Source organism: Phaeobacter sp. CC-HEC084, assembly GCF_059429255.1.
Map to the genome: position 1 here is coordinate 280,199 of NZ_JCAIJQ010000002.1, position 57,671 is coordinate 337,869.

Below are 57,671 nucleotides of genomic sequence, written 5' to 3' on the forward strand. Positions count from 1 at the left end.
ATAAGTGTGACAAGTTTCATGATAACCTCCCAGTTTTGTGAATACAGGCCGCAAGATTTGCATAATTCCGGGATTCCAACATCGCTCACCCGAGTGAGTATCCGCGGCATTTTTCTAACTCGAATGGGGTATGCGTTCTCGTCAGACGCAGGTCGCGGTAGCCGCCGCAGTATCTGACTGGCAGGCACATCTGGGTTTCAAGGCTAGAGTTTACTGCTCTACTTGGCTAAATTATTCGCGCGATCCGACGGCGTTAGTAATCGGCATGGGCTAACAATGCCACCAGTTCTGCCTGTCGGTGGGTGTTGGTTTTCTGGAAGATAGAGCGTAGATGACTGCGTGCAGTCCAAATCGATATATTCAGCTGTTTGGACGCTGCTCTCAGGCTTGCACCCGCTGCAAGCCGGATTGTGACCGAGGCTTCGGCAGGCGTCAGGTGATACTCCTGCTGCAGGAACTCTTTGAAATAGTCAGAGGCGTGCGCGACTTCCCGGATATAGAGCAACGCATGCGCCCCATTTAGCTGTTCGCGCAACTGAATGGGCACCGGCACAGCATCAATGTAAAGGACGCGGCCCGTCTCGGTTTCCAGCTTGACCGGGGGCGGCAAAGGGGTACTCCCCTGCTCACCGAAATCCAGGGAGGCTTGAACAAGCCGCGAGAGTTTCGCTTTCTGGTGTGGGTCACAGAGATGGATATTCCGCCAATTCAGCATCACTTGCCACAGCGGCTCTTCGGCGCAGGCCTCATCAAATGACACCGCGTCACCATTTTCATTCAGAAAAATGATACAGTGGCTTTTGTCACCCAAAAGCGTAATCCACTGGGATAACGAAATAAAACTCATGTCGCATGTCCCAAGCCTGGAGTGTTTCATCCAGCTCGACCCAGCCTCATCTCGAGCGTGCAATCTGGTTTTTACCCACTGCTCACAGTGTGATTGCATCAGGCCAGCCAGTATCCGCTACCGCCTGCGATTGGAGGCGGACGAGAAACGAGGGGGCCGAGATGTATTGTGATATCTTAACGATAAATCAAGCCGCGATTCGTGTAAACTGACCCAGCCTTCCGCCAAGTTTCCCTATGGCGGCGCGAGTGGCGGACCCAAGGGGGCCGGGCAGCAGGGGCGGGGCCGGAGCCGCCAGAGACATGCAGGCTGCGACCTTTGCTACTCGACGAGCTACCCATACGCTTTTTCAGAAGACGCAGCTCCGGTGCCTGCTCGGCAACGACCTCTTCCAGATCACCCGCCTCCCTTCGCAGATCCGTGGTCTCACTCTACATCGCCGCCCGCGCCGCGTTGCCCGCCAGGCGTTTCTTCCCAGCCTCAAGGAATTCATTGCACCAACTGTAGTAGAGGCACAGAGCAATGCCCTCCGGGCAGCACATTTCAGCAATGCTGCGTGTAGACCTGTCGCGTTTCTGCGCCGCCCCAAGTGCTCGTTTTCCTCTCTGGACCTGTCGCGGACTATGCCACTCCTTTGGGTGTCGGAACGTGGGGAGAATTCTACAATCGGATAGGCTGATGTCCGGCATCTTCCGCCGCGCGCGGAAGATTGATGAAACCGAGACACGTGCGAAGATTGTTGACCGAATGATGGAACAGGGCCGGAAGCTGTTTAGTCGTTCCGATTTGCCCCAGAAGGTCGAACAGGAGGAGCTCGATATTGAGAGAGCGCGGGAATGATAGAAAACTTCCGTTCCCCACAGGCCTGGATTTTACGCCCCCGAAACCTCGTGACCTGCTCCCGGTACAGGGACAACTGTAGGAAAGTTCAAGCTGACCGGCGCGCCAGGCTGATCAGGCGAAGAATCCGGCGGTGCTCAGTCTTTTTCGAAGAGCTTCTGAAGCGTAGGCTCGGTACGCGATCCGCTTTCAGGGAACCTCCCAAGATCATCTTGCGACGATGAGCCTGTAAGTCGGCGTGCAGCGAAAGCGAGGTAGGTGAAGAGCCAGAAATAGGGGCTTGTCGAGGGGCCGAATGAATCGCTCGACATGTTCGCCGCGATATAGACCAGGGTGCTGAGCGACAGTCCGATGCAGATCATCCGGGCCGATGTCGTGCCCCGTGTCGCGCGTAGCATTCCGACGATTGACCACAGGCAGAGGGTCACCACCGCGCCGATCATGATCGCGACGCTCAGCAAGCCCGGCGCGCCAAGGGTGCGCATGTAGTCCAGAAACAGGTTGTGACTGTGGGAAACGTCGGCTTGACGGTAAAAAATATCGATGCGCTGGCTCGCTCCCTGGCCGAGGAACGGATCGGCGAGAAACTGGTCGATACTGTAGCGCCACAGGAACCCCCGGGTCATCAGGGATTCCAGCTCTTCCTGACTGTAGAGGAACTGGGACAGAAGCCCCAATGCGCGCGGGTTGAGAACGTTGAGCGCGAGAATGCCAAGCCCCGTCATCACAAGGGTGACGACAAGGTATAGAGCCATCATGCCGATCCGTCTGACGCCGGAATATGCAACGATGGCATAGGCCAACAGCATCGTCAGGATCGACGCCCAGGCCAGCATCAGATTGGTCTTGGAACCCGACGCCAACAACCCAAGCAAAATCAGGAACAGGCAGAGTATCCGGAACGGGCGCCGCCGCCGCACGGACAGAAGCAACGCCATGAGGGCCGGGATCGTGGTGGAGATCGCCATGCCGAACTGATTTGGGTTCTTGAACATCCCTGCAGCGCGGTCGGTTCCCTTGAAAACCATCTGGTGCAGCGGTGCGACGTCATAAGCGATCAGGCTCAACAGCGCGGTCGCCGCCAGCGCAGCTGCAATGATGTCAATGTAACGCAGGATTTGCTGCCGTGTGACCGTGCTACGGACAAGGAGATAGATTGCGAAACCGGAAACGAGGGTGGACAGATAACGGCTCGCCCGTAAGGGTTGGGTGGCCCCGAAGGTCGACAGCAGCGACCAGACGATGAGAAACCCGGCACAGGCAAGAACAATCGCGATGGTGCGCGTGGCCGCGACATCGAACGGCGTGCGCCGGGCCCGGGCGGCCTCGAACCAGACCGGTAGCCCGACCAGCATCACCCCAAGGGCCAGCGGCGCCCCGGCGGGAAGGCTGACAAGCGCCGGGGCGGCAAGCAGCGCGACATAAAGATACGCCACATAGGCAGGGAGAGGGGCTGCGCTCGATCGGCGCGCCAGTGCGAGGGGCCGCCCTGCCGGAAAGGGCCCTGCGCCGCTGCCTGACGGCCAATCAGACCCGCGCACGTTCATTGCGCTTCCATTCGGAAATCCCCGCGAGTCCCACTCCCACGAAAATACTCAGGGTGAGAGAGAGCGCCAGCACCACCATCTTGTTCGGCGAACTGGGCAGGGTTGGAGCCACGGCATCGGCGACGATGCGCAGGTCGGAATGGCTCTGCGCGGCGTAGCGGGTGGTCTCAAGCTGGCTCAGGTATTCCTGATAGGCGCCATCATAAAATATCTTGTCGCGCCGCGCCGCCTGAAGCGCGGACCAGGTCTCGCTTGCGACATAGGCGTTCAGCTGACTGATCTGATCGCTGACGCTTTCCTGTTCGGCCACCGTGGTTTCAAGCTCCACTTCGATTGCACTGGCGGCGAGGCGAACCTCTTGCCTGAGGCTGGCTTCGAGGGTTTTGATGCTGTCGGTGATGGCAGACACGGATTGCGGCTGGGAGCCGGGCTGCTGCTGAATTCCGGCAAGCCGGTCCCTAGCTTGTGCGAGCTCGGTAAGCAGCTGTCGGCTGGCCGCGCTGTCAAGGGTGATGACCGATGTATCGCCCGTGCGTTCATAGGCTGCGATCAGCGACAGCTTGGTCTTCAGCGCCGCCGCCTTGGCTTCGAGCATCGAGAGTTGCTGGCGCAGGGCGAAGGTTTGCTGTTGGATCTGCTGTGGGTCGGCGGCCACCCTGCCGGTTCCGCGCAGGAGAGACCGGACATTGCCGTCGGCCTCGGCCGCCTTCTGCCGCGCGCGTGCCGCAAGGGATTCCAGCTGGGCGATTCGTTGCACCTTTGCCTCTTCGTCGCGGGCTAGTGCCCCGGCCAGGTGGGCGCGCGCAAACGCATTGGCGATATCCGCCGAAAGCGCCGACGAGACCGAGCTGTAACGCAGTTCGATGAGCCGCGTATTCCCCTTGCGAGAGACACTCAGACCCTTCCTGACCTTGCCGATTACCATCGGCATCGGATCAGCGGGTTCGTCAGGACTGGCGCGTCCGGCCCATTGCCTCAGCGTGTCGACCAGCGCCGCAAGGGTGCTGGCCTCAGGTGCGAATTCCGGCAGCGTAGCAAGATCGAGTTCGCGGATCACGGCAGCGGTGGTTTCGTCTGAGCGGATCAGTTCGGCGTTGGTGTCGAGGTCAATCGCCGTTCCCAATTCGGACCGCAGATCGCCCCCGGTGACGGACCCGAGATAGAGCGAAACACGCGCTGCATACATCGGCGTGGAGAAGACGATAATCGCCAGCGCCAGAAAAATACCGGCAGCGAGGCAGATCAACAGTGTCTTCGCTTGCCGTCGAACCGCCGCCAGAAAGGATGCGATGGTCGGCGGAGTTGCCTGCCATTCGAATTCGAGAGGATCGTCTGGTAAGTCGGAGCCATCCATTGCTTCCCTGCCTTCAGTTTCTTGTTCTCCGTCCCCGCGCACCCTTCGCACCAGCCTGATGAAAGATTCGGCTGTGGGCGCCTCGTAGAGCCAATAATTGTCGAGCGCATCTTCGGTTTGTTGTGACCCTTTCATTGCGTTTCTATCCCCTGCTTTCCGGGCTCCACGGCCATGCCGGGGGGCAGGACGTGAAGTTCGACGATATCCCCTGGCATTAGGGCCATCGCAGGCTTGGTCTTAGCCCGGGCGAGCGTCACGCCGTTCCGGGTCACCGTGGCCGTCGGCTTGATTCCGTAAAGCTGCCGTATTGGGTCTCCGGCACTTGCTGTCAGGGTCGCCAGGTTGGCCTGCCGCTGTTGGGCGCGGGCCACGGCTTCGCCTAGGTCCTTCCAGGCTGTGATGCGTGCATCGCTGTCGATGGCGCTGATTTCAGCTGAGAGCTTCGCCGCCTCGGCGCGGGCTTCTTCCAGGGTGACGTCGATCTGCAACGCTCGGCTCGCCGTGACCAGAGCGGCGCGGCGCACCTCGGACACGCGCGACATTGGCGCCAGCCCCTTTTCCTGCAGCGCGCGGATGTCTTCGAGATCCTTCTCGTCCATCGCCGCGCCGTTGTCCTCGTTCTGCTTTTGCTCACTCAGGACGCCAATGCGCTTGCGAACCCTTTCGATTTCGTCCTGCAGGTGTTGTTTCTGCGTCTCGATGGCCACGCGGGTTTCTTCGAGGATAGACCGCTCGACGCTGACGATGCTGTCTATCGCGGGGATATGTGCCACAAAGATGCGTTGGTAATCCTGAGGCGTGTCGGTCCCGAGGAAGGTTTTCAGGCGCCATATCCGGGCGTATTCATTGGCCAGCGCGGTCACGGCGGCCGCAATTTCGTCGCTGGAGGCCGGTCGCTGGGTATCGCGTGGCGGTCCGCTGCTTGCCAGCGTCATCACGTGGTGCAGGGTCATGCCGCCGCGGAACGGGATTTCATGCGCGCCACCGGCATCTCCCGAGACATAGATCGGCCGGTAAGAAGCCACAGTAACAAGAACCTGATTGGTTTCGATGATCTGGGGCAACCCGCCACCAGGAGCGACCCGTCGGGTCAGGCTCATCTCGGCATAGGCCTCGGCGGTCTTGCGGCGGACGTCGTCAAGCGTTCCCCCGCCTACAGCGATCGGTCCCACCAGCGGGAACCAGGCCGCGCCACTCATTTCGATCGGCACGTCGACATTCAGTTCCGGCGCTCCCACGACAAGCAGGCGCAGCATGTCACCCGGGGCCAGCCGATAGTCATCGGCCGCAATCGGGAGTGCCGTCAGCAACAGCGCCATGAGGGATAGGACAGCTGCAAGCCATGTTCGGGTATGGGGCTGCGACCGTGTTTCGGCAGGGCGGTTTGGTGCGGTATTCATCACAAGACCTTCCAGATCACGCGGCGGACGGATCGAACAACTTCGTCAAGAGGCTGGTCGGCATCGATTTCCGCCACCAGCGTTTCGTCGGGAAAACGAAGGGCGCGGACCACGTCGATCCGGTTTTCGATTTCCTCAGCGCTCATCTCGGGGCGGCGGGACAATGCCACCTCGGGCGAGGCGATGAGCTTGATCACGACGTCAGGTGGGTAAAGCCGAGCGTCGGCATAGGCGCGGGCTTCCCACCGTGCCAGCGCCTGGGCAAGGCGGGAGGACGAGCTTGCAAAGCGGCCAAGCAGGCAGCCATCGTTGAAGCCTTGGAACTGGTCTTGCGGGTAGCGATCGCAGATGACCACCAGACCACGGTTCCGGGCGCGGATCATCCGCCGCAGCTTCGCGCGTTTCTCAAGGCTGAGGCTGAGCGCCCAGGGGATCAGCGCGACGGCCCTGAGACGCCCACGCAAACCGCTGCGGCGCTGGCTTGGCGTGCCGCTCGCGGCGCGTCGGTCGACAAGGCGCCGGGCGATCTGCAGTGGCAGTCGCAGCAGCGAACCGGGACCGTCGCCGCTTCCGAAATAGATCGGAACCACGTCGAGTTTCTGCCCAAGCCAGGACATCGTGTCGGCGCGCATCGTCGACTTGCCCGCTCCGTCGGAGCCGAGAAAGGCGACAACAATACCGCCCCGTGGCGATGTGCGGCGCAGCGGGATCGCCCAGTGAAACCGCCTGCGGCTTAATCCGCCGAGAATCCAGAAGATCTCCCGCACCTTCATGAACAGCGCTGCCGAGATGGCGCCGTAGGTCCGATGCGGGCGCAGCGCGGCACGCACCACCTTGGCAAAGGCCGCACGGTCGGAATGTCGGGCCCCGTCTGCAAGGATACGGCGCAGTGGCGCTTCGGTCTTCGGTCCTATCAGCCTGGCAGCGAGCGAGACAATCGCATCAGCTTCAGCGCGCTCGACCAGCCAGGCGAACTCGCGTTCGAAATCATCGTTCCCGCCTTTGACACGGATCCATGCGGCAACGGTTGTTCTGATCCGCCGCTTGAGGGCGTCGCGGACGAGAAGCAGCAAAAGCTCCATTTCGGGGGCGGTGACATAGGCGCCGTGAGTGGGGTCAAACCTGCGCGTCGCGAGGGCCTGCGCTTCCCAAGGCAGGCGGTGGCCTTTGAGGTGCTTCTGACCAAGCGTGAGGCGGTGATGCAGATGAAGGTGAACCAGCGTTCCGGTTGCGTCGTCAACGGCGAGATAATCCTCGACCGCCGGGTAGGCGGTAAGCGCGGTCGCCTGGAACCGGCGGAAACCGCTTTCGGCCAGGATGCGCTGCAAATCGTCGCCGCGCCACGGTTCCACCAGAACGTCCAGATCCGTGAGGCCCCGCATCCCGGCACCGAGGTGTTCATTGCTTTTCCAGTGGCAGTAGTGCAGGTCGGCAGCATGCAGGCGGTCAAGAAGCTGCTGCACTACCGCGAGGCCGATTTCGGGTACCGGCGCGCCGTCCCAGGTCGTGCTTTGCAGCAGATGTTCACGATCATCCTTCATCACGATACCCGCCTTTGAAGCAGTGCGATGCCGCGCCGCATGCGCATGGGGCCGACATTGGCAAGGGCGAGCAGCAGGCGCTCTCGATCCGGCCCGAGAAAGAGCTGCGGGCGCATCCAGATCAGAAGCGGCACCAGCAGCGCGGCAACCAAGATAGTGCCCCCGACGACCGGAACCGATCCCGCGCCGGTGCCCCGCAGGCCGGTTGCGATGGTGAAGCTGCTCCCGCCGAGGATCAACGCGAGAAGCGCGCCAGGCAGATGCGCCTGGCCGAAGGTTCGCCAGCTCATGGCGGACAGGCGCAGGCTAAGCTGCGCCATCATCAGGAAATTGAGGGCGAGGGCGCACAGGACACCGATCGCCACGCCGATCAGCCCCCACTGCTGCCCGGACAGCGCGCCGACAAAGACCGCCATGGCGAACACACCCTGGCGCCAAGCGCGGGCATATACGGCGCCGGTGGCGCGCACGATGGAGTCGCTGATCTTGGAACTGGTGCGGAACAGCATCCCGATGGCAAGGAAGCGCAGCGGCACCGCCGCGCTCGCCCAGTTCGGCCCCAGCAGGATGTGCACGATTTCCGGGGCGAGGATGGCAATGACGACACCCGCAGGCAGCATCACCGTCGCACAGGCAAAAATACCGCCACGGTAGGCTCGGGCCAGACGTTCGGGCTGGCTCTGGACGCTGGCCATGGTCGGGAACAGCACCCGGTCGAGAGCCTGCCCCACCAGGATCGCGGGCGCGGCCATAAGTTGATAGGCATGACCGTAGAGCCCAAGAGCCACCGGCCCAAGCCAGCGCCCGACGACCATGTTGTCGGCCTGGGACGCGAAGTAGTTACAAAACTTGGCGATGGTGAAGCCCGTGCCGAAATAGAGAAGCTCGCCAACGGCACGCGATTCCAGCATGAGCCGGTTTTCATGCGGTTGGCCGAAAAGCAGTATCAGTGTCCGGGCGATATTCTGCGTCAGGTAGGCGCCGACCAGCGCATAGACACCTAAGTCCATCAGCGTGAGTACCGGTGCCACCACGATGAAGCCGAGCCCGAAAGCCCCCGCCTCGACCAGTGCGAGCCAGCGAAAGCGGAAGGTGCGAAGGGCAAGCGCCTCAGCCACCGTCGCGATGCCGCGCAGCGGGAAGCCGAGTGCCATGATCCGCACCACTCCTGCCAGTTCGGGCATCTGGAAGAAACTGGCGATCGCATCCGCCAGGAGATAGGCGACCAGCCCCACGACCAGCCCCATCGCCACCGACAGCGTGAACCCTGTGCGGATATGCCGAGGCTCAAGCGCGGGGCGCTGAACGATGGCTGGGCTGACCCCGAGTTCGGAAATGATCGCGCAAAAGCCGCCGACGACCATCGCCGCCGCGAAGAGGCCGAACTGTTCCGGCGCCAGCAGCCGCGCCAGGAAAATGATCGCGATCACCTGCAACAGCGCCCGCGCGCCGACCGCCAGCGAGGTCCAGCCGAAGCCGGAAATCGTCGTTTCGGTGAGTTTTCGTCCGCCCGTCATCGCGTCACGCTCCGAAAACACGGGGGATATCGGCTTTGGTGCCAGTTACCCGCAGGCCAGTCACCGGTTTCTCCGTCACCCGCTGGCCTGTCATGCAATGGCCCAATCGCTGTGCAGGTTGATTTCAAACAGGCGCCCGTCCGGCTCCTGGTCGTAGCCGTAATCGACGGCATATAGCGACATCTTGTCCCCGTCATTCGGGTCGCTGCTCGGCGCGAGTTCGAGCCCCTTCAGCTTTGGCTTGCCGCCAGTGATCGGGCTTCTGTAATCGTTCAGCAGGTCGGTCGAGGCGAGAATGTTGCACTCGCGATCAACTTCAAAGATGGTGCCGCGCGTGCTGCCGCTTGAGATATAGAAGACATCCTGCGCGGCATCGTAGGCCAAACCCTCGGTATCTTCGATTTCGCTGGGCAGAACGGTCCGTTCGATCAAGTCGCCGGTTGCGGACAGTTCGACAAGTTCCCGGTTCGCCCCGTTGAGCAAAAAGATGTGGCCCGTCGCAGGATCGATCACCGGATCTTCGGCGTCTTGGATGTCGAGCGCGCCCACGTCGATTTGACCGAGCAGGAGCGTCGGGTCGTTTGGATCGGTGATAAAGATTTTGTTGGCGTCGTCGTCGGTGATGTAGAGAAGGCTGTTGAACGGATTATAGGCCACTCCCGTCGGCTCATCGGTGTAGCTGATCAGGGAGAAGGCGTCGACATAGGTTCCGTCGAGCCGGGTCGCGAACAGGTTCACGGGGCTGTAATACGGGCTTTCGTTATGCTCGGAATCCACGATGAACAGCAGGTCGAGTTCGGGCACATAGGCAATGCCGGAAGGATCACCTGATCCATAGCCCGAGGGGTCGCCTGGGAAATAGTCGGTCGTGTTATGGATCGCGACGACTTCGGGGGAAAGGGGCTGCACAACGGCGTCGTTGTCGATCACCGCAACCGAAACGCTGGACGTCCTGCCATCATAGGCAGTGTCGGGGCTTGAGGTCGTCAGGATCAGGGTGAAATTCTCTGTCCCTTCGGTAATCGTGTCGTCGATCGCGCTGAGCAGGATCGTTTGCGATGTCTGCCAGTTTTCGGAGGTGAAGGTCAGGGTTTGGGGCGCGAACCCGATATCGTCCGGACCCGAGGTCGAGACTGTGATCGTCACGTCCGCAGTTGGCGCAGTTTCCAGCGAAACGGACAGGCTGTCTCCTTCTCCGTCCTCGGTGACGATCGTCGATCCGTCGCTTTCGGTGACTGTGATGCCCGGCACCGGATCGGTCGGGATAGAGTAGGTCACTGACAGGATCGGGGCGGTGCCGCTCTCGGATGATCCGAAGCGCAAACCGTTGTCGCCGCCGACAGTCATCAGCCAGCCGTTGTTGGCCAGCCCATCGGACCACGCTTGCAGACTCTGCGTCACATCAATCAGTTCAGTCCCCTTATTGAGACGGCTGAGCACAACATCGGGGGAGGAAAATGCCTCCACGTCATCCGTCTGAATGCCGTTGCCGAAACCGTTCCAAGTTATGTCCGCCTGGCTGGTCCAATCCCCCGCCATGAGGTGGAACGCCACCGAATCCCTGGTGCCGTTGGACAGCACAAGCGTCAGGGTCGCCGAGGTGATCGTCGCGCCAAGTGGAATCTGCCCCGGCCCGTTTCCGAAGATCTCCGAGAACCGGATGAGCCCCTGCATCTCGCCGCCTGCCTTGTCGGCGCCATCGACATAGACAACGGGCTTGGTGTCATAGCTTCTGTCCGCGCGGCTTTCCCGGATGTAGGTGTCGATCGTCCCCAAATATCCCCCGACATTCTGCTGGAAGCTGGTTGTCACCTCTGCGGCATTCTCAGCCGCAGGAACATAAGCCGCGGCGGCTTGGTCGATCATCGTATAGGTTGGGGTAACGTCATCCTCATGCAATTGGACGCTCCGGTCGGTGCTGCCATTGCTGCCGAACAGCCAGCCGAAACTCTCAATGCCATAAGACCAGCTTTGCAGGCTCCGCATCGCCTCAATGACACCGGTGCCGGAGAAAAGACCGCCGGAGGAGCGGTGCGCGCTGCTGTTATCCGTCAGACTACAAACGCCGGTGGTGTCCCAGTTCCAGTTTGCCAGGCCGGTCCAAATAGAGGAAATTATCGGTCCGAACGGGATTTGGTCTTCACCGTCCCCGAATGCATTCGAGAAGTTGACGAAGCCCAGTGTTTCGCCCGGAAAATTGTGGAAACCGTCGACGTGGACATCGGGGGTGGAATCATAACGGTCATCCGACGCATTTTTCCAAATAAAGGCGTCTATAGGGTCATCAAAGTCATATAGATATTTCTGATTTGCAGTTGTCGACATTTTTTCACCTATTTAACAAGCAACATTTCCCCGAAGCCAAAAACAAACGTAAAAGGCTATACAATTGCCATGTCTCCGAGAACCTGAGAAGGATTTTGCATCAGGGCGCTTTTTGAGAACCCGATGACTGGGGTTTTTGAGGTCAAGGGATGAGGATTTGTGCGTCGTGTTGCGCCAATTATTGTTATGCATGCAGCCCCCTTTCTTCCATGCGCCGACGTGGCACCCGTCGGGTCCCGTCTGCCAGCAATTGCGTCACGATCTGGTGCGCTGTCTCGTCTGGCCTTGCGGTGCCGTCGACTGTGATGATCCGGGGCGCGATGCCGCGCGCGTGGCCGACAGCCGTAAGGGTGTTGAGAAGAGATCGGCGCAGGAATTCCGCTTTCTCCCACGTGCGTTCGGCGTCAGTGGCGTCTCGGATTTGCAGCCGCGAATGCTTGGAGTGCCGGGCAGCAAGGCGGTCGGCGCAAGTCGTTGCCGGGGTTGCGACCGATACGTAGATGCGGCTGTTGGTGACCGCACTGGATAACCCGTCACCCATCAGCGACTGGGTGTCGCCATTCAGGGCGCGCAGTTGGACCGACCAGAGCGCTTGCAGCAACCCCTGGTCGAGGACCGCGCTCATGCCGTGGCGTTCGAGCCGGGCATAGAACGCCATGATCGTGGCAACAGTGGAGACGGCGCGGAGCTTGTCTCGCAATTGCGGCTGCTGGATCGCCAGAGTCTGTCTTACTGCGTTGCGGCTGCCGCCGTCATGGCCAAGGTTGGATAGGATCAAACGCAGCTTCGCGGCCGCACGGGTTGTTTTGCCTGCTTCGTCCCTGAAAAAATCGGGGGCGAAGATCAGGTCAGGGTGTCTGCGTGCCAGTGCCGCGTGAACTTCGCGCGCAACAGTCGTCTTTCCCGACCCGGGCAGGCCGAAAAACTCGATCTTCAGCCCACGCATCAGCCCGTGTCCCGGCGCGGTGGCAATCCTTGATCGCTGCGAGTGAGGCAACTGGTTCATGCCGGGGCCTCCCTGAGCAGGCTGCGCGGCAGCAGCTCTTCGTAAATTTCAAGCGTTCGCCTCGCCATGAAATCCGCATCCCAACGGTCCAGCGGCGTGGCGCGGGCTTCGGCAGCCATCGCCGCCCGCCGCTCGGGAGAGGAGACAAGCTGTCCGAGCCTTTCACGGAAACCCTCCCAGTCTTCCTGGGGGACAATGAAACCGTTCACGCCATGGGTAATGATCTCTTCGATGCCGGGCAGATCGAACAGGACAACCGGACGCCCCACTGTCAGGGTTTGCAGCACCGTTCGCGGCAATCCTTCGCGCTCGGCGGTGTGGATACAGATATCGGCCATGGCGATGATCCGTTCGGGATCGGTGCGGTATCCGAGCAGCGTGACCTGGTTTTCAAGGTCGAGTTCCCTGATCGTGTCTTCAATCGTTGACCGAAGATGCCCATCCCCTGCAAAGACGAGGTGCAGCTCCGGTAACTGTTTGAGAAACATTGCGATTTCCCGCAGGAGTTCGAGGTGCCGTTTGCGCGGTTCAAGCACGGCAAGCATGGCGATCACGACCGGGCGAGGGGCGTCTGAGCCGAGCCCGAGAAGATCGCGCCAGCCCTCTGGCGGCACGGCTTGCCGAAACCGCGACAGCTCGAACCCGGAGGGAACGACAAAGTGCTGTCGGCTTGCGCCGACTTTGTGGTCTTGGCAGGCGCGCCGCATCCCCTCGCTGACATGGATAAAGCCATCGGTCATCCGCGCCGTGGCCCGTTCGAGCCCGAGATAGACGGCCTTTTGGGCTGGTCCGACGCCGAGAAATGGCAGGATATGGACCCCATGCACGACAAGCGGAACACCGGCCGAGGTTGCGGCGAACCGACCGATGATGCCGGCCTTGGACTGGTGCGTATGCACCACGTCGGGCTGGATCTCCCTCAGCAGACGACGGATTTCGAGGAAAGCAGCCGGATCCTGAACCGGGCTGAGGTTTCGTACCAAGGTGGGTACCGCTACAAGCTCTGCGCCCGGTGCGAGCGCCCGTGCGAATTCGGGCAGGACGTCACGGCCATGCATAAGGATCACCTCATGCCCGGCCGCGACATGGCGGGCGGCTGTCAGCAGCGTGTTCTCCTCGGATCCGGCGCGAAGAAGGCGGGTAAGGATATGGACGATCTTCATTCCACCGCCCCGCTCTTGTGTGTCTCAAGCGTTTTCAAGGTCAGGCCCCCGTCATCCGGAGAGCCGCCGGCAAGGTCATGAACAGGATCCTGAGATCCTCAAGAAGCGACAGGTTTTTAGAATAGAGATGGTCGAGTTCGACCCGTTCTTCGTAGCTGATATCGTTCCGACCCGAAATCTGCCACAAGCCAGTCATGCCGGGACGTACGCTCATGTAGCTGTCGATGACATGCCGGTAGAGCGGTAGTTCATCCTTGGTAACCGGGCGTGGCCCGACGAGGCTCATATCCCCGCGAATGACGTTCCAGATCTGCGGCAGCTCGTCGAGGCTCGTCTTCCGCAATATCCGGCCCAGGCGCGTGATCCGCGGGTCTTTGCGCAGTTTGAAATCCCTGTTCCATTCGGCTGCTGCTGCCGGATCTTCGCGCAAAAGCTTCTTGAGGCGGGCCTCCGAGTCAGCGACCATTGTGCGGATTTTGAAGCACGGGAAGGCGCGGCCATTCTTGCCGACGCGGCGGTGTGAGTAGATCGGCTTGCTTCCGTCGATGGCGACGAAGGCCGCCAGAATCAGGATGAGGGGCAGAGCTAGTGGCAGGAGCAGGAAAGCGCCGACGATGTCGAAGCACCTTTTGCCCCACAGCGCATAGAGATGGGTCGGCGTCGTTCGACCGAGTTTTCCGATAGGATTGGTGCCTACGGCGGGGGCATAACTCGTATTCGAATAGCTGAAATAGTTCTTGTCTTTGGGTACGCGAAACATAATACATCTCCCCTTGGCGAGGAATCGTACTTCCAACGCCAACTAAAAGCGTTCAACGCCAAATAAAGGCGTTCCCGCGATACGCGAAGTGTCGCATGCATTTTAGATTTGGAGTGATTGCAGTCGGATCCGAAGATTGATCCGTAATCTCTTCTTGTACTTTTTAATTCACCGTAAACGCTCGGCAAAAGAAGGGCCGAGATAGTTTCTTCGATTTACGGGATTGCGCCTGTATTATTATTATACGGAAAGGCTCAAGCAAATTAGTGAGCCCCGCAATCCTCCGTAGAATTAGTCACAGTTTCTAAACGGTGACAGACTTCCCAGAATGAGTCAATCATTTAGTCATAAATTTGACACATATCTGACATATTCCTGCCGCAATCTATTTGGGTGGGAAGTCCGGGTAAGGATATGTGGGTGCAAACCGAAGCATAGACGCGCGCAAGGAGTGTCAAGGGGGAGACATCCTGTTCGGTGCGTGTCGAGCGTCCCGCTGACAACCACTGATTGAGCCGATTGGACGAGGTTCAGGATGCATTGAGTTGCAGAAGTATGTGACGGTTGCGGCCAGGGCGATTGGCGAGAAAAAGACATTCGGGCAACGGTCATAGTTATTTGTGACGCGCCGCCAGTCCTTCAGTCTTCCGAACATGATCTCTATGTGGTTGCGCTGGTTGTGGCGGCGATTCTCGTATCTTGCTGTAGTCGGTTGTTGCTTCTTGCCTAGGGGGCAGGTGCGGATCCCGTTATCTTGCAACGCTTCTCTGAACCAATCGGCGTTGTGCCCGCGATCACCAAGACGCCAATCCAAATTTGATGAGCCCGACACGCTGTCACGAACAGGTTCAGTGGGCGTCCTTTGCTGCCGCAAACTGCGTGCAGTTTCGTGTTCGTGTCGCCCTTGGTGCGTCTGATCAGGCGGCCACGCCTCTTGTTGTTTCGACGCCTAGATATCCGCTTTGAACCAATCTGAGGCTTATCCATGACATTGATCCAGAGGAACAGCCATATAGGCGACAATTTAGTCTGGCCGTGTGTGAGCGGCGGCAAGGAGCGGAAAGCGGTCAGTGCTCAGATGGGCAGGAAACGCATGGCGCCTTGTTTGCAGAAATTCCGTAAGGCGCAATGCCAATAGGATGATTCTCAGATCGAAGCTTCGACGTGCTGCCAGATCGTCGGCTACGTTTGATGATCACGTTTTGTTGATCGAATTGATCCGCTCACCGAGAGTGGCCGTAACCAAGGGTGCATAACCAAAGCGGACACGTTTTGCCGAAACTGCTTATCTCGTGGCACTATCACCGCAATGGCTACCGCCTCGACCCACGACGTATCCGAATAATGCTCGGAACCGGGGGAGGCGCGGCATTGCAGACTACGACTGTCACCAGCGCCGAGACCGAGACTTCAAAGGCGTCACAAGCGAGATCGAAGAGGTGCTCCCGCCGAAGTTAGCGATAACGAGCTCTAGGGCTGACAGGAGGCATGCTGGCCTTCTGTGCGTCTGAGTAAATGGGAGAGAGAGACCATGACCACCATTGCAGGAATCGCATCAAGCGATACGACCTTCAGCATTCTTGTCTCAGTGATCGAGTTCATTGATGCTGAGAAAGGGACTGCCTATATCGACACCCTCAACAACACGGCTGCAGACCTCACCGTATTCGCGCCGACGAATGCGGCCTTTGGTCAACTGGCCACCGATCTTGGCTTCGCAGGGGATACGGCCGACACCCTCGCGGTGACTGAATTCCTTAGCACGCTGGATGCGGACACGCTCGAAGCTGTGGTGACCTACCATGTTTCGGTTGGGACACAGTCCTCCGGTGATATTGCAGCGGCCGGATCCGTGACGACGTTGCAGGGCGGCATTATCGATGCCTCCGAATTGCCGACGCTGGGCGACAACGAACCGGATCTGATTGATCCCTCGCTGATTGCGACGGACATCATGGCGGACAATGGCGTGGTGCATGTGATCGACAGGGTGCTCTTGCCTATTGATTTGCCCGACAATGATGCCCCGACCGTTACCGGTCTCGTGCTCGAAACGAGTGGTGCGGAGGGCTTTGACGGCAACGGCGCAGACTTCGACATTCTGCGCGATTCCGTGATTGCCGCCGATCTTGCAGGAGTTCTGGACGATGACACACAGGATTTCACAGTGTTCGCGCCGACCGACTCGGCGTTTGTCGGTCTGTCCCAGACCCTCGGGTATGAGGGAAGTGACGAAGCAGGCGCTTTCGGCCATTTGGTCGATGCGTTGCGCCTGCTGAACGAAGGCAATGACCCCATCGAGCTTTTGTCCACCGTTCTGACCTACCACGTAGCGGGCCAGAGCCTGCAAGCTAGCCAGGTGATTGCCACTGGAGAGGTGGAGACGCTGCAAGGCGGGACACTTACGCTCGACGGCCTCAGTCTTGTCGATGCCGATCCGGATCTTTCGAACCCCAACCTGATCGCGACCGATCTTCAGGCTTCTAACGGTGTCGTTCACGTCCTAGACGGCGTTCTTCTGCCTGTCGACCTGTTGCCAACTGATGGGGCGAACGACGTTGACTTCGTGATTGCTGATGATGGACGCGATTTTTTGCGCACGGGGCGGGACAATGACCTGATCGATGCGAAGGGCGGCAAGGACTTGGTTTTTGCCGGGGCGGGTGACGATCTCGTGTTGGCGGGTGCGCAGCGCGATAAGGTTTTCGGTGGCAGAGGCAACGATACGTTGAAGGGCGAAGCTGGCAGCGACTTCATAAAGGGCGGCCGGGGGAATGACCTGATCGACGGAGGAAAGGGCAATGATTATCTCTTTGGCGGCCGGGGAGCGGACACCTTCGTCTTCGCGGAGGACGACGGTCACGACCTGATTGTTGGTTTCCGCTCAGGCAAGGACAAGATCGACCTCAGCGCGTATGGCTTCGAAAGCTTCGATGAAATCGAAGGGGCCATCAGCGAGCGGGGTTTCCGTACCGAGATTGACCTCGATGACACGGAGATTACGCTCCTCGGCCTTCGCGGGCATTCGCTGGACGAAGGCGATTTTATACTCTGACAGGGCAAGACACCCATGGTCCCCGGCCGGATGCCTATCCGGGCGGGGGATGTAGCGGTTCTGGATGTCCGGGCTGTTCAGCGGCTTGGTTGATGGCATGGATGCCGCCTCACGGCGGCATCACAATGTGCCAAGGTGATATTGGCGAAAGACATCGCGGAAGGAGAGACCTTCCTGGGCCATGGTACAGAACAGCGCGACCGGGGCTGTCTGAAACCGCCACCTTGGGAGAGAAGCTTGCCCATCAAGCTGCTCCAGCGGGGGAATTCGATGAATTGTTCAAACCTTCCATGGATTTATTGGCAAGCTTATGGAAGATTTTGGAAAAAGGTTCTTGCGAACTCAAGAGAATGGTATTGCGAATGGCCTTTACAGACCCCACCAGTGTATCACGCGAAATCGGACTTCGAACTGCATAACCACCATGCCGTTCAAGACGTTACGTTTTCTGTCTACCTCCGAAAGTCAAATGGTGCGGGCGGTGGGACTCGAACCCACACGGGCATACGCCCTTCAGATTTTAAGTCCCCATACCCAAATTATAACCAATTGATTTTAAAAACTTTTCAGGCGATTTGTTCATTGTGTAGCATATGCTGTAGCACGATAGACTACCCTCATCAGATATTTTACGCTAAGAAATGCAGGCACGCAAAGTGCAAGCAAGCCCGGTCAAACCGCTCCGTTCACGGTAGCGAAAACCGTGCCCACCACCGGTTCAAAAACACAGAATAAACACAAAACGGGAGAGAGGATGCCGCACAGCGCGGTGGCCGAGGGTGGGTGTGCAGGATACCCCGCAGGGTGGCACTTTAGAGTGGTGGCATACCTCACAGAAAGACAGACTTTCTGTCCCGCACAAGACGTATCGTGGGTTCTCAGTTTGAGTTTACTAATGCAGTTCGGATCGTAGTGGGTAACGCCAGAGCTATCTGCATCCCTCACTAAAGTAACCATTCGCTTTCAATAGGTGTTTGATGCGCATCCCCAAAATTAAGATTGTCAGGTTCGGAGGCAGTAATCCATTTCAACGCAGCAGCTGCACTACCACCACCAGATGCAGCAGAAACACCCGCATCGTCTGGAGCAGCTGCACTACCACCACCTGCCGCAGCTGCGCCCCCAACATCCGCATCAGCTGAACTATCATCACCTACTGATCCCGTAACACCACCTGCCGGAGCTACGCCCCCACCGCCTGCGGCAGCTGCACTACCACCACCAGATGCGGAAGCACTATCATCGCCTGAGGCAGCTGAACTATCACCACCGCTTGCGGCAACTGAACCACCTCCTCCGGCCGGTGCCGAGGAATTTCCAGCTGCCGCCGCGCTTCCACCACCTGGCGAGGCTACAGTCTCATTGCTCTCAGATGCATTGTCACCCAAATCGTCCGAAAATTTGAAAAAACGCGCTCTCAAGTCAGTGATGTCAGTATCAGTCAAAGTAATCGTTTGCTTCCTTCCAATGTGGATGATTACATCTTCTTCGTCTTGGAATATGTGATTTTTCTTCAAATCCCGAATATCTGAGATGATGCTGAATTCACTGAGGTCCAGCTTGTCGCGGCCAGACCTAAAGTCGGAAATAGTATCATTTCCAAAGCGACCGTTGAACAAAAAAGTATCCGCAGATTTTCCACCTTGGAGGATATCATTACCCCTCCCGCCTTCCAAAATGTCTGCCCCCTTACCAGCGATCAACGTGTCACGACCTGCCCCCCCATTGACTGTGTCGGAACCATTTCCTCCGACTAGTTTATCCTTTCCACGATTTCCTATTATTTTATCATCACCTCCACCACCAAAAATTGTGTCATCCCCACGGCGTCCAATGATCTGGTCCGCTTCAGATAAACCAAATATTCTCTCTGAACGCCCTGTTCCTGACAGGATTTTTGAAGTTTCAGAGCCAGCAGCGTCGGTTGGAAGAATACTTACTACTTTAAAATTGGTGTGTGCATTGTAAGCAGTACTTTTTTCATCCAATAGCAATGATGAAGCATAGTTGTAGTCCTGGTGTTTTGCAGGCGGTCCGTTTGACTTTTCTTTTGATGAAGTTGGAATCGTTTGAGAATTAAAGCCATCACGTGCCGTGGTTTTTTTTTCACCCCAATACGCGAAGCTGAAATCACTAATATCCGCTTCATCTTCTACAAATCGGTTGCTTTTTTGTATGATTGCAGAACAATCGTTCAGGATCTGTGGGTTTAACTCAAACTCGCCACTTCCCATAATTGACTTGCTGTTTTTGGAAAGATTTTTCACAAATTTCATTTTTTGTTTCCCGTCAGGCCCAATCAGGACTTTTGAATTTTGAACTATTTTTGCCTATGCACGTGTTCCGCTTGGTTGGTGCCCAGACGGCAACACCACAGGCCAGGTTACTCCGAACATTAAGTTGCCTCCTCCAATCATAGCCTGTTGGTTAATGACGGCAAGCTTGGTCGCGGATTTTGATATAAAATATTTTGCCTCATCTGCGGGTGCGCAGAGCCCAGATGCTTTGCACACCGCGCCCTTCCCGACGCCCAAGCGACCTTGGAACGGCTGCGACCATATCAACGACGCCCGAGCGTTCCACCACACCGTGCTCAGCCAACGCGGCGGTGATGTTCAGATAGGTTTCCACATCTGGTTCCACATTGCCGACATCTTTGATACTGCCCGCGTAGAACCCGAATGGCATATCATTGATGATGCTGAGGATGCAGGGTTCACCATCACCCCGCCATTCGTAGAACTGGGCTTCCCCTCGCAGGGCTTCCTCAACGGTGAAATCCATCCCGAGACAGTTTTCAAACCGACGAGCGGCATCGCGCAACTCCCCTACTGTGGCAATGTGGCGAAACCGTTCATCCACAAGGTAAGGCGCTGGGCACCGGGCATTGTTCAGCATCACATCAAGCAGCTTCCGAGGCGATGTGCCGCTTTCCAGCTTTTTCCCTACATCACGCCAAACAGCATCACTGGGCTTGCCACAGTGCATCCAAGTGACGGCATCAATGAACCTCATCGTGGCCCCACTTTCGCCAAGGCGCTGGGCAATCCCGATGGTACGCAGAGGTTCCGGCAAAGCTTTCAGAACCCTGTAGAGTTCAAACACCGGAACACGGCTGGAAGCAATCTGCCGGATACGGGAGCCATCATCATCCCCAAGGAAATCGTGCCAGAACTGGTAAAATTCTTGATGATGGCCGGTATCACCACAAAGGCCAAGCAAGGTGATGAACCCAGGTGGGCAAGAACCATACGCCCCGCTGACCAGAGTTTTCCCAGGTAGGGTGAGCAGCTGTTCAAAGAGTTCATCACTATCACATTCACGAAACCGACCAGTGGCCAGAACAGCGTTCCAGACAGCCCGCCGTTTCGGTTCTGCGAGAATGTAGACCACCGCGCGTTCATCGCTAAAGACGGGCGAAACGAACCGGAACAGAGGGCCAGCAAGATGGTGAACAAGGTGTTCGTGATTTTGAGCCGCAGGGCTGCGTGACAAAAGTTCCAAAAATTCTGAACTTTTGCAAAAGTTCTTGTGACCCTGATGCTGCCCCACGATTCCCCCACGATTGCCCCACGATGTTGATGATAAGGCTTGCATACAGCAATCCGAAAGCTGAAGGGGGAATAATGTTGCGGTTCCGCAAAAAGTTCTTGTGACAGCTGGCCCACAATAGCCCCACAGAGCCACGGAGCGGCCCGTACAGTGGCATCTCTCGGCATCCGGCCACCAAACCCTGCCAGCAATAAAAACTGCAATTTTTGCGGCAAAATCGGCCATCTTGCCACGGAAAGATAAATAGAAAACAACATACTTTACAGAGGCAAGATAATGACATTGTTACAGAAAACGGCAGATAAACTGATTGCACACGGCCTTGCCGAAAACTATCAGGACTTTTCGCGCAGATACTGCGGGTTGACTGAGAACTATTTTTATCGGCAAGTTCACCACAACCGTGACTTTTCACTTGAAGGGCTGATTTCTTGCATCGTCAGCATACGGAGGGCAAACGGCCGCTACGACAGGTTTGCGACTATATTTGAAACAGAAATTGACGAGCTGGGAAAAATTGAAAGAGAATTATCTACTGAGTTAATAAAAAGACTAAAATTAAACGACGAAAGCAGGGCGATTATTTCGGCCTGCATAGCGAATTAACTGGACAGTTCGCGCAAATTGTGCTATAGTTCATAGCACTGCTACTAAGAAGATTGCCAAACAAAAAGGCGGCCATAGCAGGTGCCAGGTTTAGCCATAAAAGCAATCATCAAATCACTCAGCATCCGCAGCCATCGGCGGCGGTGCAAGTGTTAGAAGTACCTAATGCAATACAAAACAAGATGGAAGAAAAATGAAAACATTATTCAAACATCAATCAAACAGATCATTTAAGAAAACAAGGATAAAATATGAAAGCAGATATAAAGAAAAAATATAAAAACAAATCAATAATACCTGATACCCGACAATGGGCAAAAAGAAAAGCACTTAGCAACGCATACATCGCATCAGCTGTTCAACATTTTAGAACAACTGAGAACATTGATAAAAGATGTTATTTCATAACCGCTCACAAGGAAACAAGAGCAGCTAAGAACAAAATTTTACCATCTCACAGAGCCATCTGCACCAGCATCTATAAAGAAATAGTTAAATTATTAGCAACCACATTTACTGGAAATCAGGTTGATATCTCACCACAAGATAAGCCGGGAGTGATATTCTGTGGTGATGCAGCTGGAACACGCAGTGATGCCAACCAGATAAATTTCACACCACGAGATAAACACCACATCCACGCCCTTCTGTTCCTCCCTTTTGAAATATGTGATGAACGAACTGATGTGGCATTTATGCACAAACTTGTGGAAGTTATTCGTGATGTAGATGGCATTCGCAGGTTGAACATTGGCACCACAAATAACTCAATTCAGGTGGACAAATTTACCCCTAACACCCCCATCTGGTGGACCCTTGACTACAGCGATAAAGCAGAACGGTTCACCTATGCGCATCAAGATTTCCAGCCACTTGTTTTCCCCTATCAACAGATTTTGGAGAAATACGAACCATCAAAAGCGAAAACGGATATTGAACGAGAAAGATGTGTTAGGAAGCGAAATGCCATTCTTGCAGGGCAAACGCGAAAACTAAGAGACCTTACTTACAGCCCAAATCTTTTTTACGCATCAGAGATGTGCCGTGATTTTTCTGTTTCGCATAAAGCGCTTCTCGCCTGCAACAAACTCACCAAAGCAGAAAACTACATACCAAGTGAGCGGGAACTGAATCAAATTATCAATTGGCGAGGCAGTTTTGATGGCAGCCAGCGTGGCAATCTTACTCCCGTTTCTACTGCTAACACCTCCAAGCCAGATATGCTCTTTGATGCGGTTCAACCAGCCGAATGGGGGATTTCACTTGGTGGCTATATTGATGAATCTGCTTGCCGTGTTGCCCTTGGAAAGGCCGTGAACCCACCAAGTTTTGCACAACAGGGATTGATGCCAACCGATTTTTGGCAAAGCCCATCCGAACACGCGTGGCTGAAAACCCAAGATAACTTTCATCAGCGATTGGCATTTTGGCGGATGCATTTCCGGCTGCTTCCACTGCAAAAGTTTTCAAAGGCTTACAGGTGAAGCGCGGATGAAGATTGATTATGATCCCTTTCGTGGCCAGCTTGAACCCGTTCAGCGAGACCCCATCCCAAGCCGTTTGCACAGGAAGATGCGGCGATACTTTCAGCAAGCAGCTGTTCCCGTGATGGTTCGCAGCCCCTTGCCAGAGCCGATAGCAGAAATCCGTGAATTTCTTACCAGTGTTGTTGGCATTCAAACCGATGAGCAGCTGCGGGAATGGATACGCGGCCACCCGCTGTTTCAAGAAATCAAAGATGCCGAACACAGCAAGCTGCGTGGTGATGAAGGCAGAAAGCAGCCACTGAAAAAGGGCAGAAAGCGCAACAAGCGCCGTGGAAAAAATAAAAGGTGAAAATTTAGGGTGGCTGGCTTCGCACGATGCAGGCTGGCCATTTTGGGTGGTTCCTGCTGGTATGTGAGTTATCCGTGTGCCTGCCGCCATTTTCATCCTGTTCCTGTTCTCTGGCGATGAGGTACCAAATCCGACCCCCGCTTGGCAACAGGTTTTTGCTCTCGGCGAAAACTTTTAACTTAATATCTTGTTGATTTTATTGAAAAAAATTCACCGTTTGATGGTTCGGCAGCCGGTGTTATACCGAGATTACAATCACTTGAGGCATTTCTATGAACACCACATCTGTTGACGAGTTGCTGGCATCTTACCGCAGCGCTGCCACCACTGAGCGGGACAAGGGCACCTATTTTGAACGCCTTTGTGCGGCCTTTCTGACCGCCGACCCGGTTCAGCGCGAACAGTATGAGCAGGTGTGGCACTGGGCTGAATGGGTGGCTGGCGAAGGTGCTGAGTATGCCGACGCCAATGGTTGGACCGCCAAGGATGTTGGGATTGATTTGGTGGCCAAGCTGCGGGGCCACCCCGGCTATGCTGCCGTTCAATGCAAGTTCTACGCCCCAGAACACCGCATCGCCCAAACCGACCTGAGCGGATTTCTCACGGTTTCGGCCAAAGAGCCGTTCCATCATCGGGTAGTGATGGACAGCACTACTGTGGAATGGAGCAGCAACGCTGAGGCGATGATGCTGGGCTTGGACAGGCCCGTTATCCGCATCGGCCTTGGGGAACTGCGTGCATCGCCTATCCAGTGAGGCCAGTTTGCCAGCAAAGGGGATGTGGTTCTTGCCCCCAAGAAGGAACTGCGCCCGCACCAGAGCGAGGCCCTTGAGGCCGTTCGGGCTGGGTTTGCAGAACGCGACCGTGGCAAAGTAATTATGGCTTGCGGCACGGGCAAAACCTTCACCAGCTTGAAGATTGCCGAGGATGTGGTTGGGCAAGGTGGGATGGTTCTATTCCTTGTTCCAAGCCTTGCTCTGATGGCCCAAACGGTTCGGGAATGGACCACAGACACCACAACGCCCCTGCGTTCTTTTGCCGTTTGTAGTGATACACAAGTGGGCAAGCGCCGCGCTGCCAAGGACGACGTGGCCGAGATTTCCAGCCTTGACCTTGCTTTTCCTGCTACCACCGATGCGGGCAAGCTGGCGGCAGGTGTGGCCGACCAGGCCGCCGGCGTGATGACCGTTGTATTCGCCACCTATCAATCCATCGGAGTGGTATCTGATGCGCAGCTGCTGCACGGGATGCCACGGTTCAACCTGATTATCTGTGATGAAGCCCACCGCACCACCGGGGCCACATTGGATGGACAAGCCGAAAGCAATTTCGTTTGGGTTCACAGGGACGATGTGATTGGCGGCGACAAGCGGCTGTATATGACCGCCACACCACGCATTTTCGGGGATGGGGCAAAAAGCAGGGCGGACGAAGAAGGCATCACCCTTGCGACGATGGATGATGAAGACACCTACGGCCCCACCTTTTTCTATCGTGGGTTTGGCTGGGCGGTTCAGGAAGGGTTGCTGACCGATTACAAGGTTATAGTGTTGGCAATGGACGAGGGGCTGGTTGCCAAATCCGTGCAAAAGCGGATGGCCGATGAGGACAACGGCCTACAGCTGGACGATGCCACCAAGATTGTGGGCTGCTACAAGGCCCTGACCAAGGCTGACCTTGCTACCGATGTTGGAGCAGATACCCAGCCGATGAAACGGGCCTTGGCGTTCTGCCGCGACATTGCCAGTTCCAAGATGGTTCGGGATGAGTTCGCCGCCGTGGTGGATGAATTCCTGGGCTATGACCCGGTGCTGGAAAGTGATGGTGACCAACAAGACGACCACCTGCGATGCCAGATTCAACACGTGGATGGCACCTACAACGCCAAAACCCGTGGCGAGTTGCTGGACTGGCTGAAAGCTGAACCCGAGGAACACACCTGCCGCATTCTGACCAATGCACGATGCCTGAGCGAAGGCGTGGATGTGCCCGCCTTGGATGCCATTATGTTCCTGCATCCCCGAAAATCCCAGATTGATGTGGTTCAATCGGTGGGCCGTGTGATGCGCAGGGCACCGGGCAAGCGGATGGGCTATGTGATTTTGCCCGTGGGAGTTCCGGCTGGTGTTCCACCGGAACAGGCCCTTGCTGATAATGAAAAGTATCGGGTGGTGTGGCAAATCCTGAACGCCCTGCGCGCCCACGATGAACGGTTTGATGGCACCATCAACCAGATTGATTTGGGGCAGGATGTTTCCGACCGCATCCAGATTGTTGGTGTTTCGGGCAAGCCGGAAGACAGCGAGGAGCTGCAAGCTGTAACGGCCACGGTGGAAAACCTGCCCAACAAAACGGCGGCCAAGGGTTCTGGCATCGGTTCTGGGGCTGCTGGCGAACGGGATGACGATGTGGTGATTGAGGGGCCGCCCTTGCAGCCGGAACTGCCCGGTTTCGTGGTGGACGAATTTGCCCGCGCCATCCGTGCCAAGATTGTGAAGAAATGCGGCACTCGGGACTACTGGGAGGACTGGGCCAGCAACATCGCCGAAATCGCCCAGGCCCACATCACACGCATCACCGCCATCATTGAACAGCCTGATACCCCTGAACGAGCGGCCTTTGATGCGTTCCTTGCCGAGCTGAGGGATGACCTGAACGAAGGCATCACCGAGGAAGATGCGGTTGAAATGCTGGCACAGCATATCATCACCCGCCCAGTGTTTGAGGTGCTGTTTGAAGGCCACCAGTTCACCAGCGAGAACCCCGTTTCCCGAGCCATTCAGGGCGTTCTGGGGGTGCTTTCTACGGCCAATCTGGACAAGGAAAACCGCGACCTTGAAAAGTTCTATGCCAGCGTTCAGGCGCGCGCATCTGGCATCACCGACCCGAAGGCCAAGCAGGAACTTATCCGCCAGCTGTATGACCGGTTCTTTGCCGTGGCGTTCAAACGGGTGCGCGACAAGCTGGGCATCGTATACACTCCTGTGGAAATCGTGGATTTCATCCTGCAATCGGTGAACGATGTGCTGGAGGATGAGTTCGGCCAAACCATCGGTTCGCCCGGTGTGCATATCATTGACCCGTTCACCGGCACCGGCACCTTTGTAACCCGACTGCTGCAAAGTGGGCTTATCAAACCCGAGGAACTAGAACACAAGTTCCGCCACGAGCTGCACGCCAACGAAATCGTGCTACTGGCCTACTACATCGCCGCCATCAACATTGAGGCGGTGTTCCACGGGGTGCGTGGGGGCGAGGACTATGTGCCTTTTGAAGGCATCTGCCTGACCGATACCTTCCAGATGTATGAGAATGGCGACTTGGTGGCCCAGATTATGCCCGACAACAGCGAAAGGCGGAAGCGACAGCGCGATCTGGATATTCAGGTTATCATCGGCAACCCACCCTATGCCGTCTCCCATCACATCAACTATCCCCATCTGGATGGCCGGATTGGAGAGACCTACGCCGCCCGTTCCACAGCCACCAACAAGAACGCACTATACGACAGCTACATCAGGGCCATTCGCTGGGGTGGCGACCGGCTGGGGGACAGCGGTGTTCTGGCCTATGTGACCAATGGTGGCTGGGTGGATGCCAACACGGCAGACGGGATGCGGAAATCCTTGGCCGATGAGTTCACCAGCATCTATGTGTTTCATCTGCGGGGCAATCAGCGGACCAGCGGGGAAACATCCCGCCGGGAAGGTGGCAAAATCTTTGGTGGGGGCAGCCGAGCGCCCATCGTGATTACCCTGTTCATCAAGAACCCCAAGGCCGCGCAGCACGGCCAAATCTACTTCCACGACATCGGGGACTACCTTTCGCAACAGGACAAGCTGAACATCATCCGCAGCTTTGGCAGCATCCGGGGCATCACGGCCCGGAACGGCTGGCAGATGGTGGAACCCGATGAACACGGCGATTGGCTGAAACAGCGGGATGGCAGCTTTGCTAATTATATCGCCATCGGAGACAAGAAATCTGACCAGCCGGTGCTGTTCGCCAACTATTCGGCTGGGCTGAAATCCCAGCGAGACGCTTGGGCGTTCAATTCATCGCGCAAGGGGCTGGAACAGAACATCCAGCGTACCGTGACCTACTACAACCGCCAGCTGGACGCCTACAAAGAGGCCAAGGCAGCGGATGCCAGCACCGACCCGGATGCCTTTACCAAGGACAATCTGGCGGAGATTTCTTGGAGCGCCGCCCTGCGGAACGATTTCGGCAAGCAGAAACCGCTGGATGTGAGCGAGGGGGCCTATGTGCCCGCCCTGTATCGCCCGTTTTTCAAGCAGTGGCTGTATTTCAGCCGCCGCCTGAACGAACGCCAGTATCAAATCCCCCGCATTTTCCCCGAGGCCGGGGTGGAGAACAGGGTGATTGCGCTTTCAGGGGTTGGGCACATTGGCCGATTTTCCACTTTGATGACGGACCAAGTGCCCCCGCTTGAACTTGCGGCAATGAAGGGTGGTTCCCAGTGTTTCCCCCTGAAACTATACGAGGAAGCCAAACCAGCGGATGAGGGCGACCTGTTTGCTGGGCAGGCAAGCGACACCGGCTACACCGTTCGGGACGGCATCACCGATGCAGGGCTAAAGCACTTTCAAGCGGCGTACCCCGGTGAGGCCATCACCAAGGAAGATGTGTTCTACTATGTGTATGGCCTGCTGCATTCCGAAGACTACCGCGATGCCTTTGCGGATAACCTTTCCAAGGAGCTGCCCCGCATCCCAACGGTGAAAACTGCTGCTGATTTCTGGGCGTTCACCGAGGCAGGGCGCAAGCTTGGCGACCTGCACGTGAACTATGATACCGCAGAACCTTACCCGGTGGTGGTGGAACAAGGCGACCTACGCCTTGCCGACATCCCCGACCCAGAAGCCTTTTTCCGCGTGACCAAGATGCGGTTCGGCGGCAAAGGGCGCGCCAAGGATAAGACCACCATCATCTACAACAGCAATATCACCATCACGGACATCCCAGAGGCTGCATACGACTATGTGGTGAACGGCAAGCCCGCCATAGAATGGGTGATGGAACGCCAGGGTGTGAAGACCGACAAGAAATCCGGCATCACCAACGACGCCAACGATTATGCGACCGAAACCGTGGACGATCCACGATATCCGTTTGACCTGCTGTGCCGTGTAATCACAGTGAGCCTTGAGACGGTGAACATCGTGAACGGTTTGCCCAAGTTGGATATTTGAGGGGCAGTTGGCAGTGGCCTGTGGGAGTTTCACCCCCACTTGGCAACACGGGCGTAAGCATCTTGAGGGTTTGTGCGGATACGCAAAACAGCTTGACGCGAAAGCTCGGTAGCACGAGCGGCATTGGTGGTGTTTATCCTCGCAGCTAGGCTGGCCAGCAGTTGGATTTGGTAACGGCTGTAAGACGGGTTGCGGCCACGATACTTGTCAGCTTCGCCTTTTACGTGGGCGATGTCAGCATACTGCGCCTGTGTTGCGCTCTCGGCTTTGATCAACGCACTCCCACAGAACAAAAGATTTGACAATGATACAAATCAAGTCAACTTTGTATTGCGTGCTATACTTATGGATAGGGATATGCGCAAAAGTGTAGGTAGGGAGGTTCTGAGTGATTGATCCAAATGTACGAGGTGAGTCCACTACTGTAGCGAACTACAGCTCAAAATTGGTGAGTTTTTGGAAATTCTTTTCCGATGGCAATCAACTGAAATACGAGCAAATTGTTGAAATTGTAGTGTTGTATGTTTGTTTCTGGCTGTTTGTGCTAATTGTTCTGCTCTCCGCCGCGCTCTACAGTGTTTACGCTTAACCTAACGTTCAATGGCATCGTGCTGATATCCATTGGGGTATCCATTTGGGCGGTATAGAGGCTATTCCTCTGGTGCTCTGTGAGCTATGTCAGCGGAAACGGGACAATACGCGTTATGTGGCGTGCGTTCTGACCTGTTGATATATCTTAAGAAGTGAAAATAACGAAAGTTACGTTGACTGTTTGTTGCGGCTTAAACGACGATGAGAAGCGCTCGGGCGTATTTTTCTTGAGCTCCAAGGATGCGTGGTTCACAGTACACCCATCCTTGTCCCGAGCGCTTTGCCACACCAGATCCCCCAATCTGGTGTGGTTTTTTTATGAATTCTACTTCGCAACACGGGCATAGACACCCTGCGGGTTTGACCTGCTGGCCCCTGGCCTTGCCGCCCGGCTACCGTCGCAATTGGCTACACCCTTGCAAGACACCCTCAAGATGCTGTTTCTGAAGTGTTTTTTGGGTCCGAATCCTGGAAAAAGCACAATTGTTCGTTTAACTCTAAAGCCATCCGAGACAAATGGAGGCTATAGATGCGGATTGGCTATGTGCGTGTGAGTAGTGAGGACCAGAACACCGACCGGCAAGACCTCGGGGCAGTAGACAAGCTGTTCACCGAAAAGGTTTCAGGTGCCACCGCCAAAGACCGACCACAGTTGCAGGCCCTGATGGAGTTTGCACGTGAAGGCGATGAGGTCGTTGTTTACAGCATTGACCGCCTTGCCCGCGACCTGCGTGATTGCCTCCACATCGTGACCACCCTCAACCGCAAGGGTGTGACTGTGGCCTTTCTGTCCGAGCGGCTGACCTTCACCGCCAAGGATGATGACCCCTTTGCCAAGCTGCAACTTCATCTGATGAGCGCGTTCGCTGAATTTGAACGGTCTATCATCCGTCGCCGCCAGCGTGAGGGCATTGAGAAGGCCAAGAAGCGCGGTGTCTACAAAGGGCGTCCTCCACAGATTGATGCGGTCCAAGTCTGCCAGATGCGTGAAAGTGGGCTTGGGCCTACCGAAATCGCTCGTGACCTCGGCATCTCACGAGCATCGGTTTACCGCCTGATGAAGCAATCTGCCTCCCATCCTGCGGCCACCGTGGGGTAGACGGTCTCCGGCGACTTACGGATTTTTGCGGTTAGTCTGGCCAAGCAACAAGACTTCAGCCCAAGTGTCCGCTGTCGCGTGGTCGTAGTGCTTATGCAGCATCGTGATGCTTGTGCCCAATTGGGGTTTAAGCTGTTCGTAGGTCGTGCCGCGCCTCAGGTTCCAGGTGGCGTAAGTGTGTCTAAGGCTGTAAAGGGTTCTGGGTTCGCCTGAGATGCCGACCCTAAGGTTGGTCGCATCAAGAGCTTTGCGAAACATCTCGCTAAATCCGGTAATCGGTGAGCCATCCTTCATACAAAAAACCAAATCATCTTCACCGACTTCACCTTCACGAAGAAATTTCAAAATATCAAGCTCTTGAACCATAGCGAGGTCCACTACCACAAATCTGTGTGCTTTCTCGTCCTTAGTCCTCCGACCTCGCCCTGCTTTTTTCCCGGAGCGAATAAAGATTTTGTAATACTCCGGATTTTTGTCAGATGCAGGAACATTTTGAAAATCTGACCAGCGAATAGACTCAGCTTCTTTACCTGGTCTTAAGCCCGACATCGTAATAAGGTACACATAGCTTGCCAGCACAGTTCGCTTGTATTTAGTTAGCTCTGTTCGGCCTGATTTTGGCCAATTGTGGAGGAACCTAACAAGCTCGTTCCATTCTTCTGGCTCAAAGAACCCTCGTCGTTCTGTTTCAACTCCCTTATCCTTGATAGTAAGCTTAGGTAAATCCTGCCGCTTTAACCACTTATTACGAACAGCAAACTCAAGGACACTTCTTAATACGATGTTGTGTTTGTTGATTGTGCTTTTGGCAGGCTCTCTTCCCATCTTAGTGCGACGGTAGTCCTCAAAATCTGAAATTAATCCTTCATCAATGCGTTCTATTTTGTGGTTTTCAAAGAATGGAATGAAGTATTTTTCAACGATTGCTACATACTGCTTATGACTGGCATTTGCATTGCCTGCCGCTTCAACAGCTCTCTTTTCCCTTAAGTACTTTTCAGCAACATACGAAAATGTTTTGCCGCCTACTGAAATTCCGTGCCGCTCTAACACTGACCACTCCGCCAGCTTTTTTCGGCCAAACTCTATTGCCGCGTCTTTATCGGTGGTTCTAGATGAAAAGCGATGCCATTTTTTGTCAGAACCCTTGAGAACAACTTGGATGAACTTGCTGTTTTTTCGGATTTCTAATCTCAAGTCTGGTGAAATCGTTTCGTTCATTTGCACCCATCATATCGGCTGATATATGGTGCGGGCGGCGGGACTTGAACCCGCACTCCACTTGGGAACGAGATTTTAAGTCTCGCGCGTATCACCAATTTCGCCACGCCCGCATACTTCTGTAATAGCAACGCAGCTTCGCCCACTCAAGCGCTGGCATCAAGTGTAGTTCAGGGTGTAGCAAATGTAGCACATATGTAGCAGAAGGATTTTAACTCTAAGCCATTGACTTAAATGAGTAAATCTTCCGAGCCTCGGGATTTTAAGTCTGATATGTCTACCATTCCATCACGCCCGCATCCGGCGCCGAGTGTGAAGCGGGCTTTGGGGCCTGAACAGAGCGATCCCCAGACCAACTTCAAACAGCGCGTTTCAACACCATGTTTCGTATGCAGATTTTCACGCATGCACAAGCGTTTTTGGGACCGCATTGCGCACAGAGGTGCGCCGGAACGCGGCATCGATCTGTTTTTATGCGCGCATTCCCGGCACCGTACTGGCTGCGCCCGGTGCAGTGGCCGAAGGTCTCATCGTCAGTGTGGACGGGGCGCCCTATAACAGGGCAGACTACGCTGGGAGTGGCTGTAAAACGCTGCCCGGATAAACCTGCCACAAAGAGCCAGATCGGTTGAGATGACCCAATCCGCAGCCACGTCCGATGAACTTGCAAGCGCGATCCGTTCCATCGGAACGCCGGATTTCCTGCCCGCGTTGTTGGATTTCATGCGCACAGCAACGCCGTTTCGCGGGGCCTTTGTCAGTCGGCTCAGCCCCAGCAGGCTGCCCGAGCATATTTATGACAATGTTCGGCAGGAGCGGCGCTCGATTGTGGTGGACCGCTGGCTGGACCGGGCCTGGCTGCTGGACCCCTTTGTAGTGAGTTATATCAGCGGCAAATATGATCCGGTCATGGTGCTGGATCAGGTGGCGCCGGACCGGTTTTCCCAGACCGATTATTTCAGCATCTATTACCGATCCGTGCGGCTGAAGGACGAGATGGCGGTGTTTGTCACCCTGCCGGAGAGCACCCTGTTCCTCTCCCTCGGGCGGCTGACGGGGGAGATGCGGTTTTCCAAGCGGGATCTGGCACGGCTGCGCAATATACATCCGGTGATCTCGGCCTTGTGCGAGCAGCATTTTCACCGGCGTCCGCAGAGCAGCGGTGAGGCGGCGGGCGGCAGCGTCAGCCTTGAGAGCATGATTGAGCAGGTCTGCGAAGGATTGACCTGCCGCGAAATTGAGATCGTACAGCATCTGCTGCGCGGGCATTCCAGCCAGTCGATTGCGTTGCTGCTGGATCTGTCACCCGCAACGGTGAAGGTGCACCGCAAGAACATCTACCGAAAATTGGGGATTTCCTCGCAATCCGCGCTGTTTTCGATCTTTCTGCAATCGGTGACCTGATGAACGCCTACCCCTTTGGGGGTAGGGCCGACACCCCCTCCTGGAGGTATTTCCCCATTGCATTTGGGGCTTTAGTCTGACCGGACAGACTGCCAACAGGAACGTGCCGGAACAGATTATGATCAACGTGAGAGAAGTGACAAAACGGTTCGGCATCGGCGCCTCTGCTGTGACGGCGCTTGAAACCGTGTCGCTGGATGTGCCGGAGGGCAGCTTTTTCACCCTGCTGGGGCCATCGGGCTGCGGCAAGACCACGCTGCTGCGGCTGATTGCCGGGTTTGAACTGCCCAGCGAAGGCGAGATCGCACTGGACGGGCAGGAGATCGGCCATCTGCCGCCGCACAAGCGTCCGGTGAACACCGTGTTCCAGAATTACGCCTTGTTTCCGCATATGACTGTGGCCCGCAATATCGGGTTCGGGTTGGAAATGCTGAACCGCCCGAAGGCGGAAATCGCCGCCGCCATCGATGATATGCTGAATCTGGTGCAAATGGGCGAGTTCGCCGCGCGCCGGGTGGACCAGCTGTCTGGCGGGCAGCAGCAGCGGGTGGCGTTGGCGCGCGCGCTCGCGCCGCGTCCCAAGGTGCTGTTGCTGGATGAGCCGCTGTCGGCGCTGGATTTGAAGTTGCGCAAGGGCATGCAAAGCGAGCTGAAACGCCTGCAAAGCGAAACCGGCATCACCTTTGTCTTTGTCACCCATGATCAGGGCGAAGCACTGGCGATGTCCGATCAGATCGCGGTCATGTCTGCAGGACGCGTGCAGCAGGTGGGCACCCCACAGCAGATCTACACCGCGCCGCAAAGCCGGTTCGTCGCGGATTTCATCGGCGACACCAATATCGTGGCGGCGAACCTCCTTGGTTATGACGGGGCACAGGCGCGGATCAGCTTTTTCGGCGGGGAGCCTGTGCTTGCCAATGCGGCCAGCGACGGCTTGCCTCCTGGGGTAGTCTATGTGGCGCTGCGTCCAGAGACCCTTACCGTTTGCGCGGCGTCCGATGCGGCGGCTGTGCTGCACGGAACCGTGCTCGACAGCAGTTATTTCGGAGCCGGTTCGCAAATGCGGGTGCGGCTTCAGAACGGCACCGAGATTCAGGTGCAGGTGGCAGAGCCCAGCCCGGCGGGCAGCGAGATCGGGCTGATCCCGGAAACCTCCATGCTGCATGTGCTGGCAAACTGATGGGGCAGGGGATGCAACAAACTTCGCCCACGGTGCAGAATTTGCAGCAGGCCGTTGCGGCCCGCAGCCGGACAGTCCGGCGGGTCCGGTTGTTCCTGCTCTTGCCTGCGCTCGTGATCATCGGTGTGTTTGGTCTGGCGCCCCTGTCGATCGCGCTGGTCTATTCCTTGCTGGAGCCGGGAACCTATGGTGGCGTCGAATGGGTGTTCTCGACCGATGCCTATGTGCAGTTCCTGTTCGAGCGGGACATCTTTGATGACACTCTGAGTTTCAACAGCGCCTATCTGCAGATCTTTGGCCGCTCTTTCGGGCTGGCGCTATGCGCGATGATCGGCACTTTGATCCTCGGCTTTCCGGTGGCTTATTTCATCGCGGCCCGCCCACCCGAACAGCGCAATCTCTGGCTTTTTGCCATTACCCTGCCGTTCTGGACCAACCTGCTGATCCGCACCTATTCCATGCTGCTGATCGTGCGCGACGAAGGGTTCTTGAACCTTGCGCTGATGAAACTGGGGCTGATCAGCGCGCCCATCGAGATGCTCTATACCGATGGGGCGGTCTTGGCCGGGCTGGTCTATAGCTATCTGCCCTTCATGATCCTGCCGATCTATGCCTCACTGGAAAAGTTCGACTTTTCCCTGCTGGAGGCGGGACACGACCTTTATGCCTCCCGCGTGCAGGTGTTCCGCCATATCGTCATTCCGATCAGCCGCCCGGGTATTGTGGCCGGATGCGCGCTGGTGCTGATCCCCGCGCTGGGCGCCTATATCACGCCCGAGCTATTGGGCGGTGGTAAGAAGCTGATGATCGGCAACCTGATTGCCATGCAGTTCGGATCCGGGCGCAACTGGCCCTTCGGCTCGGCGGCGGCGCTAATCCTGATGTCGGTAGTGCTGATCGCGCTTCTGGTATCGCTCCGGGCAGGCGCCGAGAAGGAGAAGGCCCATGGATGATCTGCCCCGCAAGAGGCTTGGCATGCTGTGGCGCAACAGCGAGACGCGTGAGTTGCGGCGTCAGCCCCTGTTCACGGCGCTTTCATGGCTGGTTCTGCTGCTGCTTTATGCGCCGATCGCCGTGCTGGTCCTGTTCTCTTTCAACGACAACCGCTCGGTCGTCGTCTGGACCGAGGCGAGCCTCAAGTGGTACGCGAAGGCGCTGGAGAATGACGACATCCGCAACGCGGCCTGGATTTCGATCCGGGTGGCTCTGACTGCCACCGTCATCTCTACCGTCATCGCGACAATGGCGGCGTTGGCGACAACGCGGGGCGGCAGCTATCGCGGGCGCGCAGCGGCGATTGCCCTGATCAATCAACCGCTGATGATCCCGGAAATCGTCACCGCCATTGCCACCCTGTCGTTCTTTTCGATCCTGCGGCAGCTGACAGGGATCACTGGGCTGGGCTGGCTGATCCTGGCGCATACGGTGTTCTGTATTCCCTTTGCCTTTATCCCGGTGCGCGCCCGTCTTGCCGACATGTCCGAAACATTCGAGACTGCCGCCGCCGATCTTTATGCAACGCCCTGGCAGACCTTCCGCCATGTCACCCTGCCGCTGCTGATGCCGGGCATTCTGGCGGGCGCAATGCTGGCCTTCGTGGTCTCGCTGGATGACGTGATCATCACACTGCTGATCGCCGGTCCCGGGGAAACCACCCTGCCGATCTACATCCTGGGCCAGATCCGGCGCGGCGTGACGCCCGAAGTAAATGCGGTCTCCACCATTCTGATCCTGCTGACCGTGGCCATGGTCGCGCTGACCTTCGCCCTGCAACGCAAACGAAAATAACCAGAAGCCCGCACCAGACGGGACCCACCAACCAACAAGAGGAAGATTCATGAAACTGACGATCCTTAAGGCGGGGCTTACCTCCGTCATCGCCCTCAGTGCGGCTGCAGCTAACGCCGAAGGCACGCTGAACATCTACAACTGGGGCAATTACACCAACCCCGAGATGATCGAGAAATTCGAAAAGCAGTATGACATCGAGGTCAGGTTGGATGGCTATGACAGTAATGAGACCATGCTGGCCAAGGTCAAAGAAGGCGGCAGCGGGTACGACATCGTGGTCCCGGGCGACTATATGGTCGCCATCATGGTGGGCGAGGGGCTGCTGGCCGAAATCAATGCCTCCGAGATGGAGAACTTCAAAAACCTCGATCCGAACTGGGTCGATGTCTACTGGGATCCGGGCCGCAAATACTCAGTACCCTATCAGTGGGGCACCACCAGCTTTACCGTCGACAGCGCGGTATACGGCGGTGACATCGACACGCTTGAGATCGTGTTCAACCCGCCCGAAGAGCTGAAGGGCCGCATCAATATGCTCAACGACATGAATGATGTGATCAATGCCGGGCTGCGCTATCTCGACTATCCGCGCTGCAACTCCGACCCCGCCCAGATGAAAGAGCTGCTGGCACTCTTGCTCAAGGCCAAGGAAGACTGGCGCACCATGGACTACGCGGTGATCGAAAAGCTGACCTCGAAGGATGTCGACCTGTCGCAAAGCTGGAACGGCGCCGCGATGCGCGCCCGCGCAGATCGCCCGACGCTGAAATACGCCTATCCTAAGGAAGGCTTCACCGGCTGGATGGATAACGTCGCGGTGCTGGCGGATGCCCCCAACATGGAGAACGCCAAGCTGTTTGTGAACTTCATGATGGAGCCGGAAAACGCGGCGATGACTTCCAACTTTGCCCGCTATGCCAACGGCGTCATCGGGTCCGAAGAGTTCATGGACGCCGAAATGCTGGAGGCGCCCGAGATCGTGATGCCTGAGGGCGCCCCGGTGCCGGACTTCGTCAAACCCTGCGATCAGGATGTTGTGGCGATGTACAACAAGGTCTGGACCCGCCTGAAGCAGTAACTCAGCCAAACAGAAGGGTGGTGGCCCATGGGGCCATCACCGGAATTTTTGACCGCAGTCCAGGCGCTGGGCTGCCATGCGGGAGCGTGCCCAATGCACCGGACAGCAGACAGTCTGAAGCCGAAAACGGCGCGGGAAATCGGCATCATGCAGGGATTTCCGCCGCCGCCGGAAAAACGGCCGACGCTGGACAACTGGGATCTGGCCCCCTTCAATCGCTGGTCCTTCCAGAACATGCGGCGCCTGTTTCCCACGGCGGATGTGCGCAGCGGTCCCGCTGCGGCTGCGCCGCTGCCAGTTGCGCTGCAGGATATGTCAGAGGTCTGTTTTGCCACCGGCGCAGGCACCCGCCAGTCGGTCGGCGATTGGCTGTGGCAAAGCTACACCGACGGGTTTTTGGTGCTGCACGGTGGCGCCATCGTCACCGAGTTCTACGCCAATGATTTTCACGCCGAGGCCGCGCATCTGGGGCAGTCGGTCTCCAAATCCGTGATCGGCATCCTCGCCGGGATTTTACACGGCGAGGGGCTGCTGGATCTGGCTGCCCCGCTGGAGGAGATCGTGCCGGAACTGGCGGGCACCGGCTATGCGGGTTGCACGGTGGATCAAGCGCTGGACATGCTGTCCGGTGCGCGGTTCTCTGAGGATTATGGGCTGCCGGGCAGCGACATGACCCGGGTCGATATCGCCTCGGGTTGGCGCCCGGTGCGGGACGGGGAGATCAAGCCGACCATACGCGACGTGATCCTCTCCCTACCGCAGGAGCGGGCGCATGGGCTCGGCTTCTCCTATCGGTCGATTGAAACCGATGTCATTGCCTGGGCGCTGGAGCGGGTAAGCGGTACGGATCTGTCTGCACTGCTGTCCGACCGGATCTGGCGTAGGCTTGGCTGTGAACAGGATGGGTTCTTTACCGTCGATGATGCGGGCACGGCGCTGGCCGATGGTGGGTTCAATGCGAGTCTGCGGGACTATGCCCGGTTCGGACATATGGTGCTGAATGGCGGCCGGGTTGGCGATGACCAGATCGTGCCCGAGGCCTGGATCGATGGTATCTGCACCGGCGCGGATCCATCGAAATTCGGCGCGCCCTATGACGTGCTGTCACCGCAAGGCGCCTATCGGCGGTTCTGGTGGGTGCACGATCCCCGGCGCGGCGTGTTCATGGCCCGGGGTGTGTTCGGTCAGCTGATCTTCGTCGATCGCAGCGCCGATGTTGTGATCGTAAAGCTGTCGAGCTGGCCTGACTATCTGATCCCGGCCTTTGGTCTGGATGCCGTGCAGGCCTGCGAGGCCCTCGTCAGCGCGCTGGACTAGGGCGGGGGTTACCTTCGCGCGCGGCGGCGCAGGATGTAGATATCCATGATCCAGCCATGCTCCGCGCGCGCCTTCGCACGGACCTTGATGATCTCATCTGCGGCTTCGCGCAGCGCGCCGGATAGGGAGATTTCATTCTCCATCCCGGCATAAGCCGCCCACCAGATCTGAACACCTTCGGGGTCGATGGACTGAAAACTGCAGTCGCCGTCCAGCATGATGACCAGCGTGTCGGCACTCTCCGGCCAGCCCGCCTCGCGCAGTTGGCGGCCGGTGGTGATGGTGACGGGATCACCGATTTCGTTGAGGGGGATGGCATGGCTCGCCGTCAGCGCCTGGATTGAGGTGATGCCGGGAATGACGTGCAGGGAAACCTCGGTCCGGGCCTGAAGCCGCGCGGCGATGCGCATGGTGCTGTCGTAAAGGGATGGATCGCCCCAGACCAGAAAGCCGACCTTGCCGCCCCGGGGCAGGTGCTGATCGATGGTCTCTTGCCAGATCTCGGCAATGGCATCGTGCCAGTCGTCCACTCGCTGTCGGTAGCTTGGTGTCGCGGGATCGCGCTGCGGCAGGTCGAAATCGACGATCGCAGGCCCTGGCGATTTGATCACCCGTTTGCAGATGTCCCGGCGCAGACCGGCCAGATCGTCCTTACCGGCACCCTTGTTGGGGATGAGGATTAGATCCAGCCCGTTCAGGGCTTCGACCGCCTGCAGGGTCAGATGCTGGGGATTGCCGGTGCCAATGCCAACAAGGGTGAGATCAATCATGTCTGGCGCCTTTGGAAAAGAAACACGGCCCCGAAACGGGACCGCGCTATGTGACACTTCAGATGTCAGCGAAAGGCTTACGCAGCCGCATAAAGGCGGGGCGTGACCAGACCGCTGCGCTCAAGTCCGCGCAGGCTTTTGGCGGCGGCCAGAACGGCCAGATCGGCCAGCGGTTCGATCAGGATGACGGTCATGTAAGCTGCACCAAAGGTAAAGACCGAGGCCATGGTTTCGGCGCCGATGCCCTGACCGTAGAAGGCCCAGAAAGCGACCCAGCCGACAACGCCTGCCTGATAGGCGGTCGACAGCGCCAGCGCCTGAGAATACTTCAGATCAACATAGGCAGTGTTCGGAGCGATGATCCGCTTGGCCAGTTCCTTCATCGCGAACAGCGGGACCAGCAGCGTGGTCAGGTTGATGAAATACTGCGGCAGATCAATCGGGGCAAAGAACACGCCCTGGATCAGAAGTCCCATCGCCAGACCGAAGGCAGCAGGTGCAGCGCCCAGCAGCAGGAACAGGGTCGAGCCGAGGATGAAGTGAACCTCGGAAACGCCCACAGGGAAATGCGGCAGCACTTCGAAGAAGGTGAAGACGCCGACAGTCGCAATGGCCGAACGCGCCGCAAAGGATGCGATGCCGGAGGTGGCCAGATCTTCCATCGTCTTTTTCGCAGCAAAGCCCATGGCGCCAGCGGCGGTGGCATAGGACAGGGCGATTTTGACGCCGTTTACGATTCCGGGTTCGATATGCATGTTCTGTCTCCTTGCCGCCTCACCCGGCGGCATTACATAGGTTATGGATGGGCCATCCTGGCCACGTCTTCCAACGGCAGGTCTCCTGACTCGCGGGTCGATGCCGGTCCGGGGCCTTCCCAGTCCTGATAGGGACCAGTGGCTATGCCCGGTGGCTCTCCGCTCACAGTTGCGGGGGCAGTCACGGAATTGGCGCCTGATGGCTACACCTCACCGTGTTCCCTTTTCATCCTTGGGTCTTGGACCCGTCGGAACCTTTGGTCTTTCAGAGATGACACAGCGCTTACAAAGCTGTCAACGTGTCTGGCGCGTCATCCGTGTTTCAATTGCGGCATATGGGCGATCAGCCGGGCAGGTCCTCATCGGCCAGGGGACCATAGAGGATCAGCACCGGTGCCTTGGTCTCCATCGCGCGTAGAACCTCGGGGAGTTCCCCCACCGTGTGGCAGGACAGCGACTGATCCGGGGTCGAAACACCCAGCGCGATCAGCGCGTGCGTCTCGGGCGGCAGCCCGGCCACCAGCAACCGTTCGGCGAGCGCTGCAAAGGTGCGTTTCCCCATGTAGACAACGGTCGTCGCTTCGGGATCGGCGAGGGCGGCCATGTTCAGCCCTTCGGGCAGGCCGCCGGTCACGTCGTGGCCGGTGATGAACTGCAGCCGCCGCGCGGTCAGGCGCCGGGTCAGCGGGATATTGGCGGCCGCAGCAGCTGCCGAGGCCGCGGTGACACCGGGCACAATCTCGAAACCGATACCTGCCTGCCGCAGCGCGGTGATTTCTTCTTCCAGACGGCCAAAGACGCCGGAATCCCCGGATTTCAGCCGCACCACATGCGCCCCCGTCGCGGCGTATTCGACCAGCAGCTGGCTGACGTGATCCTGCCGGGGGGAGGGGCGGCCTGCGCGCTTGCCCACCCCGACCAGATCGGCGTCCGTGCGCGCATGGGTCAGGATCGGCCCCGATGAAAGGTCATCGAACAGAACCGCATCGGCTGCCCCCAGCCGTTTCACCGCCTTTACGGTCAACAGCTCAGGGTCACCGGGGCCGGAGGAAACGAAACTGACAAAACCGCTCATGATTGCTCTCCGGAAATCAGGTGGAAGAAGGTGCCGGTCACATGCCCCCGCACCGATCCGGTTTCCGGCACCGGGTTGCCATCCGCGTCCATCACCCGGGCCAGCGGGGCGTCCGGTTCATCCAGAATGGTCGAATAGTGGAACTCATGTCCGCGCAAGGCACCGCCCGCCGCAAAGCCCGGCATCGGGACCTCCAGAACGGCGCGGCGGTAGCCAAGGTGGAATTTCCGCTTTTCATATGAGGTAACAAGCCCAAGAAGCCCGGCCATCCGGTGACGGTTGCCGTCCTTGTCGATCAGGGCTTCACCAAGGGCCATGTAGCCGCCGCATTCGCCATGCACGGGGCGGGTCTCTGCGTGTTTGCACAAAGCCGCGCGGAAGGTTTCGGCCGCCGCCAGCCTACCGCCGTGCAGTTCGGGGTATCCACCGGGGAGCCAGATCAGATCGGCATCCGGGGCTGGGGCTTCATCGGCGAGAGGGGAGAAGGGAATGATCTCGGCCCCTGCTGCCCGCCAGCCTTCCAGAAGATGCGGGTAGGTGAAGGAAAACGCCGCATCCCGCGCCAGTGCGATGCGCTGCGCAGGAGGTTTCGGCAGCGGGGCCGAGGCGGGCGCAGCTCCGGCGCGGGCGGCGGATTTGATCGCCTCCAGATCCACGTTTTCACGCAGGAAGGCGGCATAGCCCGCAATCGCGGCCTCAAGATCCGGGTGCTCCACCGCTTGGATCAGGCCGAGGTGGCGCTCGGGCAGGGTCAGATCGCCACGCCGGGGCAGGGAGCCGAGGACGGGAATGCCCGCGCGCTCCATCCCGAGGCGGGTCAGCCTTTCGTGGCGCGGGCTGGCAACGCGGTTGAGGATCACCCCAGCAAAAGGGAGATCGGGATCATAGGCGCGAAACCCCAGCGCCGTGGCTGCTGCCGATTGCGCCTGCCCGCCGACGTCAACCACCAGCACCACCGGCCAGCCCATGCGTTTTGCGGTTTCCGCCGAAGAGCCAAAGCCGCTTTGGCCGCGCGTGGCAACGCCATCATAAAGCCCCATGGAGCCTTCCCCGATGCAGATCTGCGCGCCGTTTGCCTGCCCCGCAACGGCATCCAGAAGGCCGCCATCCATCGCCCAGGTGTCTAGGTTAAAAGAGGCCTGCCCCGCAGCGGCCAGATGAAAGGCCGGATCGATATAATCCGGTCCGCTTTTGAAGGGCTGCACGGCAAGGCCATCCTCGGCCAGTGCGCGCAACAGGCCCAGCATCACAGTGGTCTTGCCCGTGCCCGAGGCGGGCGCCGAAATCATCAGACCCGGCGGATAGGATCCGGTCTTGCCCGTTTCAGTCATCTCCTTCGCTCCAATCCGTCCATTGGCTGTCGGCGCTTTGCGGGCGGTAACGCCGGTAATAGTCCTGCGCGTAAAGGCAGCTTTCGTCGAAGTGCTCGGCGCCAAGGGCACGGCCCACGAGGATCAGCGCGGTGCGCCCGCGCGCGCCCTCGGTTGCCTCGATCAATGTGCCTAGGGTGGCCTTGATGATCTTCTGATCTGGCCATGTCGCCCGCCAAACCACTGCGACCGGGCAGTCGTCGCCATAGGCCGGAGAGAGCCGCGCCACCACATCGTCCAGCACATGCACCGAGAGGTGAATGGCAAGCGTCGCGCCGGTGCGGGCGAAATTCTCCAGCGTTTCGCCTTCGGGCATCGAGGAGGCCCGCCCCGAGGTGCGCGTCAGCACCAGCGATTGCGCAACGCCCGGCAGGGTCAGCTCGGCGCCCAGCGCAGCGGCGCCTGCGGCAAAGGCGGGCACGCCGGGGGTTACGTCATAGGGAATACCCAGATCGCGCAGACGGCGCAGTTGCTCACCCATGGCGGACCAGACCGACAGATCGCCGGAGTGCAGCCGCGCCACATCCTGTCCGGCTTTGTGCGCTGCCTCGATTTCGGCCACAATCTCATCCAGCGAGAGGGAGGCCGTGTTGATGATCTTGGCGCCCTCCGGGCAGTGCTGTAGCAGCGCCTCGGGCACCAGCGAGCCGGCATAGAGGCAGACGGGGCAGGCGGCGATCAGGTCGCGGCCACGCAGGGTGATCAGGTCGGCAGCACCGGGTCCGGCGCCAATGAAGTGAACGGTCATGAGGTCAGTCTTTCTGCAATGGCCGCAGTGGCAAGGCCATCTGCGGTGACAACGCGGGGAACGAGAAGGCGGGCGGTTGCTGTGGTGCGGCCGTGGCATGCGCCGCAGAGGGCAGCAGCTTCGGCTAGCGATCCGGTTGCGAACCGGGTTTTGATACGGGGCGACATGGTCGGCGTTTCAAGGCCCGCAATCGCCTCTTCCGACAGGGCGATCATCGGCAGGTTCAACTCGGCGGCAAGGGCTTGAAAAGCGGGGCTTTCCACCTTTGCTGCGAGTGAGGCGAGCGCATCGGGCTGATACCCGGTCAGCGCCAGGGCGGCGCGCAGGTCGGCAACGGTGGCCGCTTTGCGCAATCCCAGACCCGCGACCTTCATCGCGTGACGCTCCACTGGATGACAGGACGCGCGCGCTCCCAGCCGCGCATCGAACCAAGCGGCCCGGCTTCGGCCAGTTCCACCTTCATCAGATTCCCGCCGCGTATGGCATGGGCCTGCATCAGCAGGGTCTCGGTTTCTAGTGTCACGCCATTGGCGACGATCCGAGTGCCCTCGGGCAACACTTGCCACTGATGATCCAGCAACGCCTGTGAGCCACCGCCGCCGATGAAAACGCAATCGGGTCTTTTCTGTCCATCCAACACATCCGGCGCGCGGCCCAGAACCGGTTTCATGCGGTGTTCAATCCCGAACCGTTCGGCATTGGTGTGGATGTTGATGAGGCGGTCAGCGCGCGGCTCGAAGGTGATGGCGCGGGCACCGGGGGCCGCAAGACACCATTCCACCGAAACCGAACCGGATCCGCCACCAATATCCCACAGCAGTTCGCCTGCGCGGGGCGAAAGGGCCGATAATGTCAGGGCACGGATGGGGCGTTTGGTGATCTGCCCGTCGCTCTGGAACAGATCGTCGGGCAAGCCGCTGGCGCGGGGCAGGCCCGTGCTGCCTGCCACCTGAAACGCGGCCACCACGGGGGCGGCGATGCCGGTCAGGTCAAAGGTATCTGCGCGACTGCTGCGCACTTGGGCGCGGGGGCCGCCCAGCGCCTCCATCACCTTCAGCGTTGTTGCGCCGAATCCCTGCGTGGTAAACCAATCGGCCAGTGCTGCCGGGCTGCTGCCATCTCGAAGCGTGCAGATGATCCGGGCCCCGGCGGCCAGCACCGGGGTCAGCCGAGAGAAGGGGGCAGCATGAAGACCAAGGCAAAGTGTCTCCTCCAGTTTCCAACCCAAGGTATTCGCCGCCAGAGCAAAGCAGGAGGGGGCGGGGTGCGATACCCATTCATCCGGGCTGAGATGCGCCACCAGCGATCCACCCGCGCCGTGCCAGAAGGGATCGCCCGAGGCCAGCACCACGGCGCGTTGACCGCGCGCAGCAAGCACCGGATCGATGGAAAACGGAACCGGCCAGGGCTGGCCGCGATTACCTGCCTGCACCAGATCCAGATGGCGGGGGCCGCCAAAAATCACCTCGGCCTCGTCCAGCGCCTTCCGGCTTGCATTCGCCAGCCCAGCCGGTCCATCGTCGCCGAGGCCGACAATGGTCAGCCATTGTTTCACAAGAGGATCAGACATGACGCGCATCCTGCTTCTGGGAGGCACCACCGAAGCCTCGCGCCTTGCCGAGGCACTGGCCGAGGCCGGGGTGGATGCAGTGTTCTCCTATGCGGGCCGCACGGCGCGCCCCGTCACCCAGCCGCTGCCACTGCGCGTCGGGGGCTTTGGCGGGGGCGAGGGCTTGGCGGCTTTCCTTCAGGCCGAAGGGATCACCCATGTGATCGATGCAACGCACCCCTTTGCCGCGCAGATGAGTGCCAATGCGGTCTATGCCTGTGAACTGGCGAATGTGGCGCTTTGTGCATTGGAGCGCCCCGCATGGCAGGCGCAGTTGAGCGACGACTGGCGCCATGTGGACAACTTGGCCCAGGCGGTTGAGGCGTTGCCGGAAGTGGGGGCGCGAGTCTTCCTGGCGATCGGCAAACAGAACCTCGCTGCCTTTGCTGGCAAACCCGGAAACCACTATCTGTTGCGGCTGGTGGACCCGCCCGAAGGCCAGATTCCCCTGCCGGACAAGACCGTTGAAATCGCGCGGGGCCCGTTTGATGTGGCGGGGGATCGGGCACTGATGCAGGCCCATGGTATTACCCATATTGTTTCCAAGAACGCCGGTGGTTCCGGTGCCGAAGCCAAGCTGCAGGCGGCGCGCGATTTGGGGCTGCCGGTGATCATGATCGCCCGCCCGAAGGTGCCGCAGCGCCTGATCTTTGGAGCCGTGCCTGCGGTCATGGCGTGGTTGTCTGGCCGCCCGGATCACGGGGCCGAACCTTCTGCGTAGCGGGGCGTGTAGACGTGCCGCCCGATGGCCCGCGTGTCGCGGTTGCCAACGATCACCATGGTGCGCATGTCCGCCATTTCCGGCCGTGCGTCCTTCAGCGCGACGGTGGTGATCTCCTGCGTCGGCTTGGTGACGTCCCGGGCAAAGCTGATCAGCGTGTCTTCTCCGCAGGCGGCGCGCAGGATCTCAAGCGCGCGGGCGAACTGGTGAGGGCGGGACTTGGAGCGTGGATTGTAAAACGCCATGGCAAAGCCCGCTTCACCCGCCGCGCGCAGGCGGGTTTCGATCAGCGACCAGGGTTTCAGATTGTCGGAAAGGTTGATCGCCGCGAAATCGTGCCCGAGCGGCGCACCGATCTGGGCGGCGGCAGCTAGCATGGCGGTAATGCCGGGCAAGACACGGATATCAAGCTCCAGCCAGTCATTCGGCCCAGCCTCAAGCGCCTCGAACACGGCGGAGGCCATGGCAAAGACACCGGGATCGCCGGAAGACACGACGACAACGCGCCGCCCTGCAGCGGCCATTTCCAGCGCATGGGTGGCCCGGTCCACCTCGACCCGGTTGTCAGAGGCATGAAGGGTCAAGCCGTTGCGCGGGGCGATCCGTTTCACGTAAGGGATGTAGCCCACGATGTCGGTGGCGGCATCCACGGCATCGCGCACTTCCTGTGTGACCAGCGCCCCATCACCGGGGCCAAGGCCCGCGATCACCACCCATCCGGTTTTTGCAGCCTCTGTCATGGGCGGCGTCCCTGTCCATGCACCAGCACGATCGAGAAATAAGGCACCTCGCCAACTACTTCGGTCAGCTTTTGCACGCTCTGTGTCGGCATGGTGCCGCGTTCCACCAGCCAAGCATCGTCGAGCTTGCCAGCCGCCTGCAGCGCGCGGCGCAGTTTGGGCAGGTTGCGGCCGATCTTCATCACCACCAGCGCGTCGGTTCCGCGTGCGCGCTCGGTCAGCTCATCCTCGCTGAGCGTGGCCATGGCGACGGTCAACACGTCATCGCCCCAGGTGATCGGCTGATCCGTGGCGGTCCAGCAGCCGGACATGCCGGTGATGCCGGGGATGATGTCCACTTCGGCGCGGGCCTGAAGGCGGCTGTGCAGATGCATGAAGGAGCCATAGAGGAAAGGATCGCCTTCGCAGAGGACAACGACGTCGTCGGTCCGGGCGATCTCTTCCAGCCGGTTGGCCCATTGATCGTAGAATTCCGACAGCAGGCGATTGTATTCGGGATCGGAGAAATGGATCTCCGTTGTTACCGGATATTCCATCGCATGTTCCTTCACCGTGTCTGGCAGCAGATGTTCGACGATGGCCCGGGCCTGCCCCTTGCGGCCTGCCTTGCGGAAATAGGCGATGTGGCGCGCGCCGGTGATGGCGCGGTGCGACTTAACACTCATCAGGTCCGGATCGCCGGGGCCGAGGCCTGCACAGATAACTTTGCCCATGGTTATTCTTTCCAGCTGGCCAGCGCGTTGACGGCTGCTACGGTGATGGCCGATCCGCCAAGGCGGCCCTTCACGATCATCGACGGCACGGGAAGGTCCTGCATCAGCGCCTCCTTGGATTCCATGGCGCCGACAAAGCCGACTGGGCAGCCGATGATGGCCGCGGGGCGCGGGCAGGCGGGATCCTTCAGCATATTAAGAAGATGAAACAGTGCGGTCGGGGCATTGCCGATGGCGACCACGGCACCGTCGAGTTTTGGGCGCCACAGCTCCAGTGCGGCAGCAGAGCGGGTGTTGCCCATCTGCTTGGCCATATCGGGCACCTTCGGATCGCGCAGGGTGCAGATCACCTCGTTTCCCGCAGGCAGGCGCGGGCGGGTGATGCCTTCGCTGACCATATAGGCATCGCAGAGGATCGGCGCCCCCGCCGCCAGCGCCGCGCGGGCGGTTTCGGCCATGCCGGGGGAAAAGCGGATATGCTCCTCGAGCCCCACCATTCCGGCGGCATGGATCATGCGTACGGTGACGCTTTCCTCATCGCGGGTGAAGCGGCCCAGATCGGCCTCGGCCCGGATTGTGGCAAAGCTTTCGGCGTAGATCCTGGCGCCATCGGTTTCATAGGTGTGGAGCATGTCAGCTGCCCTCTGTCAGAAGTTCGGGAGCGGCGCGCAGGGCGCGGGCGCTCAGGCGGTGTTTAATGGGGTGATCGGCGGCAGAACCGTTGCGGATCAGGGTGAAGGTGTCATTGGCAGTAGCGGTCAGGGTCAGCGGCGCAGGGCCGGGGTGGGCGCAGCCCTTGGCGCAGCCGGAGACATGCAGATGGGCGTCTTCCGGCACATGCGGCGCCAGATCGTGGGCCAGATTGCGGGTCGCCGACAGCGCCTGCAGGCAGCCGGGCGCCCCGGTGCAGGCGCTGACCCGCAGGCACGGATCAGCGGCGTCTAGGATCAGGCCGGGCAGGGGGGCGATATCACGAGCGCCTTCGATCAACAGCATCCGCCAGGGCGTGAGGCGCAGGGCGCCGTGATCGGCAAGTGATGTGAGCGTGCTCGCTAACATTTGGCCAAATTCCAGCGCAACCAACTGGCCTGCGCCCGTTTGGCCCGGCCTAGCAGCCGAAGAAGCCACGTTGGCGACCAAGCTATAGCCTGATGGAAGTGGTGTGCCTTTGGCAAGGTGCAACCTCATCCGCCCGCGCCCATCGGGTGCACCACCGGTGTCAAGGAACCATCGGGCGAGGTTCAGTGCCTCGGGGACGGCGGTTTCCCGTGTCACGGACAGGCCAAGCTCGGCGCTATCGGGGCGCAGGATCAGGCCCGATGCATCGCGCTCGATACGGATGTCAGCAGCAGCGTCCCGCAGAACGGGCGCTGTGCCACAGTCCACTGCAAATCCGAATTTCCCCGGCAATGTCAGATCCGTGGCCGCCGTCAGGGCGGAGGCCAAACGCCGTGCAATCACCGCGCTGTCGTCGCCTTCTGTCCAGAAGGGTGTCAGCATCACATTGCGCCGTGCTTCGGCAGCCTCATCTGTATCGAGAAGCCCAAGATCCCGTAGGCCAGAGAGCAGCGCAGTGTGGCTGTCGCCCTTTATGCCGCGCATCTGTAAGTTGGCCCGGGCTGACAGGTCAAGAAGGCCATTGCCATGTCGCCGGGACAGTTCAGCAACGCCGCGGGCCTGTTCGGGGCTGAGCCGTCCCATGGGCGCACGGATGCGCACCACCAGCCCGTCGCCCGACATCATAGGGCGCAGGGCACCGGGGCACCATCCGTAGACTTTTGGGGCCGCGCTCATGGTGCGCCCTCCAGCTCGGCGATGATCGAATTGCGCCGGGTCACCCAGAGACCGGCCTCAGCCAGAGCCCGGAACCTGTCGCGTAGGGCGGCAAGCGCGTCGGGGTTTTCCCGCTCCAGGAACTCCACCAGATCGTCCCGGCCAAGGGTGGCTTCGAAATAGAGGTCAAAGAGATGCGGCGGCACCACCTGCGCCAGATGGGAGAAGGCTGCCATGTGATCGAGCGTTGCGGCAATCTCGGCACCACCGCGAAAGCCATGCCGCATCATCGAGGTTGCCCAATCGGGGTTGGCGGCGCGGGCGCGGGTGACGCGGGCGATTTCCTCGCTTAGGGAGCGTGCCTGCGGTGTATCAGGGCGGGTGGCGTCCAAATGGTATAGTACGGGCGCTTTTTGCCCGATACGGGCCATGGCGGCGGCAAAGCCTGCCTCATGCGCAGCGTAGTCCGAGGCCACGAGGAGGTCCGTTTCCGGCAGGTCCTGAAGGTGTACGAAACTGTCGGCGCCTTTCAGGCGATCCTCCAGTGCTACGCGCGCCTCGGTAATCTCGCCCTTGGCGTCGATGGCATGGGAGGAGGCATTGAGCCAGGCCTCGCCCGCGGCGGCGCGGGCCTCGTCCGAGTAATCGTCCAGATGTGCGCCCATGGAGAGACCGTATTGGCCGGGTTTCGGGCCAAAGACGCGCGGCGCCTCTGCCAAATAGGGGTTATCGGCCTTGGCTTCGTCCCGGTTCGCCAGAGCGGCGGCGGCGGTCTCGAACATTTGGGCAAGGCCGGGAAAGACATCGCGGAACAGGCCCGAGACGCGCAGAGTCACATCGATGCGGGGGCGGTTCAGCATGGAAAGCGGCAGCACCTCGAAGCCCGAAACCCGTTCAGAGCCTTCATCCCATTTTGGAGCAAGCCCCGCCAGATGCAGCGCCATGGCGAATTCCTCGCCCGCGGTGCGCATGGTGGCCGATCCCCAGAGATCGATCACCAGCCCCCGTGGCCAGTCGCCGTGATCCTGAAGATGGCGGCGCAGCAGCTCTTCCGCCAGCTTGACCCCCTGCGCATGCGCCGCCCGCGAGGGGACCGCCCGTGGATCGGTTGTAAAGAGGTTGCGCCCGGTGGGGATCACATCGCTGCGCCCGCGAAACGGAGAGCCAGAAGGGCCGGGGGCCACCAGCCGTCCAGAAAGCGCGTCCATAACACCGGTGATTTCCTGTGGTCCGCACTGGCCGGTGCCAAAGATGTGCAGGCCCTCGCCGTACTGGCTTTCCTTGATGTCGCAGACGAAGGCGTCGATGCGGGTGATCGCCTCGGCGGCAGAGCAATCGGGGGTGAGGCCGAGATCCGCCTCGACACCGGTGCCTTGCGCCTCGGCGCGGATATCTTCGATCAGACGGTCGCGGCGGGCAGGGTCCAGACCATCGGCGGTTGAATACTCATCCAAGAGGCTTTCCAGCCGCGCCATGCCATCGGGCAGGTTGGTCTGCGCCAATGGCGGCGGCAGGTGGCCCACGGTAACACCGGCGATGCGCCGCTTGGCCTGTGCGGCCTCGCCGGGATCATTGACGATGAAAGGATAGATCACCGGCAGGGTACCGATCAGCGCCTCGGGCCAGCAGGTGTCAGACAGGGCGACCGCCTTTCCGGGCAGCCATTCCAGCGTTCCATGGGCGCCAATGTGGAGGACCGCATCAACCAATTGCTGGAGCCAGAGGTAGAAGGCCACATAGGCATGGCGTGGGGTGCGGTCGAGATCGTGATAGTCATCGACGCGGGTCGTAACCTCGCCGCGTTCGGGTTGCAGGGCGATGATCGCCTTGCCTGCGATGAGGGCATTCATGTGAAAGGCACCATCCTGCAAATCCGGGTCGTCTTCGGGGGCACCCCAGGCCGCCTGAAGGTCGGTTTGCAGGGGGTCGGGAAGCGTTTTCAGAGCCGCCTTATAATCCGCCAGCGGCAAGGCGATGCGCTCCTCTACGAGGCGGGCACCAAGATCGCCTGTCCCCGTGACGCTGTAGCCCTGATCGGCCAGAGCGCCCAGTAGCTGTTCGCAGGAGGCCAGCGCATCAAGGCCCACCGCATGGGCGATGTTGTAGTCGCGCCCCGGATATGTGGAAAGCACCAGCGCCAGACGCTTGTCACGGTTTTCCAGTTGCGCCAGTCGCAGCCAGCCTTCGATCCGGTCCACGGCGGCTCGCACGCGGCCTAGATCGGCGCGGTGGGCAAAGCGCGAATACTGGAGGTCGGGGTCCTTCTTGGCCGGGGCCTTGAAGCTGACCACGCCCGCCATGATACGGCCATCCACCTCGGGCAGGACCACATGCATGGCAAGGTCAGCGGGCGACAGGCCCCGCGCCGCCTCGGCCCAGTCCTTGCGCCGCGCGGTGGAGAGCGCCACCTGGAACACCGGGCAGCCTGTTGTGCTCAGCGGCGACGGGCGCCCGTCTGAGCCTTGCGCCGAAAAGGCGGTGGCGTTGATGATGGCGGCGGGGGCAAGCCGGGGGAGTTCCGCTCCCAGCCAATCGGCGGCTGCGGGGGCCTTGAGGCTGGCGGTAAAAGTGCCGTAGGCGGCATACCCGCGCGCGCGCAGCTCGGCGATCAGCGCGTCCACCGGGGCGGTATCTGCCGAAGTCAGGTACGAGCGGTAGAAACTGACCAGGACCAGCGGCCTGTCCTCGTTGGGGATATCCGCGATCACGCCCCGATCAGGGTCGTAGTAGCCATAGTCGGGCGTTGTCTTCATCCCCGGAACCGGACCCGCGTATAGGCCGGCCGCCAGGGCCAGCTGTGCCAGGGCCGCTTGTGCTGCGACCGCGCCGCCCGCATCGCACAGCGCCTGAAGACGCCGCAGGGTCGAAACCGGCAGGGTCGAGAGTTCATCAAGCCGCGGATCCTCGCGCCCGTCGGCGGGCAGGATGGCGAGGGCGATCCCCTTGCGACGGGCCAGGTCCTGAAGGGTTGCAAGGCCGTATGACCAATAGCTTTCGCCGCCAATGAGGCGCACCAGGACGCCCTTTGCGCCTTCCAGCGTCTGTTCGGCGTAGGTGTCCACCGAGAGGGGATGTTTCAGCGCCACCAGATTGGCAAGGCGACAGGAGGGAAGCTTATCGCCCGCCCGGTGCCAGCCCGCGGCAAAGGCGCCCAGATCGCTGTCGGAAAAGGACAGAACGATCAGCTCCGCCGGATCCTGCCCAACGTCAAAGGGCGTATCGGTTTCTTCGAGGCCGTGACTTTCGCGAAAGACGACATGCATGGGTCAGCTCCGCAACAGCGCAGTGAGGGGCGCGACCGGCCTCGGGGGGGCGTTATGCGCCCTCCCGGGGGGGAGGACGGGCGCGTCCCGGCCTGTCAGCCGGGACAAGTCCCTATGGGTGGTGCCGCGTTCCCACATGTGTTCTCAGGCTCCCAGATCCGCGTGGATGCCGGTCACATCGATATCGTCGTGTTCGGCAATCACCACCAGTTGGGTTTTGCGCGGCTGGGCGCCCCAGGGTTGGTCGTATTGGGCGCGCAGCCGTTCGCCGACGGCCTGAACCAGCATGCGCATCGGTTTCCCTTCCACCGCGACATAGCCTTTGACGCGCAGAATCTTGCGGGTTCGGGCCATTTCGACGATGCGGTCCTGCAGGTCTTCGGGATCAGAGACCTCGCCCATTTCGACGACGATGCTTTCAAAATCATCATGCTCGTGATCGTGGTGGCCATCGTGATGACTGGGGCGGGCCTCCAGATCGTCTTCCGCCGCCGCGCCGATCCCCAGCACCACACGCGGATCGATCACGCCTTCGCTCATCGGCAGGATCGGCAGTTGGCGCGGGGCTTCGGCTTCGATCACGGCACGGGCCTTGGCAAGGCCTTCTTCCCCGGAAAGGTCTGCCTTGGACAGAAGCACGATATCTGCACAAGAGATCTGGTCCTCGAAGACTTCGGACAGCGGGGTTTCATGATCCAGACTGTCGTCCGCTTCGCGCTGGGCCTGCACGGCGTCAAGATCCGGGGCGAATTGCCCTGCGGCGACGGCTTCGGCGTCAGCCAGGGCAATGACCCCGTCTACGGTGATGCGCGAGCGGATAGCGGGCCAGTCAAAGGCTTTGAGCAGCGGTTTCGGCAGCGCCAGGCCAGAGGTTTCAATGAGGATATGCTCGGGCGTTTCCGGCAGGGCCATCAGCGCCTCGATCGTGGGGATGAAATCATCGGCCACGGTGCAGCAGATGCAGCCGTTGGCCAGCTCCACGATGTTGTTTTCCGGGCAGTTTTCATCGGCGCAGGATTTCAGGATGTCGCCGTCCACGCCCGCGGTGCCGAATTCATTGACCAGCACGGCCAGACGTTTGCCCTGCGGGTTTTGCATCAGATGGCGGATGAGTGTGGTCTTGCCCGCGCCGAGAAAGCCGGTCACCACGGTGACGGGAATTTTGTTGAGATCGCTCATCGGTTACTCCTCGGATGGGCTGTCACCCGGCTGGGGCGCCGGGGGAATGCGGGCGATGGATTGCTTGCGAAAGACCTGCGGGCGCGCGCGCCAGGGCACCAGACCGTCGTCGGTCGCGGCATAGGCAGCCGCACCTTGCAGGATCTCCTCTACGTGTTGATCGGGATCCAGATCGCCGTAGATGTAGCTCCAGCGCTCGGTGCCGCCGCTCAGCACCATGGAGCAGCCGCGCTTGCAGGCGGACAGGCATTCGACGCCGCGCACCGAAACCCCGTCGGGCAGGTCGGCGGCGCTCAGCGCCTGCAGCAACAGGGTGCCGGGTCGGGTGGCTTCGGGATCAACGCCTTCGCGCTTGCAGGTGGTGCAGATGGTCAGGGTGACCTCTGGGCTACCTTTGGGGGGCTGTTCAGCCGTATCCTTCGCCATTGGCGGGCGTCTCCTTGCGTCCTGTCAGACAGACGGGGAGAGGCCAGAGGGGAGCCGTATGGATGAATCGGCTCTCATCCGGTCGCGGCACACCCCGTCCGCCCGTAGATTAAGTCTGTTGGCAGGTCTCCCGGCTTGCGGATCTCAAGGCCACCGCATTGCTGCGGTGTCTTTGCGGTTCTCCGGCCTTCCCGGTGTTACCCAGTGGCGTGGAGACCTCTCCGGTCACGGTCGCGGGGGCGGCTGTGCTTGGGCCAGATGGCCGTGTCACATTCCCTCTTCGCCTGCTTTCGCAGGAACCAACAAAATCCCCTTGCGCTATTGCGGGCTTCCTTGTCAAGACATGGTGCCAAACTGCAGGAGGGCACTTGGTGACCGAAAAGTCTGATAACGGCATTTCCGAGGAAGAAGCGGCACGGCACGCGTCCAAGATGGCGAAAAAGAAAGCGGCGCGTGACCGCATGATGGCCAATAAGGACGGTGAAAAGGGGCTGATCATCGTCCACACCGGCCCCGGCAAGGGCAAGTCCAGCTCGGGATTCGGCATGATCATGCGCTGCATCGCCCACGGCATGCCATCCGCCGTGGTGCAGTTCATCAAGGGCGCCTGGCAAACCGGCGAACGCACCCTGATCGAGGAGCATTTCGGCGATCTGTGCCAGTTCTACGCGATGGGCGAAGGGTTCACCTGGGAGACTCAGGACAAGGCCCGCGATATCGCAGCAGCCCGCGCAGGTTGGGAAAAGGCCAAGGAAATGATCCTGGATGAGCGCAACACAATGGTTTTGCTCGATGAAATCAATATCGCGTTGCGCTATGAATATCTGGGTCTGGATGAGGTTCTGGAGTTCCTGGTCGAGCAGAAACCGCCGATGACCCATGTGGTTCTGACCGGACGCAACGCCAAGGAAGAGCTGATCGAAATCGCGGATCTGGTGACCGAGATGGGCCAGATAAAGCATCCTTTCCGCGCCGGGATCAAGGCGCAGAAAGGGGTGGAATTCTAAGACGGCCAGACCATCTGCAGAGGTGTCACCGGGCAGGGAAACCCGTGCCCGGTGCGTTTAGATTGCCCCGCCGTTACGCGGCAATCTTGTCCTTGATATAGGTATCGACCGCGGCGCGTTCTTCCTCGGTCAGGCGCAGGCCCAGTTTGGTGCGGCGCCACAGGAAATCATCGCCGCTGCGCACCCATTCGTTGGCAATCGCCCAGTCCAACTCCCGCTCGGTGATGGTGGCGCCAAAATCGCGCCCCAGCACCTCGGCGGATTTTGCTTCACCCAGGATCAGCCGCGCTTCGGTGCCATAAGCGCGGATCAGACGCCGGGCCCAATAAGGCGTCAGGAAGGAATAATCCGCTGCAAGATCCGCCTGCAGCTTGGTCACATCTTTGACCGCGAAATTGCCGCCGGGCAGGGGCACACCTGCTGTCCAGTTGCCGCCGACGCCGGGCAGGGCCTCGGAGATCTTGGCAAGCGCGGCCTCGGCCAGTTTGCGGTAGGTGGTGATCTTGCCGCCAAAGATGTTCAGCAGCGGTGCATTGCCCGTGTCCAGTGACAGCACGTATTCCCGCGTCGCCGCCGTCGCCGAGCTGGCGCCATCGTCATACAGCGGGCGCACACCGGAGTAGGTCCACAGAATGTCGTCGCGGTGCAGCGGCTTTTTGAAATACTGCGAGGCAAAATCGATCAGGTAGTCCTGTTCCTCGGGGGTGCAGGTGGGGGCCGTCTCCGGGTCGGGATGGTCGGCGTCGGTGGTGCCGATCAGAGTGAAATCCTCTTCATAGGGGATGGCAAAGATGATCCGCCCGTCGGTGCCCTGAAAGAAATAGCAGCGCCCGTGGTCGAAGAGTTTCGGAACCACGATATGGCTGCCGCGTACCAGACGCACGCCTTCGCGGCTGTTCTGGCCCAGTTTCTGGTTCAATACCTCCGCAACCCAGGGACCCGCCGCATTGACCAGCATCCGCGACCGACGCGTGAACACTTGTCCCGTCAGACTGTCCTTCAGGTGGATGAGCCAGTGATCCTCGGCGCGTTCAGCCGCCAGAACTTTGGTGCGGGTCATGATTTCGGCGCCGCGCGCCTGCGCGTCGCGGGCGTTGAGCACCACCAGCCGGGCATCCTCGATCCAGCAGTCCGAATATTCAAAGGCGGTCTGGAACTTGTCCTTCAGCGGCGCCCCCGCTTCGTCGCGGCTGAGGTCCAGCTTGCGGGTGCCGGGCAGGATGCCGCGCTTGCCCAGCGTGTCATAGAGAAACAGCCCAAGGCGGATCAGCCAGGCCGGGCGGCGGCCCTTCATCCAGGGCATGATCCGTGTCAGCAGGCGGGAGGTCGGCGTTTCACTGTCGAACCGCATCTCCTTGTGAAAAGGCAGCACAAAGCGCATCGGCCAGGAAATATGGGGCATTGCCTTCAGCAAGACCTCGCGCTCGATCAGCGCTTCGCGCACCAGACGGAATTCGAAATATTCCAGATAGCGCAGACCGCCATGAAACAGTTTGGTCGAGGCAGAGGAGGTGGCCGAGGCCAGATCGTTCATTTCTGCAAGGCTGACCGACAAGCCACGGCCTGCCGCATCGCGGGCAATGCCGCAGCCGTTGATGCCGCCGCCGATGATGAACAGGTCGGTGATCTTTTGATCAGTCATTTTCGTTTCTTTCGTTTTGGCTGGCGGTGTCTCCCGCCACGATGATGCGTGTTCCCGCGGCGCGCGCTGCCTCGGCAAAGGCATTGGGCACCGGCGCATCGGTGATCACTACGTCGAGATCCGCCACATCGCAGATCCGCACCGGCGCGGAGCGGTCGAATTTGCTGTGATCGCAGACCAGAACGCGGGTACGTGCGTTTTTCAGGATGGCGCGGGCGACGGAGACCTCGCGACCGTCGTGGTCCATGATGGCGCCATCCGCATCGAGGGCGGAGGCGCCGATAATGGCGAAATCGACCTTGTAGCGGGAAATGAATTCCACGGCGTCTTCGCCGACGATGGCGCCGTCGCTTTGCCGGACCGCGCCGCCAACCAGGATCAGCTCACGCGCCTCGCCACCCATCATCATATTGATAATGTTTATGTTGTTGGAAATGACTGTCAGGCCGCGATGGCCGGATAGGGCACGGGCCACTTGCTCGGTCGAAGTGCCGATATTGAGCGTGATTGAGCAGTCTTCGGGGATGAGTTCTGCGGCCTCGGCTGCCATCGCCAGTTTCCCCGCCGCGTTCAGCTTGCGCCGGTCCGCGTAGGCGCGGGTGGCGGCTGAGCTGACGCGCACCGCGCCGCCATGCACGCGCGACAGCGCGCCGCGCTGCGACAGCTCGCGTAGATCGGTGCGCACGGTCTGCAGCGACACGCCGAACCGCTGTGCCAGATCCTCGACCTCGACGCGATCCTGAGTGTTCAGCAGCTCTATGATTTCGTTCTGACGAGTCGTGGCATCCATGGGCTTTCCTTTTCAAAGCCCATCTAGCGATTCATTTTCGCTTTGTCATCGTTTGTTTTCGAAAAAGTTCGCTTTGCGCGGAGAACAAAAATCCACTTGTCGCGCAGGCTTCATCTCGCCCGCCCCGGCGATATGCGGGACGGGGGGAGTTGTTTCAGACTTCAGAGGAGTGTCAGATGACAGGGATCAGGTGGTTGTCCCAGCGCAGCTCGGCCTGGTTCAGGACCGACAGGCGACCCTTGGCGATCTCGACGATCTCACCGCTGCCGGAACTTGCGATAAACCCATCTGTCGTTTGGGACAGGCCGCAGACATCGGGCAGATGATGTTCCGTGGTGAGCGCGCCGCTTGCGGTGTCCATGACCTGCACCACGCCGCCGCGGGGCGAGGTGACAGCTACTTGCTGACCATCAGTGGAAAAGGCAATGGAGCCGCCGTATCCATTGAGGTTGCGCAGGCGCGGGTCATCGGCGGCCATCAGCCGTGGCGCACTGCCGGGCTTGTGCAGCCCGACGATCGGCACATCTGCACCCAGATCGCCCTGCCATTGCATGGCAAAGGCAACGGTGCCATCCGTCTGCATCGCGAGATGGCGGATCGAGTTCTTGTGCAGCTGTGCGTCCAGTTCGACCTGTTCGGTCACCTGGCCGTCGAAATCCAGATAGCTGAGGTTGGGTCGCATGGTGGGGATGTTCAACTTGGCCCGGCCACTGTCGGGATGGGTGTCGATGCCGCCATTTGCGACGACCAGCCCCGTACCATCTGCGCGCAGCATCATATCATGCGGGCCGACCCCGCCAGACGCAAAGCTGCCGATGCGGCGGTAGGGGGCGGTGCCATCCCAGAC

48 protein-coding genes, 1 tRNA gene, 2 pseudogenes and 2 riboswitches (2 of these 53 running past the window's edge) are annotated in these 57,671 nt (G+C 59.4%); of the genes and pseudogenes, 16 read left to right on the top strand and 35 right to left on the bottom strand.

Going from position 1 to position 57,671, the window contains the following annotated elements; genetic code table 11:
• The 3 genes and pseudogenes from AC5SSZ_RS01755 to AC5SSZ_RS01765 form a co-directional block, all read right to left on the bottom strand.
• Positions 1-20: the 5' portion of a hypothetical protein gene (locus tag AC5SSZ_RS01755; RefSeq protein ID WP_065271174.1), read on the bottom strand. Its footprint begins 244 nt before the window's first position; 20 of the gene's 264 nt are visible here — the first part of the coding sequence; the start codon lies at positions 18-20; its stop codon lies off the left edge, out of view.
• Between the two features lie 233 nt (positions 21-253).
• Positions 254-847, bottom strand: a complete 594-nt coding sequence (locus tag AC5SSZ_RS01760; protein WP_197492340.1) for a helix-turn-helix transcriptional regulator — start codon at positions 845-847, stop codon at positions 254-256.
• A 341-nt stretch (positions 848-1,188) separates the two neighbouring features.
• Positions 1,189-1,413, bottom strand: a pseudogene (locus AC5SSZ_RS01765) (IS3 family transposase); the annotation flags it as partial.
• A 112-nt stretch (positions 1,414-1,525) separates the two neighbouring features.
• Between AC5SSZ_RS01765 and AC5SSZ_RS01770 the strand changes: the two are divergent.
• A complete protein-coding gene (locus AC5SSZ_RS01770) occupies positions 1,526-1,687 on the top strand; it encodes a hypothetical protein (protein WP_495436490.1) in 162 nt (53 codons plus the stop codon).
• Between the two features lie 137 nt (positions 1,688-1,824).
• Here the strand turns inward: AC5SSZ_RS01770 and AC5SSZ_RS01775 are convergent, their stop codons facing one another.
• From AC5SSZ_RS01775 to AC5SSZ_RS01820, 10 genes and pseudogenes are all read right to left on the bottom strand, one after another.
• Positions 1,825-3,234: an O-antigen ligase family protein gene (locus tag AC5SSZ_RS01775; RefSeq protein ID WP_495436493.1), complete on the bottom strand. Its 1,410-nt coding sequence runs from the start codon at positions 3,232-3,234 to the stop codon at positions 1,825-1,827.
• On the bottom strand, positions 3,215-4,588 hold the full coding sequence (locus AC5SSZ_RS01780; protein ID WP_495436495.1) for a GumC family protein: 1,374 nt from the start codon (positions 4,586-4,588) through the stop codon (positions 3,215-3,217). The genes AC5SSZ_RS01775 and AC5SSZ_RS01780 overlap by 20 nt, the downstream gene beginning before the upstream one ends.
• A gap of 131 nt (positions 4,589-4,719) precedes the next feature.
• Positions 4,720-5,988 carry a polysaccharide biosynthesis/export family protein gene (locus AC5SSZ_RS01785; RefSeq protein ID WP_495436497.1) on the bottom strand — a complete coding sequence of 423 codons (1,269 nt, stop codon included), beginning with the start codon at positions 5,986-5,988 and terminating at the stop codon, positions 4,720-4,722.
• Complete coding sequence (locus AC5SSZ_RS01790) at positions 5,988-7,529, bottom strand: nucleoside/nucleotide kinase family protein (protein WP_495436499.1); 1,542 nt, start codon at positions 7,527-7,529, stop codon at positions 5,988-5,990. Before AC5SSZ_RS01790 ends, AC5SSZ_RS01785 begins: the two co-directional genes overlap by 1 nt.
• Positions 7,529-9,046: a lipopolysaccharide biosynthesis protein gene (locus tag AC5SSZ_RS01795; RefSeq protein WP_495436500.1), complete on the bottom strand. Its 1,518-nt coding sequence runs from the start codon at positions 9,044-9,046 to the stop codon at positions 7,529-7,531. Before AC5SSZ_RS01795 ends, AC5SSZ_RS01790 begins: the two co-directional genes overlap by 1 nt.
• Positions 9,047-9,136: 90 nt before the next feature.
• Positions 9,137-11,371: a DNRLRE domain-containing protein gene (locus tag AC5SSZ_RS01800; RefSeq protein WP_495436502.1), complete on the bottom strand. Its 2,235-nt coding sequence runs from the start codon at positions 11,369-11,371 to the stop codon at positions 9,137-9,139.
• Between the two features lie 184 nt (positions 11,372-11,555).
• Positions 11,556-12,377: an AAA family ATPase gene (locus AC5SSZ_RS01805; RefSeq protein ID WP_495436504.1), complete on the bottom strand. Its 822-nt coding sequence runs from the start codon at positions 12,375-12,377 to the stop codon at positions 11,556-11,558.
• Positions 12,374-13,540, bottom strand: a complete 1,167-nt coding sequence (locus AC5SSZ_RS01810) for a glycosyltransferase (protein ID WP_495436506.1) — start codon at positions 13,538-13,540, stop codon at positions 12,374-12,376. Before AC5SSZ_RS01810 ends, AC5SSZ_RS01805 begins: the two co-directional genes overlap by 4 nt.
• Positions 13,541-13,580: 40 nt before the next feature.
• Positions 13,581-14,300: a sugar transferase gene (locus tag AC5SSZ_RS01815; RefSeq protein ID WP_368999075.1), complete on the bottom strand. Its 720-nt coding sequence runs from the start codon at positions 14,298-14,300 to the stop codon at positions 13,581-13,583.
• A 550-nt stretch (positions 14,301-14,850) separates the two neighbouring features.
• A pseudogene (locus AC5SSZ_RS01820) lies at positions 14,851-15,230 on the bottom strand (transposase); the annotation flags it as partial.
• A 601-nt stretch (positions 15,231-15,831) separates the two neighbouring features.
• Here AC5SSZ_RS01820 and AC5SSZ_RS01825 point away from each other — a divergent pair.
• Entirely contained in the window at positions 15,832-17,355 is a 1,524-nt protein-coding gene (locus tag AC5SSZ_RS01825) for a fasciclin domain-containing protein (RefSeq protein WP_495436509.1), read from the top strand.
• Between the two features lie 944 nt (positions 17,356-18,299).
• Here AC5SSZ_RS01825 and AC5SSZ_RS01830 read toward each other — a convergent pair.
• Both AC5SSZ_RS01830 and AC5SSZ_RS01835 read right to left on the bottom strand, forming a co-directional pair.
• Positions 18,300-19,631, bottom strand: a complete 1,332-nt coding sequence (locus AC5SSZ_RS01830; protein ID WP_495436511.1) for a calcium-binding protein — start codon at positions 19,629-19,631, stop codon at positions 18,300-18,302.
• Positions 19,632-19,830: 199 nt separating this feature from the next.
• Complete coding sequence (locus AC5SSZ_RS01835; RefSeq protein WP_495436513.1) at positions 19,831-20,952, bottom strand: hypothetical protein; 1,122 nt, start codon at positions 20,950-20,952, stop codon at positions 19,831-19,833.
• 231 nt (positions 20,953-21,183) lie between these two features.
• Here AC5SSZ_RS01835 and AC5SSZ_RS01840 point away from each other — a divergent pair, with 231 nt between their 5' ends.
• The 5 genes from AC5SSZ_RS01840 (at position 21,184) to AC5SSZ_RS01860 (ending at position 28,562) form a co-directional block, all read left to right on the top strand.
• Entirely contained in the window at positions 21,184-21,513 is a 330-nt protein-coding gene (locus AC5SSZ_RS01840; RefSeq protein WP_495436515.1) for a DUF6626 family protein, read from the top strand.
• 251 nt (positions 21,514-21,764) lie between these two features.
• Entirely contained in the window at positions 21,765-22,997 is a 1,233-nt protein-coding gene (locus tag AC5SSZ_RS01845; protein ID WP_495436517.1) for a hypothetical protein, read from the top strand.
• 7 nt (positions 22,998-23,004) lie between these two features.
• A complete protein-coding gene (locus AC5SSZ_RS01850) occupies positions 23,005-23,349 on the top strand; it encodes a hypothetical protein (protein WP_495436518.1) in 345 nt (114 codons plus the stop codon).
• 272 nt (positions 23,350-23,621) lie between these two features.
• Positions 23,622-24,104 (top strand): restriction endonuclease, encoded by a 483-nt coding sequence (locus AC5SSZ_RS01855; protein WP_495436519.1) that lies wholly within the window; start codon positions 23,622-23,624, stop codon positions 24,102-24,104.
• Positions 24,105-24,128: 24 nt separating this feature from the next.
• Entirely contained in the window at positions 24,129-28,562 is a 4,434-nt protein-coding gene (locus AC5SSZ_RS01860; RefSeq protein ID WP_495436520.1) for a DEAD/DEAH box helicase, read from the top strand.
• 29 nt (positions 28,563-28,591) lie between these two features.
• Here AC5SSZ_RS01860 and AC5SSZ_RS01865 read toward each other — a convergent pair whose 3' ends face one another.
• A complete protein-coding gene (locus AC5SSZ_RS01865; protein WP_495436521.1) occupies positions 28,592-28,837 on the bottom strand; it encodes a hypothetical protein in 246 nt (81 codons plus the stop codon).
• Positions 28,838-29,682: 845 nt separating this feature from the next.
• On the opposite strand from AC5SSZ_RS01865, the gene AC5SSZ_RS01870 reads away from it, so the two are divergent.
• Positions 29,683-30,252 carry a recombinase family protein gene (locus tag AC5SSZ_RS01870; RefSeq protein ID WP_495436522.1) on the top strand — a complete coding sequence of 190 codons (570 nt, stop codon included), beginning with the start codon at positions 29,683-29,685 and terminating at the stop codon, positions 30,250-30,252.
• 15 nt (positions 30,253-30,267) lie between these two features.
• Here the strand turns inward: AC5SSZ_RS01870 and AC5SSZ_RS01875 are convergent, their stop codons facing one another.
• Together AC5SSZ_RS01875 and AC5SSZ_RS01880 are read right to left on the bottom strand one after the other, a co-directional pair.
• Positions 30,268-31,473, bottom strand: coding sequence for a tyrosine-type recombinase/integrase (locus AC5SSZ_RS01875; protein WP_495436523.1), 1,206 nt, complete (start codon positions 31,471-31,473; stop codon positions 30,268-30,270).
• A 26-nt stretch (positions 31,474-31,499) separates the two neighbouring features.
• Positions 31,500-31,586, bottom strand: a tRNA-Leu gene (locus tag AC5SSZ_RS01880).
• Positions 31,587-32,106: 520 nt separating this feature from the next.
• Between AC5SSZ_RS01880 and AC5SSZ_RS01885 the strand changes: the two genes are divergently transcribed.
• The 6 genes from AC5SSZ_RS01885 (at position 32,107) to AC5SSZ_RS01910 (ending at position 38,243) form a co-directional block, all read left to right on the top strand.
• The gene (locus AC5SSZ_RS01885; RefSeq protein WP_495436524.1) at positions 32,107-32,877 is read left to right on the top strand and encodes a helix-turn-helix transcriptional regulator; all 771 of its coding nucleotides are present in this window, start codon (positions 32,107-32,109) and stop codon (positions 32,875-32,877) included.
• Between the two features lie 118 nt (positions 32,878-32,995).
• Complete coding sequence (locus AC5SSZ_RS01890; protein ID WP_495436525.1) at positions 32,996-34,057, top strand: ABC transporter ATP-binding protein; 1,062 nt, start codon at positions 32,996-32,998, stop codon at positions 34,055-34,057.
• 11 nt (positions 34,058-34,068) lie between these two features.
• Positions 34,069-35,010: an ABC transporter permease gene (locus AC5SSZ_RS01895; RefSeq protein WP_495436527.1), complete on the top strand. Its 942-nt coding sequence runs from the start codon at positions 34,069-34,071 to the stop codon at positions 35,008-35,010.
• Between the two features lie 22 nt (positions 35,011-35,032).
• On the top strand, positions 35,033-35,845 hold the full coding sequence (locus tag AC5SSZ_RS01900; RefSeq protein WP_495438311.1) for an ABC transporter permease: 813 nt from the start codon (positions 35,033-35,035) through the stop codon (positions 35,843-35,845).
• A gap of 49 nt (positions 35,846-35,894) precedes the next feature.
• Positions 35,895-36,926 carry an extracellular solute-binding protein gene (locus AC5SSZ_RS01905; protein ID WP_495436529.1) on the top strand — a complete coding sequence of 344 codons (1,032 nt, stop codon included), beginning with the start codon at positions 35,895-35,897 and terminating at the stop codon, positions 36,924-36,926.
• A gap of 93 nt (positions 36,927-37,019) precedes the next feature.
• Positions 37,020-38,243 (top strand): serine hydrolase domain-containing protein, encoded by a 1,224-nt coding sequence (locus tag AC5SSZ_RS01910; RefSeq protein WP_495436531.1) that lies wholly within the window; start codon positions 37,020-37,022, stop codon positions 38,241-38,243.
• A gap of 8 nt (positions 38,244-38,251) precedes the next feature.
• Here AC5SSZ_RS01910 and cobF read toward each other — a convergent pair whose 3' ends face one another.
• From cobF to cbiE, 7 genes are all read right to left on the bottom strand, one after another.
• A complete protein-coding gene (gene cobF, locus AC5SSZ_RS01915) occupies positions 38,252-39,013 on the bottom strand; it encodes a precorrin-6A synthase (deacetylating) (protein WP_495436533.1) in 762 nt (253 codons plus the stop codon).
• 77 nt (positions 39,014-39,090) lie between these two features.
• Positions 39,091-39,768: an energy-coupling factor ABC transporter permease gene (locus AC5SSZ_RS01920; RefSeq protein WP_274837413.1), complete on the bottom strand. Its 678-nt coding sequence runs from the start codon at positions 39,766-39,768 to the stop codon at positions 39,091-39,093.
• Positions 39,769-39,826: 58 nt separating this feature from the next.
• A riboswitch (cobalamin riboswitch) is annotated at positions 39,827-40,042 on the bottom strand.
• A 69-nt stretch (positions 40,043-40,111) separates the two neighbouring features.
• The gene (gene cobA, locus AC5SSZ_RS01925) at positions 40,112-40,843 is read right to left on the bottom strand and encodes a uroporphyrinogen-III C-methyltransferase (protein WP_495436535.1); all 732 of its coding nucleotides are present in this window, start codon (positions 40,841-40,843) and stop codon (positions 40,112-40,114) included.
• A complete protein-coding gene (locus AC5SSZ_RS01930; RefSeq protein ID WP_495436537.1) occupies positions 40,840-42,174 on the bottom strand; it encodes a cobyrinic acid a,c-diamide synthase CobB in 1,335 nt (444 codons plus the stop codon). The genes cobA and AC5SSZ_RS01930 overlap by 4 nt, the downstream gene beginning before the upstream one ends.
• Positions 42,167-42,961 carry a precorrin-4 C(11)-methyltransferase gene (cobM, locus tag AC5SSZ_RS01935; protein WP_495436539.1) on the bottom strand — a complete coding sequence of 265 codons (795 nt, stop codon included), beginning with the start codon at positions 42,959-42,961 and terminating at the stop codon, positions 42,167-42,169. Before cobM ends, AC5SSZ_RS01930 begins: the two co-directional genes overlap by 8 nt.
• Positions 42,958-43,335: a cobalamin biosynthesis protein gene (locus AC5SSZ_RS01940; protein ID WP_495436541.1), complete on the bottom strand. Its 378-nt coding sequence runs from the start codon at positions 43,333-43,335 to the stop codon at positions 42,958-42,960. Before AC5SSZ_RS01940 ends, cobM begins: the two co-directional genes overlap by 4 nt.
• A complete protein-coding gene (gene cbiE, locus AC5SSZ_RS01945) occupies positions 43,332-44,531 on the bottom strand; it encodes a precorrin-6y C5,15-methyltransferase (decarboxylating) subunit CbiE (RefSeq protein WP_495436542.1) in 1,200 nt (399 codons plus the stop codon). The genes AC5SSZ_RS01940 and cbiE overlap by 4 nt, the downstream gene beginning before the upstream one ends.
• On the opposite strand from cbiE, the gene AC5SSZ_RS01950 reads away from it, so the two are divergent.
• Positions 44,530-45,291: a cobalt-precorrin-6A reductase gene (locus tag AC5SSZ_RS01950; protein WP_495436544.1), complete on the top strand. Its 762-nt coding sequence runs from the start codon at positions 44,530-44,532 to the stop codon at positions 45,289-45,291. The two genes, cbiE and AC5SSZ_RS01950, sit on opposite strands and share 2 nt — an antisense overlap.
• Here the strand turns inward: AC5SSZ_RS01950 and cobJ are convergent.
• From cobJ to AC5SSZ_RS01985, 7 genes are all read right to left on the bottom strand, one after another.
• On the bottom strand, positions 45,267-46,031 hold the full coding sequence (gene cobJ / locus AC5SSZ_RS01955) for a precorrin-3B C(17)-methyltransferase (protein WP_495436546.1): 765 nt from the start codon (positions 46,029-46,031) through the stop codon (positions 45,267-45,269). The two genes, AC5SSZ_RS01950 and cobJ, sit on opposite strands and share 25 nt — an antisense overlap.
• On the bottom strand, positions 46,028-46,744 hold the full coding sequence (gene cobI / locus AC5SSZ_RS01960; protein ID WP_495436548.1) for a precorrin-2 C(20)-methyltransferase: 717 nt from the start codon (positions 46,742-46,744) through the stop codon (positions 46,028-46,030). The genes cobJ and cobI overlap by 4 nt, the downstream gene beginning before the upstream one ends.
• Positions 46,745-46,746: 2 nt before the next feature.
• Entirely contained in the window at positions 46,747-47,376 is a 630-nt protein-coding gene (locus AC5SSZ_RS01965) for a precorrin-8X methylmutase (RefSeq protein WP_495436551.1), read from the bottom strand.
• A 1-nt stretch (position 47,377) separates the two neighbouring features.
• A complete protein-coding gene (cobG, locus tag AC5SSZ_RS01970) occupies positions 47,378-48,538 on the bottom strand; it encodes a precorrin-3B synthase (protein ID WP_495436553.1) in 1,161 nt (386 codons plus the stop codon).
• Complete coding sequence (gene cobN / locus AC5SSZ_RS01975) at positions 48,535-51,780, bottom strand: cobaltochelatase subunit CobN (protein ID WP_495436555.1); 3,246 nt, start codon at positions 51,778-51,780, stop codon at positions 48,535-48,537. The genes cobG and cobN overlap by 4 nt, the downstream gene beginning before the upstream one ends.
• Positions 51,781-51,924: 144 nt before the next feature.
• Positions 51,925-52,959: a cobalamin biosynthesis protein CobW gene (cobW, locus tag AC5SSZ_RS01980; protein WP_495436557.1), complete on the bottom strand. Its 1,035-nt coding sequence runs from the start codon at positions 52,957-52,959 to the stop codon at positions 51,925-51,927.
• A 3-nt stretch (positions 52,960-52,962) separates the two neighbouring features.
• Positions 52,963-53,385 (bottom strand): DUF1636 family protein, encoded by a 423-nt coding sequence (locus tag AC5SSZ_RS01985; RefSeq protein WP_495436559.1) that lies wholly within the window; start codon positions 53,383-53,385, stop codon positions 52,963-52,965.
• Between the two features lie 103 nt (positions 53,386-53,488).
• Positions 53,489-53,704, bottom strand: a riboswitch (cobalamin riboswitch).
• Between the two features lie 52 nt (positions 53,705-53,756).
• On the opposite strand from AC5SSZ_RS01985, the gene cobO reads away from it, so the two are divergent.
• A complete protein-coding gene (cobO, locus tag AC5SSZ_RS01990; RefSeq protein ID WP_495436561.1) occupies positions 53,757-54,392 on the top strand; it encodes a cob(I)yrinic acid a,c-diamide adenosyltransferase in 636 nt (211 codons plus the stop codon).
• Between the two features lie 73 nt (positions 54,393-54,465).
• On the opposite strand, the gene glpD is transcribed toward cobO, so the two are convergent.
• From glpD to AC5SSZ_RS02005, 3 genes are all read right to left on the bottom strand, one after another.
• Positions 54,466-56,034 carry a glycerol-3-phosphate dehydrogenase gene (gene glpD, locus AC5SSZ_RS01995; RefSeq protein ID WP_495436563.1) on the bottom strand — a complete coding sequence of 523 codons (1,569 nt, stop codon included), beginning with the start codon at positions 56,032-56,034 and terminating at the stop codon, positions 54,466-54,468.
• A complete protein-coding gene (locus AC5SSZ_RS02000; RefSeq protein ID WP_065271142.1) occupies positions 56,027-56,824 on the bottom strand; it encodes a DeoR/GlpR family DNA-binding transcription regulator in 798 nt (265 codons plus the stop codon). The genes glpD and AC5SSZ_RS02000 overlap by 8 nt, the downstream gene beginning before the upstream one ends.
• 172 nt (positions 56,825-56,996) lie before the next feature.
• Positions 56,997-57,671, bottom strand: the 3' portion of a protein-coding gene (locus AC5SSZ_RS02005; RefSeq protein ID WP_495436566.1) for a DUF1513 domain-containing protein. The gene runs 405 nt beyond the window's last position; the window shows 675 of its 1,080 coding nt (coding positions 406-1,080); its start codon lies off the right edge, out of view — the gene reads right to left on this strand; it ends in the stop codon at positions 56,997-56,999.

Excerpts from the sequence above, each read along its gene's own strand:
- AC5SSZ_RS01830 (WP_495436511.1), bottom strand. The coding sequence starts at position 19,631 with ATGAAATTTGTGAAAAATCTTTCCAAAAACAGCAAGTCAATTATGGGA.
- AC5SSZ_RS01895 (WP_495436527.1), top strand. The coding sequence starts at position 34,069 with ATGCAACAAACTTCGCCCACGGTGCAGAATTTGCAGCAGGCCGTTGCG.
- AC5SSZ_RS01965 (WP_495436551.1), bottom strand. The coding sequence starts at position 47,376 with ATGCTCCACACCTATGAAACCGATGGCGCCAGGATCTACGCCGAAAGC.
- AC5SSZ_RS01985 (WP_495436559.1), bottom strand. The coding sequence starts at position 53,385 with ATGGCGAAGGATACGGCTGAACAGCCCCCCAAAGGTAGCCCAGAGGTC.
- AC5SSZ_RS01775 (WP_495436493.1), bottom strand. The coding sequence starts at position 3,234 with ATGAACGTGCGCGGGTCTGATTGGCCGTCAGGCAGCGGCGCAGGGCCC.
- AC5SSZ_RS01855 (WP_495436519.1), top strand. The coding sequence starts at position 23,622 with ATGAACACCACATCTGTTGACGAGTTGCTGGCATCTTACCGCAGCGCT.
- AC5SSZ_RS01845 (WP_495436517.1), top strand. The coding sequence starts at position 21,765 with ATGAAAGCAGATATAAAGAAAAAATATAAAAACAAATCAATAATACCT.
- AC5SSZ_RS01840 (WP_495436515.1), top strand. The coding sequence starts at position 21,184 with ATGACATTGTTACAGAAAACGGCAGATAAACTGATTGCACACGGCCTT.
- AC5SSZ_RS01905 (WP_495436529.1), top strand. The coding sequence starts at position 35,895 with ATGAAACTGACGATCCTTAAGGCGGGGCTTACCTCCGTCATCGCCCTC.
- cobN (WP_495436555.1), bottom strand. The coding sequence starts at position 51,780 with ATGCATGTCGTCTTTCGCGAAAGTCACGGCCTCGAAGAAACCGATACG.
- glpD (WP_495436563.1), bottom strand. The coding sequence starts at position 56,034 with ATGACTGATCAAAAGATCACCGACCTGTTCATCATCGGCGGCGGCATC.
- AC5SSZ_RS01850 (WP_495436518.1), top strand. The coding sequence starts at position 23,005 with ATGAAGATTGATTATGATCCCTTTCGTGGCCAGCTTGAACCCGTTCAG.
- cobM (WP_495436539.1), bottom strand. The coding sequence starts at position 42,961 with ATGACCGTTCACTTCATTGGCGCCGGACCCGGTGCTGCCGACCTGATC.
- AC5SSZ_RS01835 (WP_495436513.1), bottom strand. The coding sequence starts at position 20,952 with ATGCAAGCCTTATCATCAACATCGTGGGGCAATCGTGGGGGAATCGTG.
- AC5SSZ_RS01875 (WP_495436523.1), bottom strand. The coding sequence starts at position 31,473 with ATGAACGAAACGATTTCACCAGACTTGAGATTAGAAATCCGAAAAAAC.
- AC5SSZ_RS01780 (WP_495436495.1), bottom strand. The coding sequence starts at position 4,588 with ATGGATGGCTCCGACTTACCAGACGATCCTCTCGAATTCGAATGGCAG.
- AC5SSZ_RS01885 (WP_495436524.1), top strand. The coding sequence starts at position 32,107 with ATGACCCAATCCGCAGCCACGTCCGATGAACTTGCAAGCGCGATCCGT.
- cobI (WP_495436548.1), bottom strand. The coding sequence starts at position 46,744 with ATGGGCAAAGTTATCTGTGCAGGCCTCGGCCCCGGCGATCCGGACCTG.
- AC5SSZ_RS02000 (WP_065271142.1), bottom strand. The coding sequence starts at position 56,824 with ATGGATGCCACGACTCGTCAGAACGAAATCATAGAGCTGCTGAACACT.
- AC5SSZ_RS01805 (WP_495436504.1), bottom strand. The coding sequence starts at position 12,377 with ATGAACCAGTTGCCTCACTCGCAGCGATCAAGGATTGCCACCGCGCCG.
- AC5SSZ_RS01920 (WP_274837413.1), bottom strand. The coding sequence starts at position 39,768 with ATGCATATCGAACCCGGAATCGTAAACGGCGTCAAAATCGCCCTGTCC.
- AC5SSZ_RS01950 (WP_495436544.1), top strand. The coding sequence starts at position 44,530 with ATGACGCGCATCCTGCTTCTGGGAGGCACCACCGAAGCCTCGCGCCTT.
- AC5SSZ_RS01825 (WP_495436509.1), top strand. The coding sequence starts at position 15,832 with ATGACCACCATTGCAGGAATCGCATCAAGCGATACGACCTTCAGCATT.
- cobG (WP_495436553.1), bottom strand. The coding sequence starts at position 48,538 with ATGAGCGCGGCCCCAAAAGTCTACGGATGGTGCCCCGGTGCCCTGCGC.
- AC5SSZ_RS01790 (WP_495436499.1), bottom strand. The coding sequence starts at position 7,529 with ATGAAGGATGATCGTGAACATCTGCTGCAAAGCACGACCTGGGACGGC.
- AC5SSZ_RS01815 (WP_368999075.1), bottom strand. The coding sequence starts at position 14,300 with ATGTTTCGCGTACCCAAAGACAAGAACTATTTCAGCTATTCGAATACG.
- AC5SSZ_RS01800 (WP_495436502.1), bottom strand. The coding sequence starts at position 11,371 with ATGTCGACAACTGCAAATCAGAAATATCTATATGACTTTGATGACCCT.
- AC5SSZ_RS01810 (WP_495436506.1), bottom strand. The coding sequence starts at position 13,540 with ATGAAGATCGTCCATATCCTTACCCGCCTTCTTCGCGCCGGATCCGAG.
- AC5SSZ_RS01760 (WP_197492340.1), bottom strand. The coding sequence starts at position 847 with ATGAGTTTTATTTCGTTATCCCAGTGGATTACGCTTTTGGGTGACAAA.
- AC5SSZ_RS01785 (WP_495436497.1), bottom strand. The coding sequence starts at position 5,988 with ATGAATACCGCACCAAACCGCCCTGCCGAAACACGGTCGCAGCCCCAT.
- AC5SSZ_RS01795 (WP_495436500.1), bottom strand. The coding sequence starts at position 9,046 with ATGACGGGCGGACGAAAACTCACCGAAACGACGATTTCCGGCTTCGGC.
- AC5SSZ_RS01930 (WP_495436537.1), bottom strand. The coding sequence starts at position 42,174 with ATGACTGAAACGGGCAAGACCGGATCCTATCCGCCGGGTCTGATGATT.
- AC5SSZ_RS01770 (WP_495436490.1), top strand. The coding sequence starts at position 1,526 with ATGTCCGGCATCTTCCGCCGCGCGCGGAAGATTGATGAAACCGAGACA.
- cbiE (WP_495436542.1), bottom strand. The coding sequence starts at position 44,531 with ATGTCTGATCCTCTTGTGAAACAATGGCTGACCATTGTCGGCCTCGGC.
- cobA (WP_495436535.1), bottom strand. The coding sequence starts at position 40,843 with ATGAGCGGTTTTGTCAGTTTCGTTTCCTCCGGCCCCGGTGACCCTGAG.
- cobF (WP_495436533.1), bottom strand. The coding sequence starts at position 39,013 with ATGATTGATCTCACCCTTGTTGGCATTGGCACCGGCAATCCCCAGCAT.
- AC5SSZ_RS01890 (WP_495436525.1), top strand. The coding sequence starts at position 32,996 with ATGATCAACGTGAGAGAAGTGACAAAACGGTTCGGCATCGGCGCCTCT.
- cobJ (WP_495436546.1), bottom strand. The coding sequence starts at position 46,031 with ATGACAGAGGCTGCAAAAACCGGATGGGTGGTGATCGCGGGCCTTGGC.
- AC5SSZ_RS01870 (WP_495436522.1), top strand. The coding sequence starts at position 29,683 with ATGCGGATTGGCTATGTGCGTGTGAGTAGTGAGGACCAGAACACCGAC.
- cobW (WP_495436557.1), bottom strand. The coding sequence starts at position 52,959 with ATGAGCGATCTCAACAAAATTCCCGTCACCGTGGTGACCGGCTTTCTC.
- AC5SSZ_RS01910 (WP_495436531.1), top strand. The coding sequence starts at position 37,020 with ATGCACCGGACAGCAGACAGTCTGAAGCCGAAAACGGCGCGGGAAATC.
- AC5SSZ_RS01900 (WP_495438311.1), top strand. The coding sequence starts at position 35,033 with ATGCTGTGGCGCAACAGCGAGACGCGTGAGTTGCGGCGTCAGCCCCTG.
- AC5SSZ_RS01940 (WP_495436541.1), bottom strand. The coding sequence starts at position 43,335 with ATGAAGGTCGCGGGTCTGGGATTGCGCAAAGCGGCCACCGTTGCCGAC.